At 39.5% G+C, this 57,671-nt stretch carries 53 protein-coding genes, 2 tRNA genes and 3 rRNA genes (2 of these 58 cut by a window edge); 27 read left to right on the top strand and 31 right to left on the bottom strand.

What is annotated here, in order from left to right; translation table 11 throughout:
- From SOI76_RS18495 to SOI76_RS18480, 4 genes are all read right to left on the bottom strand, one after another.
- On the bottom strand, positions 1–54 hold the start of the coding sequence (locus tag SOI76_RS18495) for a matrixin family metalloprotease (RefSeq protein ID WP_104080789.1). It extends 852 nt beyond the left edge of the window; the window shows 54 of its 906 coding nt (coding positions 1–54); the start codon lies at positions 52–54; its stop codon lies beyond the left edge, outside the window.
- A gap of 328 nt (positions 55–382) precedes the next feature.
- Positions 383–2,323 carry a molecular chaperone DnaK gene (gene dnaK, locus SOI76_RS18490; RefSeq protein WP_002115449.1) on the bottom strand — a complete coding sequence of 647 codons (1,941 nt, stop codon included), beginning with the start codon at positions 2,321–2,323 and terminating at the stop codon, positions 383–385.
- A 118-nt stretch (positions 2,324–2,441) separates the two neighbouring features.
- Entirely contained in the window at positions 2,442–2,996 is a 555-nt protein-coding gene (grpE, locus tag SOI76_RS18485) for a nucleotide exchange factor GrpE (RefSeq protein WP_002115470.1), read from the bottom strand.
- 162 nt (positions 2,997–3,158) lie between these two features.
- Positions 3,159–4,052 carry a LysR family transcriptional regulator gene (locus SOI76_RS18480; RefSeq protein ID WP_009392834.1) on the bottom strand — a complete coding sequence of 298 codons (894 nt, stop codon included), beginning with the start codon at positions 4,050–4,052 and terminating at the stop codon, positions 3,159–3,161.
- A gap of 107 nt (positions 4,053–4,159) precedes the next feature.
- On the opposite strand from SOI76_RS18480, the gene SOI76_RS18475 reads away from it, so the two are divergent.
- Both SOI76_RS18475 and SOI76_RS18470 read left to right on the top strand, forming a co-directional pair.
- Positions 4,160–5,026 carry an MBL fold metallo-hydrolase gene (locus tag SOI76_RS18475; RefSeq protein ID WP_104080790.1) on the top strand — a complete coding sequence of 289 codons (867 nt, stop codon included), beginning with the start codon at positions 4,160–4,162 and terminating at the stop codon, positions 5,024–5,026.
- Between the two features lie 392 nt (positions 5,027–5,418).
- Positions 5,419–5,649 (top strand): hypothetical protein, encoded by a 231-nt coding sequence (locus SOI76_RS18470; RefSeq protein ID WP_000733015.1) that lies wholly within the window; start codon positions 5,419–5,421, stop codon positions 5,647–5,649.
- A gap of 166 nt (positions 5,650–5,815) precedes the next feature.
- Here the strand turns inward: SOI76_RS18470 and SOI76_RS18465 are convergent, their stop codons facing one another.
- On the bottom strand, positions 5,816–6,142 hold the full coding sequence (locus SOI76_RS18465; RefSeq protein WP_032056174.1) for a hypothetical protein: 327 nt from the start codon (positions 6,140–6,142) through the stop codon (positions 5,816–5,818).
- Positions 6,143–6,351: 209 nt separating this feature from the next.
- On the opposite strand from SOI76_RS18465, the gene estA reads away from it, so the two are divergent.
- From estA to SOI76_RS18425, 8 genes are all read left to right on the top strand, one after another.
- On the top strand, positions 6,352–7,422 hold the full coding sequence (estA, locus tag SOI76_RS18460) for an alpha/beta hydrolase (protein WP_017399656.1): 1,071 nt from the start codon (positions 6,352–6,354) through the stop codon (positions 7,420–7,422).
- A gap of 157 nt (positions 7,423–7,579) precedes the next feature.
- Positions 7,580–8,137, top strand: a complete 558-nt coding sequence (locus tag SOI76_RS18455; protein ID WP_205668487.1) for a peptidylprolyl isomerase — start codon at positions 7,580–7,582, stop codon at positions 8,135–8,137.
- Between the two features lie 390 nt (positions 8,138–8,527).
- Positions 8,528–10,065: ribosomal RNA gene (locus tag SOI76_RS18450) — 16S ribosomal RNA — on the top strand.
- 59 nt (positions 10,066–10,124) lie between these two features.
- Positions 10,125–10,201: transfer RNA gene (locus tag SOI76_RS18445), tRNA-Ile, on the top strand.
- A 55-nt stretch (positions 10,202–10,256) separates the two neighbouring features.
- A tRNA-Ala gene (locus SOI76_RS18440) sits at positions 10,257–10,332 on the top strand.
- A 362-nt stretch (positions 10,333–10,694) separates the two neighbouring features.
- A 23S ribosomal RNA gene (locus tag SOI76_RS18435) occupies positions 10,695–13,585 on the top strand.
- A gap of 183 nt (positions 13,586–13,768) precedes the next feature.
- Positions 13,769–13,883: ribosomal RNA gene (rrf, locus tag SOI76_RS18430) — 5S ribosomal RNA — on the top strand.
- Together the 16S, 23S and 5S rRNA genes with 2 tRNA genes alongside form the textbook arrangement of a ribosomal RNA operon.
- A 192-nt stretch (positions 13,884–14,075) precedes the next feature.
- A complete protein-coding gene (locus SOI76_RS18425; protein ID WP_104080390.1) occupies positions 14,076–14,387 on the top strand; it encodes an ankyrin repeat domain-containing protein in 312 nt (103 codons plus the stop codon).
- 45 nt (positions 14,388–14,432) lie between these two features.
- On the opposite strand, the gene SOI76_RS18420 is transcribed toward SOI76_RS18425, so the two are convergent.
- From SOI76_RS18420 to ribF, 5 genes are all read right to left on the bottom strand, one after another.
- Positions 14,433–14,975, bottom strand: coding sequence for an NADPH-dependent FMN reductase (locus tag SOI76_RS18420; RefSeq protein WP_009387643.1), 543 nt, complete (start codon positions 14,973–14,975; stop codon positions 14,433–14,435).
- Positions 14,976–15,113: 138 nt separating this feature from the next.
- Positions 15,114–15,596 (bottom strand): FKBP-type peptidyl-prolyl cis-trans isomerase, encoded by a 483-nt coding sequence (gene yaaD / locus SOI76_RS18415; protein WP_032056512.1) that lies wholly within the window; start codon positions 15,594–15,596, stop codon positions 15,114–15,116.
- Between the two features lies 1 nt (position 15,597).
- Complete coding sequence (gene lspA / locus SOI76_RS18410) at positions 15,598–16,128, bottom strand: signal peptidase II (protein ID WP_104080391.1); 531 nt, start codon at positions 16,126–16,128, stop codon at positions 15,598–15,600.
- The gene (gene ileS / locus SOI76_RS18405; protein WP_104080392.1) at positions 16,121–18,958 is read right to left on the bottom strand and encodes an isoleucine--tRNA ligase; all 2,838 of its coding nucleotides are present in this window, start codon (positions 18,956–18,958) and stop codon (positions 16,121–16,123) included. Before ileS ends, lspA begins: the two co-directional genes overlap by 8 nt.
- Before the next feature lie 62 nt (positions 18,959–19,020).
- Entirely contained in the window at positions 19,021–20,022 is a 1,002-nt protein-coding gene (ribF, locus tag SOI76_RS18400) for a bifunctional riboflavin kinase/FAD synthetase (protein ID WP_104080393.1), read from the bottom strand.
- A gap of 207 nt (positions 20,023–20,229) precedes the next feature.
- On the opposite strand from ribF, the gene SOI76_RS18395 reads away from it, so the two are divergent.
- Together SOI76_RS18395 and SOI76_RS18390 are read left to right on the top strand one after the other, a co-directional pair.
- A complete protein-coding gene (locus SOI76_RS18395) occupies positions 20,230–21,363 on the top strand; it encodes a TDT family transporter (RefSeq protein WP_104080394.1) in 1,134 nt (377 codons plus the stop codon).
- Between the two features lie 80 nt (positions 21,364–21,443).
- Complete coding sequence (locus SOI76_RS18390) at positions 21,444–22,010, top strand: 5'-methylthioadenosine/S-adenosylhomocysteine nucleosidase (protein ID WP_002120771.1); 567 nt, start codon at positions 21,444–21,446, stop codon at positions 22,008–22,010.
- Between the two features lie 35 nt (positions 22,011–22,045).
- On the opposite strand, the gene rutR is transcribed toward SOI76_RS18390, so the two are convergent.
- The 12 genes from rutR to ubiG form a co-directional block, all read right to left on the bottom strand.
- Complete coding sequence (rutR, locus tag SOI76_RS18385) at positions 22,046–22,666, bottom strand: TetR/AcrR family transcriptional regulator (protein ID WP_009387703.1); 621 nt, start codon at positions 22,664–22,666, stop codon at positions 22,046–22,048.
- Positions 22,667–22,925: 259 nt separating this feature from the next.
- Positions 22,926–23,726, bottom strand: a complete 801-nt coding sequence (ssuB, locus tag SOI76_RS18380; protein WP_104080395.1) for an ABC transporter ATP-binding protein — start codon at positions 23,724–23,726, stop codon at positions 22,926–22,928.
- A gap of 13 nt (positions 23,727–23,739) precedes the next feature.
- Positions 23,740–24,537, bottom strand: a complete 798-nt coding sequence (gene ssuC / locus SOI76_RS18375; RefSeq protein ID WP_009387421.1) for an aliphatic sulfonate ABC transporter permease SsuC — start codon at positions 24,535–24,537, stop codon at positions 23,740–23,742.
- The gene (gene ssuD, locus SOI76_RS18370) at positions 24,534–25,709 is read right to left on the bottom strand and encodes an FMNH2-dependent alkanesulfonate monooxygenase (RefSeq protein WP_104080396.1); all 1,176 of its coding nucleotides are present in this window, start codon (positions 25,707–25,709) and stop codon (positions 24,534–24,536) included. The genes ssuC and ssuD overlap by 4 nt, the downstream gene beginning before the upstream one ends.
- 26 nt (positions 25,710–25,735) lie before the next feature.
- Positions 25,736–26,719 carry a sulfonate ABC transporter substrate-binding protein gene (locus SOI76_RS18365; RefSeq protein WP_009387471.1) on the bottom strand — a complete coding sequence of 328 codons (984 nt, stop codon included), beginning with the start codon at positions 26,717–26,719 and terminating at the stop codon, positions 25,736–25,738.
- 70 nt (positions 26,720–26,789) lie between these two features.
- Positions 26,790–27,758: a sulfonate ABC transporter substrate-binding protein gene (locus tag SOI76_RS18360; RefSeq protein WP_104080397.1), complete on the bottom strand. Its 969-nt coding sequence runs from the start codon at positions 27,756–27,758 to the stop codon at positions 26,790–26,792.
- Between the two features lie 335 nt (positions 27,759–28,093).
- On the bottom strand, positions 28,094–29,449 hold the full coding sequence (gene argA, locus SOI76_RS18355; RefSeq protein WP_032053461.1) for an amino-acid N-acetyltransferase: 1,356 nt from the start codon (positions 29,447–29,449) through the stop codon (positions 28,094–28,096).
- A gap of 120 nt (positions 29,450–29,569) precedes the next feature.
- A complete protein-coding gene (locus SOI76_RS18350; RefSeq protein ID WP_104080398.1) occupies positions 29,570–29,899 on the bottom strand; it encodes an RcnB family protein in 330 nt (109 codons plus the stop codon).
- A gap of 240 nt (positions 29,900–30,139) precedes the next feature.
- Complete coding sequence (locus SOI76_RS18345) at positions 30,140–30,553, bottom strand: RcnB family protein (protein WP_009387402.1); 414 nt, start codon at positions 30,551–30,553, stop codon at positions 30,140–30,142.
- Positions 30,554–30,770: 217 nt separating this feature from the next.
- Complete coding sequence (gene yciK / locus SOI76_RS18340) at positions 30,771–31,517, bottom strand: YciK family oxidoreductase (RefSeq protein WP_009387635.1); 747 nt, start codon at positions 31,515–31,517, stop codon at positions 30,771–30,773.
- Between the two features lie 68 nt (positions 31,518–31,585).
- Positions 31,586–32,287 carry an HAD family hydrolase gene (locus SOI76_RS18335; protein WP_079284136.1) on the bottom strand — a complete coding sequence of 234 codons (702 nt, stop codon included), beginning with the start codon at positions 32,285–32,287 and terminating at the stop codon, positions 31,586–31,588.
- Complete coding sequence (gene ubiG, locus SOI76_RS18330; RefSeq protein WP_104080399.1) at positions 32,284–32,997, bottom strand: bifunctional 2-polyprenyl-6-hydroxyphenol methylase/3-demethylubiquinol 3-O-methyltransferase UbiG; 714 nt, start codon at positions 32,995–32,997, stop codon at positions 32,284–32,286. The genes SOI76_RS18335 and ubiG overlap by 4 nt, the downstream gene beginning before the upstream one ends.
- Positions 32,998–33,177: 180 nt before the next feature.
- On the opposite strand from ubiG, the gene dsbA reads away from it, so the two are divergent.
- Positions 33,178–33,795: a thiol:disulfide interchange protein DsbA/DsbL gene (dsbA, locus tag SOI76_RS18325; protein WP_002120747.1), complete on the top strand. Its 618-nt coding sequence runs from the start codon at positions 33,178–33,180 to the stop codon at positions 33,793–33,795.
- 87 nt (positions 33,796–33,882) lie between these two features.
- On the opposite strand, the gene SOI76_RS18320 is transcribed toward dsbA, so the two are convergent.
- The gene (locus SOI76_RS18320; RefSeq protein WP_104080400.1) at positions 33,883–34,530 is read right to left on the bottom strand and encodes a TetR/AcrR family transcriptional regulator; all 648 of its coding nucleotides are present in this window, start codon (positions 34,528–34,530) and stop codon (positions 33,883–33,885) included.
- A 137-nt stretch (positions 34,531–34,667) separates the two neighbouring features.
- Entirely contained in the window at positions 34,668–35,306 is a 639-nt protein-coding gene (locus SOI76_RS18315) for a TetR family transcriptional regulator (protein WP_009387652.1), read from the bottom strand.
- Between the two features lie 173 nt (positions 35,307–35,479).
- Here SOI76_RS18315 and hmp point away from each other — a divergent pair, with 173 nt between their 5' ends.
- The 3 genes from hmp to rph all read left to right on the top strand — a co-directional run bounded on the left by hmp (position 35,480) and on the right by rph (position 38,555).
- Positions 35,480–36,505, top strand: a complete 1,026-nt coding sequence (hmp, locus tag SOI76_RS18310) for a ferredoxin reductase (RefSeq protein ID WP_104080401.1) — start codon at positions 35,480–35,482, stop codon at positions 36,503–36,505.
- A 30-nt stretch (positions 36,506–36,535) separates the two neighbouring features.
- Positions 36,536–37,678, top strand: coding sequence for a fatty acid desaturase family protein (locus tag SOI76_RS18305; RefSeq protein WP_104080477.1), 1,143 nt, complete (start codon positions 36,536–36,538; stop codon positions 37,676–37,678).
- Between the two features lie 160 nt (positions 37,679–37,838).
- Positions 37,839–38,555, top strand: coding sequence for a ribonuclease PH (rph, locus tag SOI76_RS18300; protein ID WP_002120794.1), 717 nt, complete (start codon positions 37,839–37,841; stop codon positions 38,553–38,555).
- A gap of 111 nt (positions 38,556–38,666) precedes the next feature.
- Here the strand turns inward: rph and SOI76_RS18295 are convergent, their stop codons facing one another.
- Positions 38,667–38,804, bottom strand: coding sequence for a hypothetical protein (locus SOI76_RS18295; RefSeq protein ID WP_104080402.1), 138 nt, complete (start codon positions 38,802–38,804; stop codon positions 38,667–38,669).
- Positions 38,805–38,844: 40 nt separating this feature from the next.
- On the opposite strand from SOI76_RS18295, the gene SOI76_RS18290 reads away from it, so the two are divergent.
- A complete protein-coding gene (locus tag SOI76_RS18290) occupies positions 38,845–41,013 on the top strand; it encodes a phosphocholine-specific phospholipase C (protein WP_104080403.1) in 2,169 nt (722 codons plus the stop codon).
- 377 nt (positions 41,014–41,390) lie between these two features.
- A complete protein-coding gene (locus tag SOI76_RS18285) occupies positions 41,391–41,558 on the top strand; it encodes a hypothetical protein (RefSeq protein ID WP_000938938.1) in 168 nt (55 codons plus the stop codon).
- On the opposite strand, the gene nadC is transcribed toward SOI76_RS18285, so the two are convergent.
- Positions 41,555–42,400: a carboxylating nicotinate-nucleotide diphosphorylase gene (nadC, locus tag SOI76_RS18280; RefSeq protein WP_032005758.1), complete on the bottom strand. Its 846-nt coding sequence runs from the start codon at positions 42,398–42,400 to the stop codon at positions 41,555–41,557. The genes SOI76_RS18285 and nadC overlap by 4 nt on opposite strands.
- A gap of 171 nt (positions 42,401–42,571) precedes the next feature.
- Between nadC and ampD the strand changes: the two genes are divergently transcribed.
- Complete coding sequence (ampD, locus tag SOI76_RS18275; protein ID WP_104080404.1) at positions 42,572–43,141, top strand: 1,6-anhydro-N-acetylmuramyl-L-alanine amidase AmpD; 570 nt, start codon at positions 42,572–42,574, stop codon at positions 43,139–43,141.
- 72 nt (positions 43,142–43,213) lie between these two features.
- Entirely contained in the window at positions 43,214–44,764 is a 1,551-nt protein-coding gene (gene murJ / locus SOI76_RS18270; protein ID WP_005804817.1) for a murein biosynthesis integral membrane protein MurJ, read from the top strand.
- A gap of 48 nt (positions 44,765–44,812) precedes the next feature.
- On the opposite strand, the gene fklB is transcribed toward murJ, so the two are convergent.
- From fklB to wza, 5 genes are all read right to left on the bottom strand, one after another.
- Positions 44,813–45,508, bottom strand: coding sequence for an FKBP-type peptidyl-prolyl cis-trans isomerase (gene fklB, locus SOI76_RS18265; protein ID WP_057067858.1), 696 nt, complete (start codon positions 45,506–45,508; stop codon positions 44,813–44,815).
- A 49-nt stretch (positions 45,509–45,557) separates the two neighbouring features.
- Positions 45,558–46,283, bottom strand: coding sequence for an FKBP-type peptidyl-prolyl cis-trans isomerase (gene fkpA, locus SOI76_RS18260; RefSeq protein ID WP_104080405.1), 726 nt, complete (start codon positions 46,281–46,283; stop codon positions 45,558–45,560).
- Between the two features lie 191 nt (positions 46,284–46,474).
- Positions 46,475–48,661, bottom strand: coding sequence for a polysaccharide biosynthesis tyrosine autokinase (ptk, locus tag SOI76_RS18255; protein WP_104080406.1), 2,187 nt, complete (start codon positions 48,659–48,661; stop codon positions 46,475–46,477).
- Between the two features lie 19 nt (positions 48,662–48,680).
- Positions 48,681–49,109 carry a low molecular weight protein-tyrosine-phosphatase gene (gene ptp / locus SOI76_RS18250; RefSeq protein ID WP_104080407.1) on the bottom strand — a complete coding sequence of 143 codons (429 nt, stop codon included), beginning with the start codon at positions 49,107–49,109 and terminating at the stop codon, positions 48,681–48,683.
- 4 nt (positions 49,110–49,113) lie between these two features.
- Positions 49,114–50,214, bottom strand: coding sequence for a polysaccharide biosynthesis/export family protein (wza, locus tag SOI76_RS18245; protein ID WP_104080408.1), 1,101 nt, complete (start codon positions 50,212–50,214; stop codon positions 49,114–49,116).
- Positions 50,215–50,569: 355 nt separating this feature from the next.
- On the opposite strand from wza, the gene tviB reads away from it, so the two are divergent.
- The 7 genes in view from tviB to SOI76_RS18210 are tightly spaced (at most 13 nt apart) and all read left to right on the top strand, a layout consistent with a single transcriptional unit that may run on beyond the window.
- Positions 50,570–51,844: a Vi polysaccharide biosynthesis UDP-N-acetylglucosamine C-6 dehydrogenase TviB gene (gene tviB / locus SOI76_RS18240; RefSeq protein ID WP_104080409.1), complete on the top strand. Its 1,275-nt coding sequence runs from the start codon at positions 50,570–50,572 to the stop codon at positions 51,842–51,844.
- A 13-nt stretch (positions 51,845–51,857) separates the two neighbouring features.
- Positions 51,858–53,054, top strand: coding sequence for a UDP-N-acetylglucosamine 4,6-dehydratase (locus SOI76_RS18235; RefSeq protein ID WP_031947019.1), 1,197 nt, complete (start codon positions 51,858–51,860; stop codon positions 53,052–53,054).
- Positions 53,054–54,202 (top strand): LegC family aminotransferase, encoded by a 1,149-nt coding sequence (locus tag SOI76_RS18230; RefSeq protein ID WP_104080410.1) that lies wholly within the window; start codon positions 53,054–53,056, stop codon positions 54,200–54,202. The genes SOI76_RS18235 and SOI76_RS18230 overlap by 1 nt, the downstream gene beginning before the upstream one ends.
- Positions 54,203–54,207: 5 nt before the next feature.
- Positions 54,208–55,344 carry a UDP-N-acetylglucosamine 2-epimerase gene (neuC, locus tag SOI76_RS18225; protein WP_057067857.1) on the top strand — a complete coding sequence of 379 codons (1,137 nt, stop codon included), beginning with the start codon at positions 54,208–54,210 and terminating at the stop codon, positions 55,342–55,344.
- Entirely contained in the window at positions 55,334–56,428 is a 1,095-nt protein-coding gene (locus SOI76_RS18220) for an N-acetylneuraminate synthase family protein (RefSeq protein ID WP_104080411.1), read from the top strand. The genes neuC and SOI76_RS18220 overlap by 11 nt, the downstream gene beginning before the upstream one ends.
- Entirely contained in the window at positions 56,429–57,070 is a 642-nt protein-coding gene (locus SOI76_RS18215; protein WP_104080412.1) for a sugar O-acyltransferase, read from the top strand.
- Positions 57,063–57,671, top strand: the 5' portion of a protein-coding gene (locus SOI76_RS18210) for a nucleotidyltransferase family protein (protein ID WP_002063376.1). 447 nt of this gene lie beyond the right edge of the window; the window shows 609 of its 1,056 coding nt (coding positions 1–609); the start codon lies at positions 57,063–57,065; the stop codon falls past the right edge of the window. Before SOI76_RS18215 ends, SOI76_RS18210 begins: the two co-directional genes overlap by 8 nt.

Genomic DNA, 57,671 nt, shown 5'->3' with positions numbered 1-57,671 from the left:
TTGTAAGCCCATGCATAAGCATAAGCTCAATCCCCACCATAGAAATTTTTTCATGGCAAAATAAAAAATATAAATAAATCTTATTGTTAGCTAGTTAATTTAATTCGTCAAAATGATAAAAACTTCAATAGATTAGTAAGGTGTGTGATCTTGATAAAAAAATTACAAAAGAAGTTTTTAGACTTGGCAATAATGGAATAATTAATGTAATAAATAACAGTGGTTTTTTAATAAAAAAATCTTAATTAAAATTAATAACTTATTTTTTATGATTGATCTTTTTGACATTAAATAATTTAAAAATATACTGAAAAATGTATTGTTATTTTTTGTAACTAATAAAAAACCGCGCCTAAGCACGGTTTTTTATTAAAGAAACAAATTATTTTTTGTCATCTTTAACTTCAGTAAATTCAGCATCTACAACGCCATCATCTGCTTTTTGTTGACCCGCATCTCCACCTTGGAATGCATTTGGATCAAAGCCTTCAGCGCCACCAGCTTGTTGTGCTTGTTCATAAGCACGTTGAGTGATAGGCATCAAGATGTTTTGTAAAGCTTCAGTTTTCGCTTTGATATCTTCAACATCGTTTTCTTTAGTTGCTGCTTCAAGTTCAGAAACTGCAGTGCTCACAGCAGTTTTTTCATCTTCAGTAACTTTATCACCAAGATCTTTAACTGCTTTATTCGAGCTTGAAATTAATGCATCAGCTTCGTTACGAGCTTTTGCAAGTTCTTCAAACTTACGATCTTCTTCAGCATTCGCTTCAGCATCTTTAATCATTGCTTCGATTTCAGCATCAGACAAACCTGAGTTCGCTTTAATCTGGATCGATTGCTCTTTACCAGTGCTCTTATCTTTAGCAGATACTTTCAAGATACCATCAGCGTTGATGTCGAAAGATACTTCAATTTGTGGCACACCACGTGGAGCAGGTGGGATGTCACCTAATTGGAAGTTACCCAACAATTTGTTTTGTTGAGCCATCTTACGTTCACCTTGGTAAACAGAAATGTCTACAGCAGGCTGGTTGTCAGCAGCAGTAGAGAACACTTGTGATTTCTTCGCAGGAATCGTCGTGTTTTTCTCAATGATTGGTGTTAATACACCACCCATTGTCTCAATACCTAAAGTTAATGGTGTTACGTCTAATAAAAGAACGTCAGTTTTGTCACCAGACAATACAGCACCTTGAATCGCAGCACCGATTGCAACTGCTTCATCAGGGTTCACGTCTTTACGTGGCTCTTTACCAAAGAATTCTTGTACTTTTTGTTGTACAAGTGGCATACGAGACTGACCACCAACCAAGATCACATCAGAGATGTCAGAAGTCGAAAGACCAGCATCTTTAAGTGCGATTTTACAAGGCTCAATTGTACGAGCAACCAAATCAGCAACTAAACCTTCAAGTTTTGCACGTGTTACATTGATCACTAAGTGTTTAGGACCAGTTGCATCAGCTGTGATGTATGGAAGGTTGATTTCAGTTGCGTTAGATGAAGAAAGCTCGATTTTTGCTTTTTCAGCAGCTTCTTTCAAACGTTGTAACGCAAGTGGATCATTTTTCAAGTTCACACTTTGTTCTTTCTTAAATTCTTCAACTAAGAATTCAATTAATGCGTTATCAAAGTCTTCACCACCAAGGAAAGTATCACCGTTTGTTGATAACACTTCGATTTGTTGGTCGCCATCAAGGTCTGCGATTTCAATGATTGATACGTCAAAAGTACCACCACCTAAGTCGTAAACTGCAACTTTACGGTCGCCTTCTTTTTTGTCCATACCGAACGCAAGTGCAGCAGCAGTTGGTTCGTTAATAATACGTTTAACGTCTAAACCAGCGATTTTACCCGCATCTTTAGTTGCTTGACGTTGAGCATCGTTAAAGTAAGCAGGAACAGTAATAACTGCTTCAGTAACTGTTTCACCTAAATAGTCTTCTGCAGTTTTCTTCATCTTTTTCAAGATTTCAGCAGAAACCTGTTGAGGCGCTAATTTTTTATCGTTTACTTCAACCCAAGCATCGCCATTGTCTGCTTTGATGATTTTATAAGGTACAAGACCGATATCTTTTTGTACCGCTTGATCTTCATAACGACGACCAATTAAACGCTTGATAGCGAATAATGTATTTTTCGGGTTAGTTACTGCCTGACGCTTAGCACTTTGACCTACTAAGATCTCGCCATCTTTATAAGCAATGATCGATGGAGTTGTACGTGCGCCTTCAGCGTTTTCGATTACTTTTACTTTATCGCCTTCAAGTACAGCAACGCATGAGTTGGTAGTACCTAAGTCAATACCAATAATTTTTGCCATGTGACGTTTTCCTCAAAAATTCTTTTGCAATGTTTTTGCTTGTTATCCGATATGAGAGTGAATCTATTTTTTTCAAGCGTTTTAGCGAAAAAAAATCTAAAAACTCTCAAAAAATTATTTATTGACCCACCATAACCATAGCAGGGCGCAATAAGCGACCATTTAATGTATAGCCCTTTTGTAAAACGCTACCGATTTCATTCGCTTTAGCATTTGGGTCAATACCTACAGCTTGATGTAAATCCGCATTGAAGCCATTTTTTGTATCAGCTTCTACAACACCAAATTTTTCAAGTGTGGTTAACAGCGACTTCAAGGTTAGTTTAATACCTTCAAGTACTGGTGTTTCTTCATCGCCAGCTGCTTGAATTGCACGCTCTAAATTATCAACAGAATCTAGTAATTCTTTTGCAAATTTTTCAAGCACAGTCTCTTTATGCTTGTCAGACTCACGTTGAATACGCTCTACACTTTTTTGTGCTTCGTAAACTGCATTCGCAGTACGTGCTTTTTCAAGTTTTAGGCTTTCTTCTAATTTGGTGATTTGCGCTTGTAAAGATTCAACGGTAACGTCGTTTGCTTGCTCTACACCTTCAGCCTGAGTTTGCTCATTAGATTGCTCTGCTTGCTCGTGTTGAATGTCTTGAGCTTGCTCATTTTGCTCATTAGCCATTGATGATCTCCGTTTAAATGGGTTTTTAAACATGTACAGTCCTTTTGGCATCAGCATTTACTGGGTAAAACCTGAACTGCCATGCATATGCTGTAATTCATTAATAGGGATGAAGTATGGGCATTGCCTAAAAATTCAAGCGTACACGGCAATTTAAAACTTTTAATTTTGCGGTTTTAAGTAAAAATTTAAATTTTCGATCATAAAAGCAATAAATTCTTGCGTTATTTTGGGTAAATGTTGCCTTGAAGCATATACCACCGACAAACTTAATTCAGGAGCTGAAAAGTTTTTAAATAAAGGAACTAATCGTTTTTCTTTTAAATCTTTTTTAACTAATAAAGTAGGTAGCATCGCTACCCCTTGAGCATGTATACACATGTCATAAACAGCATTTACATCATTACTTTTAAAGGTAACGTTCAAAGGATAGTTTTGAGGCTGCTGTTCATTATCAAAAAGAGTCCAAAATTGATGTTGGCTATGGTGAGCTAAACATTCATGTTGAATCAGTTGTCTTGGATGGGAGAGGGGACTGTGCTGTTTTAAATAATCAGGATGAGCACAGAAAACAGACTCGATTTGACAAACAGGTCGTGCAATTAATCCATCTGCAACTTTTTGCGTTATACGTAAGGCTAAATCGACCTGTGCATCAATTAAGTCCATTGTATTTTCGGTCAGATATACATCAAATTGAATATGTGGATGTTGCTGTTTAAATTGGCGAATACATTCCCCAACCCCTAATTGAAATAAAAATAAACCACAGGTAAAGCGAATCGTACCGTTATGTTGTTCGGGTGCGGCTAATTCTTGTAAAAGTTGCTGTTGTTGTAAAATATTCTCGCAGTAGAGGAGGGCTTTTTCACCCGCTGGAGTGAGAGATATTTTTCGGGTATTTCTTTGAAATAGTCGAGTTGAGAATGTGTGCTCTAGGTGCTCAAGATAGCGAGAAACCATCGCACGGGAATAATTTAGGTGTTCTGCGGCTTTGGTTAAATTGCCATGTTGAGCAATAGAAACAAAGACTTGTATGGCTTTTAATGTGTCCATATGCTTTATCATTATTACAATATATGCAACAGTTTATCTTAATTTAGTGCATTTACCTTACAAGAATTGCAATTTAAAGTATTTCTCATGAATTTGGAGAATACATAATGAAATTTTTTAAATTAACTGCTTCAGTCCTAGCAACTGCTACTGCTTTAACAGTAACTTCCTCAGCTTTTGCGCAAGATTTGAAAATCCAAAGTTTCTTGGCTAAACCCGAACATTTTGGTGTGACTTCTACTTTAATTGAAGGCGATAAAGAAGTTCTGTTGGTGAATGCGCAATTCTCAAAATCTGAAGCATTACGTATTGCTGCGGATATTTTGGATAGTGGTAAAACATTAAAGACAATTTTCGTAAGTTATGGTGATCCGGACTATTATTTTGGCTTAGATGTATTTAAACAATACTTCCCAAATGTACAAATCATCGCAACGCCAGAAACTGTTAAACATATCCAAGATACTCAAGCGCTTAAAGTGAAATATTGGGGTCCACAAATGGGTGCAAATGCGCCTAGTCAAATTATTGTGCCTCAAGCTTATACTGCTAAAACTTTAAAGTTAGAAAATGAGTTGATCGAGATTAAAGGTAAGAAAGAACTCACTTATTTATGGATTCCTTCTTCTAAAGCAGTAGTAGGTGGTATTCCTGTCTCTTCAGGTATTCATTTATGGATGGCGGATACACCAAAAGTTAAAGACCGCAATGAAGTGATTCAAACTTTAGAAAATATTAAAGCACTGCAGCCTCAAACAGTTGTTCCAGCTCATATGGTTGAGGGAGCTCCACAAGGTTTAGATGCGGTTAACTTTTCTATCGACTATCTCAAGAGCTATGAGAAAGCGGTCAAAGTAAGTAAAAATGCGGGTGAGCTAAGTCAGCTCATGCAGAAACAATATCCAACATTAAAGAGTGTGGATAGTCTAGAGCTAGGCGCAAAAGTTGTAAAAGGCGAGATGCAATGGCCATAATTTAAGATGAAGCGCTAAAAAAATTCAAAAAAGCCGTGGTCTATACCCGGCTTTTTTCGATGAGATAAGGCATTTTTAAGTAAAAAGTCTCTGTAACATTCTACGCACCTTATATAGCGTTTCTATAAAGAGAAAATTTTTGAGTAGAGTAAAAGGCTAAGATAAAAATTAGAAATTGATAAAATTAAACAAAAGCTTAAGTTGTAGCTTCTATATAAAAGGTAGAGGTGAGGCTAAGGAAGAGATTTTAATAAAAAATTGCACAATTTGTACTTCTATTACTACAAAAGACAACCAATGATACGCACGTCAGAAAAAAAAATTGTGAATTATAGGCAGCGCGAAGATGAACTTTGCATTTAAATGTTTGTCGTAATGAAAGGAAAGCGATTATGAAAAAATTAGGTCTTATCTCTGTAGTACTTGCTGGTGTTGCTTTTACAGCTGTTGGTTGTGCATCTGAAGCTGGCTTAAACGCATCAGGTTCTGCTCAAACTAGCGCTAGCCCATCTGGCGTACAAGCTGGTGTAGGTGTAGACGCTGGTGTTTCTGGTCAAGCACAACCAGGTCAAGTTGATGCTGGTGCTTCTGGTTCTGTTTCAGGTTCTGCGACAGCTCAGTAATTCTTAGCGATAAGAACAGTTAAAAAATTATAGAGTCATATATTTAAGATGCCGATTTATGTATGAAGTGAGCTGCTACTCATTACTCTATAATTAAGAGAATTTAAAATTCTCAAAAAAGCCCCAAAAGACTTATCTCTTTGGGGCTTTTTATATAGTAATGAGATTAGTCATCATGACGATAATTTCGGTGGTCATGATCACGATCTTCTAAGCGTTTTTTTTCCCATTCACGATGTCTTTTTTCCCAATCCCGACGATTTTTGTCCTGTTCACGAGCATCTTTACGTTGTTGTTCGTATATTCTTTTACGCTCTTCCCAACGTTTTCGCTCCCAATCACTATATCGACGTCCATCGTTACGGTCATAACGATCATCATCATGATCATGGTAACCATAACCACCGCGATAATAAGGGTCATCTGTATAAGCAACACAGCCTACAGTTAAAAGACTGGTTGCTAATAAAGTAACAACTAGTTTTGCTGACATAGCCCAATCTCCTTTTTCTGTTAACAATAATTGGCAAAAAAATCCTGTTTTAAACGACAGATTTGTTAATGACATTTGCTATAAATCAGATTAGCGTAGATTGGTTTTTACCTTTGTATCTTGATTACATGAGTTGTATGCGAATATAGTCAAACAACAAAGAATTCTGTAGAAAATATGAAGGATAAGAGGAATTCATGGAGATAGGCATGACAGCATTTAATCAAAAAATTCAAACATTGCTAGATAAGGGCCAAGGGCCTGCTGCTCGAGCTCTTGATAAGTTACCTCGATTAGCTCAAGAATCACTTGCCAAAATCCTTGGATATGCCTACCAATACCCAGAGCTCGACTCATTCACTAAATGTATGATGGCCGTACAAATTAAACAGGGACGTATTGGTTTCATTGGTTCAGATCCTATTGAGTCTAGACGGCAGTTTGATACACAAATGTTGGCTATACGCCAGAAATCAACTGAAATTGATTCAGTGGAAGACATTCGTTTGCCGCTTCAAAGTGGAACTGTTTTCGCAAGACACTATCATCCGTCACCGAATAAAAAATTACCTCTGATTGTTTTCTATCACGGGGGAGGGTTCGTTGTAGGTGGTTTAGATACTCATGATGAGGTTTGTCGTATATTGGCAAAATATGCAAAAGTACAAGTACTCAGTATTGATTATCCACTTGCACCTGAGGTCTCACCTCAACATTTAATCCAATCATGTGAAGATGCATTAGCTTGGGTATATCAAAATCGCAGACAACTAAAAATATTAAAAAATCGTATTGCTGTAGCAGGGGATAGTGCAGGCGGCAATATCAGTACGGTTGTGGCTCAACGATCAGTAAACAAACCTTATGCTCCACAAGCACAGCTTCTCATTTATCCTACAGTTGATTTTAAAAGCCGACATCCTTCTTTTTATGCTTATAACGAAGGATTAGTTTTGACGGATAGCGATATTAATTATGTCACTCAATATTATGCAACTCAGCATAATGTAGAATTAGATGATCCAATTATTTCTCCAACCTATGGTAATTTGAAAAAGAATCCACCAGCTTTTGTGATTACGGCTGGTCATGACGTATTGCATGATGAAGCAAAAATTTATAGCTATAAGCTAAGACAAAATGGCGTCAAAATGCATTATGAAGAATATCCGGATCAAACCCACGGTTTTATAAACTTGACACCTATTTCGAAAAAGGCAAAACGCTATACCATCGAGATCAGTAAAAACTTCAGAAAGTTCTGGGATAAAAATAGTTAAATAAAAGCTTAGTCCATGTTTCACGTGGAACGTGGACTAATACTTTAATCCAAAATATAAAGCACTAAATAAAAGATAATAAATACTCACTAGAATTCTTTTATATAGATGATTAAATTTATCATTTATTAAGTTTGGCATTTTGTTGTAGGAAGATATGAAAAAATTATTAATGTTATGTTGTTTGGGTATAAGCAGTCATTCAGTATGGGCTGACACTTTAGTTGAAATGCAAACAAATGTAGGCAATATTGAAATACAACTTTATGATGATAAAGCACCAAACAGTGTGAAGAATTTTAAAGACTATATAAAGTCAGGCTTTTATAAAGATACGATATTTCACCGTGTAATTCCTGGTTTTATGGTACAGGGCGGTGGACTTACTGCAAATATGCAGGAAAAGACTACGCGAGCACCTATCAAAAATGAAGCTGGGAATGGAATTGCTAACACACGAGGAACTTTGGCAATGGCCCGTACAGCAAATCCTGACTCAGCTACTAGTCAGTTTTTCATAAACGTTGCAGATAATAATTTTTTAAATCGCTCTGCGGGTAATCCTGGTTATGCAGTTTTTGGAAAAGTAATTAAAGGAATGGATGTGGTTGACCGTATTGTTCAGGTCCCTACATCAAACTATGGCATGCATCAAAACGTACCAAAACAGTCTATAAAGATAGTAGATATAAAGTTTAAAACTCTTAAAAAATAAATTAACTATATAAATCATATGTTTGTGTATTTTTGAGATTTTTTTTGGCTGAAAAAGAACCGGTCGAACATGCATATTTATAAAAGTGCTTGCGTACCAGTTTTTTTTCCCTATAATGCACTCATCCCGACGCGATACACGAGAATATCTTAGCTTACAGGGTTAAGATGAAAGCTTGGTATTGCGTTGAATTCTGTCTCTGACGAAGAGCAGAAAAATCATTAAGAGAATTGAAGAACAACTTGTGTGGATTTTTGCTGATTGATTAATCGAAATAATTTTCATTGATTGATTGGTTTAAATTACTCGAAGTTTATTTGAGCGAAATTTAAGTCAGTAATTGATGAGCCAGAATTGGCACCTTGTCTTTAATAAGGTGCAAAATGATTTTAACTGAAGAGTTTGATCATGGCTCAGATTGAACGCTGGCGGCAGGCTTAACACATGCAAGTCGAGCGGAGAGAGGTAGCTTGCTACTGATCTTAGCGGCGGACGGGTGAGTAATGCTTAGGAATCTGCCTATTAGTGGGGGACAACATTTCGAAAGGAATGCTAATACCGCATACGTCCTACGGGAGAAAGCAGGGGATCTTCGGACCTTGCGCTAATAGATGAGCCTAAGTCGGATTAGCTAGTTGGTGGGGTAAAGGCCTACCAAGGCGACGATCTGTAGCGGGTCTGAGAGGATGATCCGCCACACTGGGACTGAGACACGGCCCAGACTCCTACGGGAGGCAGCAGTGGGGAATATTGGACAATGGGCGCAAGCCTGATCCAGCCATGCCGCGTGTGTGAAGAAGGCCTTATGGTTGTAAAGCACTTTAAGCGAGGAGGAGGCTACTTTAGTTAATACCTAGAGATAGTGGACGTTACTCGCAGAATAAGCACCGGCTAACTCTGTGCCAGCAGCCGCGGTAATACAGAGGGTGCAAGCGTTAATCGGATTTACTGGGCGTAAAGCGCGCGTAGGCGGCTAATTAAGTCAAATGTGAAATCCCCGAGCTTAACTTGGGAATTGCATTCGATACTGGTTAGCTAGAGTGTGGGAGAGGATGGTAGAATTCCAGGTGTAGCGGTGAAATGCGTAGAGATCTGGAGGAATACCGATGGCGAAGGCAGCCATCTGGCCTAACACTGACGCTGAGGTGCGAAAGCATGGGGAGCAAACAGGATTAGATACCCTGGTAGTCCATGCCGTAAACGATGTCTACTAGCCGTTGGGGCCTTTGAGGCTTTAGTGGCGCAGCTAACGCGATAAGTAGACCGCCTGGGGAGTACGGTCGCAAGACTAAAACTCAAATGAATTGACGGGGGCCCGCACAAGCGGTGGAGCATGTGGTTTAATTCGATGCAACGCGAAGAACCTTACCTGGCCTTGACATAGTAAGAACTTTCCAGAGATGGATTGGTGCCTTCGGGAACTTACATACAGGTGCTGCATGGCTGTCGTCAGCTCGTGTCGTGAGATGTTGGGTTAAGTCCCGCAACGAGCGCAACCCTTTTCCTTATTTGCCAGCGAGTAATGTCGGGAACTTTAAGGATACTGCCAGTGACAAACTGGAGGAAGGCGGGGACGACGTCAAGTCATCATGGCCCTTACGGCCAGGGCTACACACGTGCTACAATGGTCGGTACAAAGGGTTGCTACCTAGCGATAGGATGCTAATCTCAAAAAGCCGATCGTAGTCCGGATTGGAGTCTGCAACTCGACTCCATGAAGTCGGAATCGCTAGTAATCGCGGATCAGAATGCCGCGGTGAATACGTTCCCGGGCCTTGTACACACCGCCCGTCACACCATGGGAGTTTGTTGCACCAGAAGTAGCTAGCCTAACTGCAAAGAGGGCGGTTACCACGGTGTGGCCGATGACTGGGGTGAAGTCGTAACAAGGTAGCCGTAGGGGAACCTGCGGCTGGATCACCTCCTTAACGAAAGATTGACGATTGGTAAGAATCCACAACAAGTTGTTCTTCATAGATGTATCTGAGGGTCTGTAGCTCAGTTGGTTAGAGCACACGCTTGATAAGCGTGGGGTCACAAGTTCAAGTCTTGTCAGACCCACCATGACTTTGACTAGTTGAAGTTATAGATAAAAGATACATGACTGATGATGTAAGCTGGGGACTTAGCTTAGTTGGTAGAGCGCCTGCTTTGCACGCAGGAGGTCAGGAGTTCGACTCTCCTAGTCTCCACCAGAACTTAAGAGAAGTTCGGATTACAGAAATTAGTAAATAGAGATTTTAAGATCTTGGTTTATTAACTTCTGTGATTTAAGTATCACGGTATTAAGCATGACCTGACGAAGGCATGTTTATTCATTAACAGATTGGCAAAATTGAGTCTGAAATAAATTGTTCACTCAATAACAAAAAGAGAGGAAGTAATTCTGATCTTGGAGTTGATTGAGAACTAGCAAATTAACTGAATCAAGCGTTTTGGTATATGAATTTAGATTGAAGCTGTACAGTGTTTAAGTACACAGACAACAGATAGTAGCGATGAAGAATCGCACGGACAACACTCACTTGTAGGTGTTGACGACTGTTTGGGGTTGTATAGTCAAGTAATTAAGTGCATGTGGTGGATGCCTTGGCAGTCAGAGGCGATGAAAGACGTGATAGCCTGCGAAAAGCTCCGGGGAGGCGGCAAATATCCTTTGATCCGGAGATTTCTGAATGGGGGAACCCACCTACTTTAAGGTAGGTATTGCAACATGAATACATAGTGTTGCAAGGCGAACGAGGGGAAGTGAAACATCTCAGTACCCTTAGGAAAAGAAATCAATTGAGATTCCCTCAGTAGCGGCGAGCGAACGGGGATCAGCCCATTAAGTTATGTGTGTTTTAGTGGAACGCTCTGGGAAGTGCGAACGTAGAGGGTGATATTCCCGTACACGAAAGGGCACACATAATGATGACGAGTAGGGCGAGGCACGTGAAACCTTGTCTGAATATGGGGGGACCATCCTCCAAGGCTAAATACTCCTGACTGACCGATAGTGAACCAGTACCGTGAGGGAAAGGCGAAAAGAACCCCTGTGAGGGGAGTGAAATAGATCCTGAAACCGCATGCATACAAGCAGTGGGAGCACCTTCGTGGTGTGACTGCGTACCTTTTGTATAATGGGTCAGCGACTTATATTCAGTAGCAAGGTTAACCGTATAGGGGAGCCGTAGGGAAACCGAGTCTTAATAGGGCGTTTAGTTGCTGGGTATAGACCCGAAACCAGGCGATCTATCCATGAGCAGGTTGAAGGTTGGGTAACACTAACTGGAGGACCGAACCCACTGTCGTTGAAAAGCCAGGGGATGACTTGTGGATAGGGGTGAAAGGCTAATCAAGCCTGGTGATAGCTGGTTCTCCCCGAAAGCTATTTAGGTAGCGCCTCGGACGAATACCATAGGGGGTAGAGCACTGTTTCGGCTAGGGGGTCATCCCGACTTACCAAACCGATGCAAACTCCGAATACCTATGAGTACTATCCGGGAGACAGACTGCGGGTGCTAACGTCCGTAGTCAAGAGGAAAACAATCCAGACCGCCAGCTAAGGCCCCAAAATCATAGTTAAGTGGGAAACGATGTGGGAAGGCATAGACAGCTAGGAGGTTGGCTTAGAAGCAGCCACCCTTTAAAGAAAGCGTAATAGCTCACTAGTCGAGTCGGCCTGCGCGGAAGATGTAACGGGGCTAAAACTATGTGCCGAAGCTGCGGATTTGACATTAGTCAAGTGGTAGGGGAGCGTTCTGTAAGCCGATGAAGGTGTATTGAGAAGTATGCTGGAGGTATCAGAAGTGCGAATGCTGACGTGAGTAACGACAAAACGGGTGAAAAACCCGTTCGCCGAAAGACCAAGGGTTCCAGTCCAACGTTAATCGGGGCTGGGTGAGTCGACCCCTAAGGCGAGGCCGAAAGGCGTAGTCGATGGGAAATTGGTTAATATTCCAATACTTCTGTGTAATGCGATGAGAGGACGGAGAAGGTTAAGTCAGCCTGGCGTTGGTTGTCCAGGTGGAAGGATGTAGGTATGTATCTTAGGCAAATCCGGGGTACTCTATACTGAGATCCGATAGCAAGCTGTACTTGTACAGTGAAGTGGCTGATACCATGCTTCCAGGAAAAGTCTCTAAGCTTCAGTTACACAGGAATCGTACCCGAAACCGACACAGGTGGTCAGGTCGAGTAGACCAAGGCGCTTGAGAGAACTCTGCTGAAGGAACTAGGCAAAATGGTACCGTAACTTCGGGAGAAGGTACGCTGTTGTTGGTGATGGAACTTGCTTCCTGAGCTGACGACAGCCGCAGAAACCAGGCCGCTGCAACTGTTTATTAAAAACATAGCACTCTGCAAACACGAAAGTGGACGTATAGGGTGTGATGCCTGCCCGGTGCTGGAAGGTTAATTGATGGGGTTAGCGTAAGCGAAGCTCTTGATCGAAGCCCCAGTAAACGGCGGCCGTAACTATAACGGTCCTAAGGTAGCGAAATTCCTTGTCGGGTAAGTTCCGACCTGCACGAATGGCATAATGATGGCGGCGCTGTCTCCAGCAGAGGCTCAGTGAAATCGAAATCGCTGTGAAGATGCAGTGTACCCGCGGCTAGACGGAAAGACCCCGTGAACCTTTACTGCAGCTTGACACTGAACTTTGACCTTACTTGTGTAGGATAGGTGGGAGGCTTTGAAGTTGGAACGCTAGTTCCAATGGAGCCGTCCTTGAAATACCACCCTGGTAATGTTGAGGTTCTAACTCTGTCCCGTTATCCGGGACGAGGACCGTGTCTGGTGGGTAGTTTGACTGGGGCGGTCTCCTCCTAAAGAGTAACGGAGGAGTACGAAGGTGCGCTCAGCGTGGTCGGAAATCACGCGTAGAGTATAAAGGCAAAAGCGCGCTTAACTGCGAGACCCACAAGTCGAGCAGGTACGAAAGTAGGTCTTAGTGATCCGGTGGTTCTGTATGGAAGGGCCATCGCTCAACGGATAAAAGGTACTCTGGGGATAACAGGCTGATACCGCCCAAGAGTTCATATCGACGGCGGTGTTTGGCACCTCGATGTCGGCTCATCTCATCCTGGGGCTGAAGCAGGTCCCAAGGGTATGGCTGTTCGCCATTTAAAGAGGTACGCGAGCTGGGTTTAGAACGTCGTGAGACAGTTCGGTCCCTATCTACCGTGGGCGCTGGAAATTTGAGAGGATCTGCTCCTAGTACGAGAGGACCAGAGTGGACGAACCTCTGGTGTACCGGTTGTGACGCCAGTCGCATCGCCGGGTAGCTATGTTCGGAAGGGATAACCGCTGAAAGCATCTAAGCGGGAAGCCTACCTCAAGATAAGATTTCCCTAGGAATTTATTCCTCTAAAGAGCCGTTCGAGACTAGGACGTTGATAGGTTGGATGTGGAAGCATAGTGATATGTGAAGCTGACCAATACTAATTGCTCGTGAGGCTTGACTATACAACACCCAAGCAGTTGTATGTGAAGCATCAATCGATTCATAAACATGCAAAGCAACTTGATTTAGTTAAACGCTTAGCTAAAATGAACAAAATCAGATTCAATCAGCCCGTCTGTAAAGATTTGGAAAACGCAACGTATCACACAGTGAATAAAACGAAGCAAGTATCCATAAACAGTTGTGCTGGCGACCATAGCAAGAGTGAACCACCTGATCCCTTCCCGAACTCAGAAGTGAAACCTCTTAGCGCTGATGGTAGTGTGGGGTTACCCATGTGAGAGTAAGTCATCGCCAGCTCATTATTCTAAACACCCCCGTTCCAATGAATGGGGGTGTTTTTTTATGCCTAAAATATATTAAAGTTAGTTTTATTGCCCGGGTAATATAAAAAATTTTGATTTTTAATAAAATTTAGATTCAAAGTAAGAATTGTATATTGGCTATATTCTATGAATATAATGTTGAAATTTCTTATTTTTGGGCACATCAATGAAAATTAATTCTTTCTCTCCTATACCTGAAGATGATGAGGAGCTATCTTTGCCTGCATTGATTTATTGGGCATCTTTAGGTGATATCGATCAAGTAAAAGAATTATTAATAGATGGAGAAGATCCTAACCAGACAGATGATGAGGGATATAGTGCTCTACAAGCAGCTGCTGAAAATGACCATTTAGAGATAGTTCAACTCTTAATTGAAAAAGGTGCGCATGTCGCTTATAAGAGTGAATATACCGCATTAGAGCTTGCAGAAATGGCTGGTAATACTGATGTAGTGAATTATTTAAAAAGTTTGTAAAATTAAAAGGCCTCTTTTGTTTCGAAAAGAGGCCTTTTGTTCAATTTAAGACAAATGATATTTCTGTAGTTTCTCAACAATGGATTGAAGTCCTTTTACTTCAAACTCATTAGCTTCGAATTTTTCATCTTTATTGCGCTTAAATATATCCCGAATTTCTATAACAGCGTTTGGGTCAATGATACTTAAACTTGAGGTGACTTGACGTATTTGGCTAATAGATCGAGAGCCATTTGTTGAACCATAGCCAATAAATGCAGCAGGTTTACCCCCCCATTCCTTACCGACATAATCAAGTGCATTTTTTAAAGCTGGGCTGTAACCATGGTTGTATTCTGGGCTAATAAAGATAAATGCGTCTGCTTGAGCAATTTTGTCTGCCCATTCTTGTTGTTTAGGTTGATCATAAATCCCGGTAGCGGGTGGGTGAGAGCCTGAAAATAACGGTAAATTCCACTCTTTTAAATCAATTACTTCTGTCTGAAAATCTTCTAGATTAAATGATGGAATTGTGGATTCTAGCCAATTGGCAACTTTAATTGCTGTACGTCCTTCACGAACACTTCCTACGATAATATAGACCAGCATGTATTTTTCCTAAGAGTTTTTATCTTTATAACTTAATTCATTATATAGGTAGGAGAGAATATAGAATTTGTAAGGATTTTTATGTCACTAATAAAAATTAAATTATAAAAAAGCCCTCATTCAGAGGGCTTTTTTTATTTACATGAGTTTAATGCCTTGCTGGCCAGCTGGAGTCACTTTGAATATCTCTACTTCAAAAGTAATATTTTTGCCAGCTAAAGGGTGGTTGAAATCAATTTCAGTAATATCATCATTCACTGATTTCACGACACCAAATAAAGTTGCTTTTGCTTTATCTTCAAACTCGATCATGTGACCAGGAATAGGTCGTTGTTCAAATTTAACCGTATCAAAAGTTTGAATATTTTCCGGATTCCATGGACCAAAAGCATCTTCTGGTGGTAGATGTACAGTACGTCGATCACCTGCACGTAAGCCAAGAAGGGCTTTCTCAAAACCTGGTAATAAGTTACCGTCTCCAATAGTTAAGCTAACAGGTTCTTCACGGCTACGTGTATTGTCAATTTCTACACCATTTTCAAGAGCAACAGAAAAGTGTAGGTCGACTTTAGAACCATCAGTAATACGAATTTCTTCGTTAGGTTGAATAATTTCGGTCATATTATGCATCCGAATTTTGGTTACGTTGCTTCTCAAGGAAGAATGTATCGATGAGTAGCAAAATTGTACCTAGAGTAATGGCACTGTCCGCAATATTAAAAGCTGGAAAGTGATGATTTTGGTAATAAACATGAATGAAATCGACCACATATCCTAGAGTAATACGGTCAATTAAATTACCTAATGCTCCACCTAAAATTAAAGCGATAGCTACAGGTAGCACCACCATTTTTTTAGGCATACGCATTAACCAAAATACAAAAAGGATTGAAACTAAGCCTGCCAGAGATGTGAAGAAATAGCGTTGCCATCCTCCAGCATCTGATAAAAAGCTAAAAGCTGCACCATAGTTATGTAATAGTGTCCAGTTTAAAAATGGAAGTACCGGTACAGGATCTGCATAGTTGAGATGTGTACTTGCAATCCATTTTGTCCATTGATCCAATACAATGGCAAGGATAGAAAGTCCAAGCCAAATCAGATTATGTGGATAAAACTGGAATAAGCCTTTTTTAGCTTGTGAATTAGGCATATTTTCTCACTTCGCCACGACCAGTGACGTTCACAATACAACGACCACATAAACCAGGATGATCGGCATGTGTATTTACATCTGGAAGAACGTGCCAGCAACGTGCACATTTTTCACCTTCAGCTGCAGATATTTGTACACGTAAGCCTTCCATTTCAGTTGCTTCACCTTGCTCAGCAAATGGATGTACTACTACTTGCGAAGTAATAAGAACAAAACGGAGTTCATCAGCCAGTTGGTTTAAAACTGTTTGTAATGATTCACTTGCCCAAAGTTCAACTTTGGCTGAAAGATTACTGCCGACAAGTTTAGCGTTACGCGCTGCTTCAATCTGTTTATTTACTGCAGATTTTACGCTAATCAATGTTTGCCAATCTTCTTCAGAAAGCAAGTTTGCTTTTGATGAAACAGGCAAGTCATACCATTCTGAAGTAAATACATACTTTTCAGTTTGTTCTGGAATCAATGGCCAAGCTTCTTGAGCGGTAAAGCTTAGGATTGGGCTCATCCAACGGATAAATGCTTGAACAATATGATAAAGCGCTGTTTGTGCAGAACGACGTGCCTGAGAATCTGCTTTAGTAGTGTATTGACGGTCTTTGATAATATCTAGGTAGAAACCACCTAAGTCATTAATACAGAAGCTTGTTAACGCACTACACACCACATGGAAGTTCATTTCTTCATAGGCAGTGATAATAGTTTGTTGTACTTCATTCGCACGTTGTAAGATGTATTGATCTAGAGCGATAAGGTCATCTACGTCCAGAGCATCAGTACTTGGTTTGAAACCATTTAGGTTCGCAAGCAAGAAGCGTAGAGTATTACGAATACGACGGTAGCTATCACTTACACGGCTAAAGATTTCTTTTGATGCTGCGATTTCATAACGGTAGTCACTAGAAGCTACATATAGGCGTAAACCATCGGCACCAAGCTGTTTGATGATTTCTTCAAGCGGAATATAGTTGCCTAAAGATTTCGACAATTTACGGCCATTTTCATCAACGGTAAAACCATGAGTTAACAAGGCTTTATATGGCGCACGATTGTGAATTGCCATAGACGTTAATAAAGAAGATTGGAACCAACCACGGTGTTGGTCTGAGCCCTCTAAATATAAATCAGCAGGGCTTTCTAATTCTTCACGTTGCTCAAGTACAGCGTAATGTGTTGTACCAGAGTCGAACCATACATCAAGCGTATCGCGAACGGCGTTGTATTGTTCAGCATCTTCACCTATGAAGTCTTTTGCTTCACGTTTGAACCATGCTTCGATACCTTCTTGTTCGATCAGTTGAGCAACTTCTTCGATGAGTTCAGGTGTACGAGGGTGTAATTCATTCGTATCTTTATGAACGAAGAAAGGAATTGGAACACCCCAAGTACGTTGACGTGAGATACACCAGTCCGGACGACCTTCGATCATTGATTCAATGCGGTTTTTACCCCAGTTCGGTACAAACTCGATATCATTTTCAATGGCATTAAGCGCACCTTCACGTAACCCTTTTTGATCCATGCTAATGAACCATTGTGGTGTAGCACGGAAAATAATTGGAGTCTTATGGCGCCAACAGTGTGGGTAGCTATGTTTAATTGGCTGATGAGCCCATAAACGGCCTACAGCACCTAAAGCTTCAATAATCTTTGGATTAGCTTTATAGATGTGTTCACCAGCGTAGATTGGAGCAGTTGGTAAATAAACCCCGTTACCACCGACTGGATTGTCTACTTTAAGGTTATATTGAAGACCTACCTTATAGTCGTCTGCACCATGGCCAGGCGCTGTGTGTACTGCACCTGTACCGCTTGTTGCAATAACGTGTTCACCCAAAATAACTGGAACTTGACGATCAGTAAGTAAAGGGTGTTGCAGGGTAAGGTTTTCAAGAGCTGAACCTGTAAAGTCAGCTAAAACAACTGGGTTTTCAAGCTTATAGCGTTCGATTGCTGAAGCAACTAAGTCTTTAGCAAGAATGAAGTTTTGCTTACCGCGCTCAGTAGATACTTGTACCAATTGATATTCAATTTCGGCATGCAACGCAACGGCTTGGTTAGCTGGTAATGTCCATGGTGTAGTCGTCCAGATCACGATATCAGTTGGATCTTGAACTTCTACGTTTAAACGGGCACTTAAATCTTTAAGATCAACAACGCCAAAACCAACATCAATTGCGTCAGATTTTTTATCTTCGTATTCAACTTCTGCTTCAGCAAGAGCTGAACCACAGTCCATACACCAGTTCACTGGCTTTAAGCCTGGTTGGATATGGCCATTTTTCTGGATGAGACCTAGAGCACGAACGATATCGGCTTCTTGTTTGTAATTCATGGTGAGATAAGGATTATCCCAATCACCTAAAATACCAAGACGTTTAAAGTCAGTACGTTGTAAATCAATTTGTTTTAGCGCATATTCGCGGCAAAGTTTACGGAAAGTTGCCGCGTCAACTTTTTCGCCCACTTTACCTACTTTCTCTTCAACTTTTAGTTCGATTGGCAAGCCATGACAGTCCCAACCTGGAACATATGGTGCATCAAAACCTGAAAGTGTACGGCTTTTTACAATAACGTCTTTGAGTACTTTATTGACCGCATGACCCAAGTGAATTGTACCGTTCGCATATGGAGGGCCATCATGCAAAATATATTTTTTCTTGCCAATACGCGATGCACGAATCTGCTGATAAATGTTGTCGGTATACCACTCTTCTAACCATTTCACTTCACGTACTGCCAAATTTGCTTTCATTGCAAATTGAGTATCCGGCAGGTTTAGCGTGGCTTTGTAGTCCACTGCATTCTCAGGAGTTTGCTTATCGCTCATGCAAGTTTTCATCCAGTTTTAATCAGCTTGGGAGCTGACATGTTTTACAATCAAAATTCGAATTAAAAAGGAAATTGTGTCGTGTCGTTACGGTATTGTCGTAACTGTTGCACGTCATTATCAATTCCAGCCTTAAGTGCTTCAAGCGAAGGGTAGTTCAATTCACCATGAAGATAGTGAAGAAAAGTCACCCGCATAAATAAGCCATACAGATTAGCAGAAACATCAGGGAAATGTACTTCTAATCTCCATTCTGGATGTTCTTGCTGAATGGCGGGACGTGTACCGACATGACCTGCACCATAGAGGCTATTTTCATGATATCCGGCAATTCCCAGTTTCTCTGGTGTTTCTTGGCGCACTTTTTCAGTGAGAGAAGTCGTTTCGCAAATGACTTCAACGCCATAAATACCGTTTAAACAAGGTTTGTGGCGGTTGAGACGAACATTAATGGTTGGAAAATCCAGAGTTCGTCCAATTTGATCGCCATATTGGACACGTCCGGTAATACTGTACGGACGGCCTAATAATTTAGCTGCTAAAGCGAGATTACCCACTTGAAGTACTTGGCGAATACGGGTTGAACTGACGCGTTCACCTTCAAGTTCAATGGTATGTAAATTTGTGACTTGAAAACCGTAATTCTTTAGAAATTCGCTGTTACCTTGACGGTCTTTGCCGAAATGAAAATCATCCCCTAAAACCAAAGCCTGAGCATTTAGTTTATCTTTTAATAAATCTGCAAACTCAGACGCGCTCATACTACGGAAATGCTGATCAAATTTAGCAACCGCAATATAGTCAACGCCAAGCTCAGTTAGATATTCGACTTTTTCTCGTAATGAGTTAATACGAGGAGGAGCATCGTAACCTTTAAAGAACTCAAGAGGTTGTGGCTCAAAAATCATGACCAATGTTTTTAAGCCTTGTGCTGCAGCAATTTTTTTGAGTTGCGCAATCATCGCTTGGTGACCTAAATGGACACCATCAAAATTACCAATAGTTACCGCTGTTTGAGGTAACTGAAAATTGGGTGATAACGCATTAAGACGAAGCAGTTTCATGAACTTAAAATATGGCTATTTTTGCAAGGGCTATATATTGCCATAATCTCACAGATTCGTCTTGTTGTTGTGTTTTTACTCAGTTATTTTTCAATATGAATATCTTCATATCTAAAATATTGATGAATTAAATAAAAATAAATCAATTTTTCTTATTAATAGTTTGCTCTACTATATCTTTATCCACTCTTTGATTAGAGAACCAAGATGAAAAAACCCTTTTACCAATTAGATCATAGCAAAGATGTCATACGGCATTTTACTCCAAATTGGTTTACAGCGACTATGGGCACTGGCGTGGTTAGTATGATTTTAATCCAGCTACCATTTGCTCAATCATTTTTATTCACGCTAGCAACTTTGTTATGGCAATTTAATATTATTTTGTTCAGTGTTTTTTCAGTTCTTTATTTATTGCGGTGGTTTCTTTTTCCTCATGAAGCGAAGCAAATATTTAACCATCCAAATATGAGCTTGTTTTTAGGGGCTATCCCGATGGGGCTCGCAACGATATTAAACGGGTTTCTAAGCTTTGGTGTTGGGCTTTACGGTGAAGTCGCAATCCATATCGCCCAAGCTTTATGGTACATCGATGTCTTTTTAGCACTGGCTATTGCGTGGATCGTGCCATTTTGTATGTTTAGTCGTCAGAACCATCAGCTACATACCATGACTGCAATCTGGCTATTACCAGTGGTTGCCTGTGAAGTCGCAGCAAGTTCTGCGGGCATGTTAGTTGGACATTTACCAGCAGATTTGCATAGCTTTCATTTATTAATGGCGGGCTACATACTTTGGGGGATTTCTGTTTTACCCGCATTCGCTATTTTGACAATTTTAATGTTACGTATGGCTTTGCATCAGCTACCTGAAAAAGAAGTCGCCATTTCTAGCTGGCTCTCTTTAGGCCCGATTGGTACAGGTGCATTAGGTTTATTGTTACTAGGGCAGCAGGCACAAAGAGTGACTCCACATGTAGAATTTGAACAATTTGCTAATGTCTTTCAAGCTTTAGGAGTTGTAGGTAGTCTCGTGCTTTTAGGCTTCGGTTTATGGTGGCTCGGTCTTGCGATTTTAACAACACTTCGTCATGCAAAAACAGGTATTCCATTTAATTTAGGCTGGTGGGGCTTAACCTTTCCATTAGGTGTATTTATTCTTGCACTATTTAACTTAGGACATCAGGTTGAAGTTGTATTTTTACAATACGTTGCTGTGGCGTTGAGTCTTTTATTATTGGCAATGTGGGGCGTGGTAATGAAGAAAACACTTGCAGGCGCATATAGTGGTCAACTGTTCTTCTCACCGTGTTTAATCGCTTTACAACAAAAAGTGCAGTAATGATGAAAAGGTGCAAAAAGCTTTTGCACCTGATTTATACTTATTTTCTAACTTATTTAATTTTGATTTGAGCTTTTTGAATGAACACTGATATTGCTTTAATTATGGCGCTTCCTAATGAATCTAAGGGTTTATTTGAACAAGCAGGTGTTGAAGTCCATTACAGTGGTATTGGTAAGATTAATGCTGCCTTTAAAGCATTTGAAGTTATTCAAAAAACTGGCTGTAAAACTTTAATTAACCTAGGTACAGCGGGAAGCTCTGCATTTAATCGACATGATTTAGTCGAAGTAAAAACTTTTGTACAACGGGATATGGATGTTTCACCCCTAGGTTTTGAAGTAGGTGTAACGCCGTTAGATGATCATTTGGCGGCAGAGATTCATCTTCAACCACATTTTATTGATTTGCCAAAAGCAGTATGTGGAACAGGTGATTCATTTGAAACAGGTCAGCCAAAAGTAGCTTGTGATGTGGTTGATATGGAAGGCTATGCTTTAGCTAAAGTGTGCCATAAGTTAGGTGTACGATTAATTTCTGTGAAGTATATTACTGATGGGGCAGATGACACTGCACATTTGGATTGGGAAGAAAATTTATTGTTAGGCGCTCAGAAACTCCTAGCTCTTTATCAAAACCATTTCTAAAAAAAGATCGGCAAATTTGCCGATCTTTTTTTGTTTTAACGAGGCAATACGCCGTAGAGCATTAGGTGGACTGTATGCTCAATTGAACGCTGGAACATACTGCGGTTACGAAGCGTTTTACCAGTCACCATTTCCATTTGAGTTGCAAAATCTGCATAGTTTTGCGTAAGGCCCCAAATATTTAAGATTAATAATTCTGGGTCGATATCTGGGGAAATTTTCCCTTCTTCTTGCCACGTCTGAATGACTTTGGCTTTGCGCTTAAATAGTTTTTTTAATGGTCCTTTGAGAATAGGTAAAATATGCGGAGCACCTTGAATGATTTCTAATGCAAACAATCTAGAGGCTTTCGGTTGGCTACGAGATAGTTCGATTTTTTGAATTAAATAGTGCGATAAGGCTTCGGCTGGTTCTAATTCAGCTTCTAAAGTTTGTAAGGGGGCCAACCATTTTTGTAAAACGGTTGTGAGCACTTCTACATATAAAGACTCTTTATTTTCATAGTAATAGAAAATATTCGACTTATGCATGTCGGCGAGTTGGGCAATTTCATCCAGACTTGCACCACTGAACCCATAGACTGAAAATACGTCAAGGGCGGCAGCAAGGAGCTGATTGCGCTTTTGGGTACTCTTTTTTTGTTCCATCTGCTGCATAATTAAAAAAATAATATTCCCATTGTAAGGGAAATTGTTTGATTTGTGCACAGGTGTCTTGCTTTTTTAATCAAAAAACGGCTAGTTATTTGCGTAATAGATATACTATTGTGCAAAAAATAGAGAGATTCACTAGTTTATTGTTATTCTTAAAAATATTTTTTAAATTTCGCCCTAAAAAAGAGCAATAAAACAGCAATTTTATTGCTCATAAATTGTGCATTTTTCGGCTGGGCGATTCTCATTACTCATCGCAACCTTAGGTTGCTAAAACTGCATCGAGTACTTGCTGTTCAAGCTGAGCAAAAGAAATACTCTTTTTACGGGGACGCGGCAAATTAACTTGGAAGCTTTGAGCAATCTGGCCCTTATCTAATAATATAATACGGTCAGCCAATTGTACGGCTTCACTTACATCGTGGGTAACTAAAATTGCAGTGAAGCCTTGCTCTTTCCACAAGCGCTCAATCAAGCTTTGCATCTCAAGGCGAGTTAACGCGTCTAATGCCCCTAATGGCTCATCTAACAGCAAAATACGCGGAGTATGAGATAACGCACGTGCTAAGGCTGTACGCTGACGTTGACCACCAGAGAGTTGGGAAGGCCATTGCCCAGATTTTTCTTTTAAACCGACTTTTTCTAGTAATTCTTCTGCTAAAGCATGTTGCGCTTTAGGTAAACCCAGTTGCACATTTTGAAGAATATTTCTCCAAGGCAATAGGCGTGGGTCTTGGAACATAACCCGTATGTCATCGCTGGTAATACCTTCACGCAAATGTCGGGCAGATTTGAATTTGATTTCCCCAAAACTGGCTTTTTCAAGTTGAGCAATTAAACGTAATAACGTACTTTTGCCACAACCACTTCGGCCAACAATAGCTAAAAACTCACCTGGCTGGATGTGTAGGTCAAGATCTTCGAGAACCTTTACCTCGCCATAGAATTTATAAAGTTGCTCAATCAGAATCTCTGCACCTAATACAGGTTCTTGAGATTCTGTTGGTTCTTCCGGAATGAGCTGTACTTCATTCTGATTAATATTTAAATTCAGATTTGTCATGTTCTAAGCTCCCTTATTTCTGATATCCAGAGTGCCAACGTAGTAAATAGCGTTCTAAAAGCTGTGCTAAAACATCTGCTAGTTTGCCTAATAAGGCGTAAAGAAGAATACCGACCAGAACGACATCCGTTTGTAAAAACTCACGTGCATTCATAGTCATATAACCAATACCTGCTTGAGCTGAAATGGTTTCAGCAACAATGAGCAATACCCAAACCAAACCTAAAGCAAAGCGTAAACCTACTAAAATAGAAGGCATCGCACCCGGTAGGATAATTTCTTTATAGAGCTGCCAACGCGAAAGTCCGTAGCTTTTACCCATCTCAATTAATTGAGGATCAACTGACCGAATACCGTGATAAGTGTTGATATAGATAGGGAAGAAAACACCTACTGCGACTAAAAATAATTTCGCTGTTTCATCAATACCGAACCATAAGATGACGAGTGGAATGAGGGCTAAAGCTGGGATGTTACGAATCATTTGTAAGGTCGTATCGAGCAGGGTAGAGGCGAATCGTGAAGATCCGTTGAGTAGACCCAATAACAAACCTAAGCCACCGCCAATCAGTAACCCCAGTAAAGCACGCCCTGCACTGACTTTAACGTGCTGCCAAAGTTCGCCACTCACCAGTAGATGCCAAAAAGCGGAAACTACAGCAGTGGGTGCAGGCAAAATACGGTTCTCTAAAAGACCCGAGCTTGAGGCAATTTGCCAAACAATCAATAGAACAATAGGGAAAATCCAAGGCAGCAGACGCTGCCCGACTTGCTTCGTTCCACGTGAAACAATACTTTCAGCTTTGATCATGCAGGCTCCTTGACGGAACTATTTTGCTTCTTCTCGTCTGGAACATAATTATTGGCAATAATTTCACCGAATGGACCGGTCAAATTTGGCTGAGCAAGTTTAGCTCGGGTCTCAATTGGTAATAACGGGAATACTAACTCTGCAAAACGAATTGATTCTTCAAGGTGTGGATAGCCTGAGAAAATAAATGTATCAATACCTAAATCAGCATATTCCTGAATACGAGCAGCAACGGTTTCAGGGTCACCTACAAGTGCTGTACCAGCGCCACCACGGACTAAACCAATTCCTGCCCAAAGGTTTGGAGATACTTCAAGCTTGTCTCGGTTACCGCCGTGAAGAGCTGCCATACGTTGTTGGCCTACCGAGTCCATTTGTGCAAATTTTTTCTGTGCAGCAGCAATAGTTGCATCATCTAGATATTGAATCAGTTCGTTTGCCGCAGCCCAAGCTTGTTCGTTGGTTTCACGAACAATCACATGCAAGCGAATGCCATAAGTTAATTTACGGCCTTTAGCCTCAGCTTTGGCGCGAACATGTTCGATCTTTTGTTTGACTGCTGCTGGTGGCTCGCCCCACGTAAGGTAAGTATCAACTTGCTCAGCAGCCAAATCGACAGCGACGTCTGAAGAGCCGCCGAACCAAAGTGGGGGGTAAGGCTTTTGAACAGGTGGGTAAAGTAGTTTTGCATCATCGACTTGTAAGCGTTCACCATGGAATGTAAAAACTTCACCCGTATGTGAACGCGTCAAAATTTCACGCCAGATTTTTACATATTCATTGGCAGTTTGATAACGGGTTTCATGGTCTTCATATAACCCATCGCCGCGTAGTTCAGCTTCATCGCCACCAGTCACTAAGTTGAGTAACACTCGACCATTCGACAAGCGGTCAAATGTTGCAGCCATACGCGCAGCCAAAGCTGGTGTTGTTACACCCGGACGTAACGCGACTAAAAACTTAAGGTGTTGAGTTGCGTCAATGAGGCTAGCCGCCGTAATCCAAGGATCTTCACATGAACGACCTGTTGGAATAAGTACTCCTTCGTAACCCAAGTTATCTACTGCCACAGCAATTTGCTTCATATAGGCATGGTCAACCTGACGAGCGCCTTTACTTGTACCTAAATAGCGACTATCACCGTGGGTAGGAATAAACCAGAAAATTTTCATGTGCATTACCTATATATCTATTGAAATTACTTGGCGCCCCAAACAGCTTGTTTAATGCTGATTGGTTTTGGGATGATCCCTTGTTGAGTAAAGATGTCTGCGAGTTGCTGCTGCTCAGCAATCACTTTGCTATTAAGAGGAGCGGCTGATGAAGGGCGCGGACGGCGTTTAATAAATAAATCACTGGTTGCAGGTTTAAGACCTGTACTTTGACCAATCGCACCTGCCGTTTCTGCTTGATGACTTTGAACCCATTTATCGGCTTGATTGATTTGTTTGATGAGCCCTGAAACAGCTTTCGGATGTTGTTTAACAAAATTTGGAGCTGCTAAATAAAATGTATAGTTCGGGCTTAAGCCTTTACCCGATGCAAGAACACGAGCTTGGTCTTCTAGTTGTGCTGAAGCGAAGTAAGGGTCCCAAATTGCCCATGCATCAACAGCACCTTTTTGAAATGCTGCGCGAGCATCGGCAGGTGTAAGCCAGATCGGAGTAATGTCACTCCAGTTTAGGCCTGCTTTACGTACAGCTTGCACAAGTAAGTAATGTGAACTCGAACCTTTTTGTAGCGCAATACGTTTACCTTTAAGGTCTTTCAGCTGTTTGAGTTGCGAGTTTTTAGGAACTAAGATTGCCGATGCTAGTGGTTTAGCTGCTTCATAGGCAATGTAATACAAAGGCTTGCCAGCCGCTTGTGCGTAGACAGGAGGTGTATCTCCAGTAACGCCTACATCAAGTGAACCGACAGCTAAAGCTTCTAAAATTTGTGGACCAGCAGGGAACTCGTTCCAAGTAACTTTGGCATTTGGAAATTCTTGTTCAAATAATTTTTGCTGTTTGGCAATTGCAAAGTTAATCGAACTTTTTTGAAAACCAATACGAAGTTCTTTTACAGTTGGATCAATCGCCCAAGCGGGTGCGGCAATTGTTAAACCTAATACAGTGACTGCACTGATGCGTTTAGCTAGTTGTGCCCACTGACTCTTATTAAATAATGACTGATGTTGCATATTGATATCCTTGTTCCCCTTGAGGCAAGGCACAGCATTTATATGGTTATTTGCCGTGCCTAAGCTGGGTTTATTTCAGTTTTAAAATGGCATCTTGAATGGTGAGTTTGTTTGGAATGAGCTTTTGTGTATAAAAGGCATCAGCTACTTGTTGTTGTTCTTGTGCCACTTTGTCAGATATTGGCTGAACTCCAAAACCCATACGTGAAATGGAAGTTTTGAGTACATCAAACTCAAGTGCTGTAGGTTTTTCGAGTAGCTTGGCTGCTTCATCCTGATGTGAGCTCACCCATTCAGTTGTTTGATTAAGGGTTTGCACAACTGTATTGAGAACTTTCGGATTATTTTCTGCAAATTTACGGTCAGCTAGATAGAACTGATGATTGCTTACCAAGTTTTCACCTGTTGCTAAAACTCGTGCCTGAATTTGATGTTCAGCTGCTGCAAAGAACGGATCCCAGATCACCCATGCATCCACAGCACCTTTTTCAAAAGCAGCACGTGCGTCTGATGGCGGTAAATAAACAGGTTGAATATCACTTAAGCTTAAGTTGTTGGCTTCTAGAACCTTTAACAATAGGTAATGAACATTTGAGCCTTTGTTAAGAGCAACACGTTTGCCTTTTAAGTCTTTAATAGACTGGATTGGAGAGTCTTTTTGTACCAATAGTGCTTCAGCTTTTGGCGCAGCAGGTTGGTTTGCGACATAGACTAAATTTGGATTGGCAGCCTGAGCAAAGATCGGTGGCGCTTCACCTGCTTCACCGAGTGAAACACTTCCTACATTTAAACCTTCAAGCAATTGAGGGCCAGCAGGAAACTCAACCCATTTCACTTGCACGCCTTGTTCTTTTAATGCTTTTTCTAAGTCACCACGAGCCTTTAAAATAGGAAGAATCCCATATTTTTGATAGCCGATATTTAATGTTGTGGTAGCTTGTTCCTCTTTTTTGGCACAACCACTTAACATCATCACTCCTGCAAGGCTGGCCGCGATGACTGAATATTTTGCCCATGAAGTGGTGTTGAAAAGTGCCATGAGATTTCGTACTCCCCGAAAGAGAAAAAGAAAAAAATAATTGGATGAGCAGATACCCTAAATGGATTTTTATTTCAGAAAAAATAAGTATTCGGTCTTTATTTATGCAAAAAAAAGCTAAACACAATAGGCTATAAACTTATGCGAAAAAATGATTTATCTAATAGAAATATATTTAATGAATTGTGAGTAAGTTGATGTAAATAAAATAAAAAATATTAAAACCTTAAAAAATTTAGATTTAAAAAAAGTACAACCATAAATTAATCGTGTTTACGGTTGTACTTTTTGAACTAAGCTTATCTGAAATAAGAATATCTTAAAAAGAGCAAAGGCTAAGGAAGCAGTTTCTTAAAGACTAAAGAATTCCTTTGATAGTTATAAAGCGCCTGACGAGCATTTGGTAAATCATCAACACTCACCTGATGGAAACCATGTTCTAAGAACCAGTGAGCTGTTCGAGTCGTTAAAACAAATAATTGACGAATACCTTGCTCTTTTGCCTTTTCTTCAAGGAATTGCAAAATCTGGCTACCGCGGTTTGATTTACGATAACTTGGATGTACTGCAACACAGGCAATTTCTGCTGAACGTGTTTCATTAAATTCTGTTGGAATTGGATAAAGTGCAGCACACGCTAGAATCGTACCATCGCGTTCAATGACAGCGAACTGGCTAATCTCTTGCTCTAAACGTTCACGCGAACGATAAACTAAGATACCTTCTTCTTCTAATGGACGTAATAAATTCATTAAACCGCCCACATCTTGAATGTTGGCCATGCGAACTTCTTCATAATGCGCATCGGTAATCATGGTTCCTATACCATCTCGGGTAAATAACTCTTCGAGGAGGGCACCATCATAGGCATAAGAAATAAGATGAACGCGGTGTACGCCTGACAAAGACGCTTTTTTTGCTTGTTGCAAATGCAAGGTGAGTGTCGGGCTGATGGTTTGGTATTGTTGAATGTAGTAGTCCAGTTGATGTGGGCTTAATTCACGTAATATTTGCTCATCTTCATTCAGCAATCCTTGTTGCTCACCTAGAAAAATGAGTTTATCTGCTTTTAAATAAGTTGCAGTTTTTGTCGCAACTTCTTCAGCTCGTAAATTAAATACTTCGCCTGTAGTGGAATAACCTGTTGGCCCCAATAACACAATATTATGATTATCGAGGTGTCGATCAATCGCATCGGTATCAATGGAACGAACTTCACCTGTAAGCTGGAAATCCATCCCATCACGAATACCATAAGGCTTCGCAGTCACAAAATTACCTGATATCACGTCTATGCGAGCGCCATACATTGGAGAGTTTGCTAAACCCATAGAAAGTAATGCTTCAATTTCTAAGCGAATAGAGCCTACAGCATTCATGACACAGCCTAAAGATTCACGTGTGGTAATTCGGCTATTGTCATAAAAAGGGGTTTCTATTCCTTTTTCTTTAAGGTTGTGATTAATTTGCGGACGTGCGCCGTGTACGAGAATTAATCGAATACCAAGAGAATGTAATAGTGCAATATCATGAATAATATGCTGGAAATTAGGATGGCGAACTGCTTCGCCACCAAACATCAAGACAAACGTTTTATCGCGATGCGCATTAATATAGGGTGCTGAGTGTCGAAACCAGTGTACATAATGCTGGGTGTTATTATGCGACTTACTTACAGGCTTACTTGACATACCGATCTCGAATCAACAGCAAAAAGATATAAAGATGATTCTAAACAAAAAAGATTAAAGCCGCATGTTTTAGATAAAAAAACACCCAAATCTAAGTTTGGGTGTTTAAAAAGTTTTAAATTAGTGAACAACTCTAATGATTTTATGGCTCTGTTCATTCACCAGTACATAATTTCCGTTCACTTTGTACCATTTTTGGTAGCGACCCGGTTTACTCAATTTTTGATGTTGGCGATAGTCAATCACATAACGTGAGTGTTGGTATTCATGAGGTACAACTTGACCCACTCGCCAAGCATTACGATGGTCATCTTTTTTAATCACTTTAACTGTTTTTACTTCATGGGTTTGATAGTTGCCATGTTGATTATGATCGTTAGGCGCTGCCATTGCTGTTGTTGCAACTAAACCAGTAAGTGAAAGAACAATTGCTGTTGTTAATTTTTTCATTATGAACCTCGAATGATGAGTTAAATTTCAATAACTAAAGATTAGTGAACAATTGCAGATAAATCGTGGAGACCAAGAAGAATAAATGTGAAAACCCAATATGAAATAAGAAGAAATTAAGAAAATATCTAAAGTGAAAATATAAAAAATCTTTTTATTTTTAAGTTAGATAAGCAATAAAAAAGGATAAAACCCTAAGGCTTTATCCTTTTTATTCAGCGATAGCGAGGCTCTATCGCTTTAAAAACCACGAATACTGACAATGCTATTAGAATCTGTATCGACTAAAATATAATCATTATTGATTTTATACCACTGCTGATTACGGCCTGGTTTAGGTAGGTTGCTGTCTTTATAGTCGACTTTATAACCATTGCCACGATAGTGCTGTGGCATAACATAACCTGGCTGCCAGCGATGCTGTTTCAACCGTTCAAAACCACGTTCTTCACGCATACGACGTTCGTCACGGATACGATCTTCATCATGATCACGTCCAAATCCTGGCCCACGATCATTCCACTCACCGCGTGGTCCTCCGCCTTTAGGACCTTTAGGGCCATGGCCTCGGTCAAAAGGGGGATCAGCAAAGCTCGCCATACTGGTGGTCAGTACGGTTATGCATAGGGCTAAGATGGTGAACAACTTTTTCATGATGCATCCTCGTTTACATCTGATGTCTCTCATGTTGAATACTCTACGCGCAAAATGCAGAGAAACTGTGAAGATCATTTAATGGTTCAATTAAAATTACGGATAGATCAAGAGTTTTTATCAATCGTAAAAAAGGCTTGTATATATCTTTTCAGGTATAGGCAAGCCAGATTTGATGATTGGCCGTAATTTAATTTAGCTTTTCATCTTTAACTTTTTAATCCTGTGCATCAATACTTTGACCATTGAGCGCCAAGCTGTCTTCACCCATTAAATAGAGGTAAGCAGGCAAGATTGACTCAGGTGTAGGTAGTGTCTTCGGATCTTCTTGTGGGTAGGCTTTAGCACGCATTGCAGTACGTGTTGCGCCTGGGTTAATGCAGTTAAAGCGGATATTTGGATAAGTATTTTCCGCTGCAAAAATTTTACTCACTGCTTCAATTGCAATTTTGGAGACAGAATATGCGCCCCACAAAGCACGTGCTTCACGGCCTACACCAGAACTGGTAAATACGACAGAGGCGTTTTCTGATTTCTGCAAAAGTGGTAATAAGGCTTGAGTGAGGGCAAACGGAGCACGTAAGTTAACTGCCATCACGTCATCCCACACTTCTGTAGGATAATGTGCTAGCTCTACACGCTCACCTAAAATACCCGCATTATGCAAAATACCGTCTAGACGTCCAAACTGCTTTTCGAGCGTATCGACTAAAAAGTCATAATCACGGTCAGAGGCACTTGAAAGTTGTAGCGGTAAAATCGCGGGTTGCGGTGCACCGAGACTCTCAATTTCATCATAAATAACTTCAAGTTTATTTAAGGTTCTACCATGCAGGACAACGGTTGCACCATGTAGGGCGTAACTTAGAGCCGCAGCTCGCCCAATTCCATCACCAGCACCGGTGATTAAAATAACACGATCTTTAAGTAGATCTGGACGAGGTTGATATTCTGAATATTTCATTGGTAAACCTCCTTCTTTTTATATTGATAAAACGATTAACCGTTAAAAAAGTCTATAAAACTCTGATGTTAACTTATCATACGCTGATTTTCCTGTAGAGCAGGAAGCTTTTGACGTAACATATCGTGTAATTCTGTCACCGTATTTACAATCGAATCAGCCTGCCATGCTGCGAGATCATCACGGTGCTCAATAGGCAAATAACCGTACGCAGCTAAAATAGTGTACATATTGGCATTGCGACCAGCATCAATATCACGTGGGTGGTCGCCTACATAAATAATTTCATCTGCTGGGATGTTTAACTGTTTAGCGGCCAAATGCATTGGTTCAGGGTCTGGTTTGGTTTTACTGACATCTTCAGGACATACCAGAACCGCACAGCGTTCTGTCAGATTTAACTTTTCTAAAAGAGCTTCACTTAAACCACGTGGTTTGTTGGTCACAATACCCCATGGGATTTGCGCAGCTTCTAACTCTTCTAGAAGTGGATACATGCCTTCAAACAGATCTGTATCAACCACAATATTATTGCCGTAAATATCTAAAAAGTTTTGACGATGGGCCAAGAAAATTGGGTTGGCCACATCCAGCTCTGGATAGACCAATTTCACCATCGCACGCGCACCTTCAGATACCTGAGTGCGAATAAGATCGGCCTCTACAACAGGGCGTCTTTCATCACGGCACATTTGCTGAATAATACGAATGAAATCCGCAGCTGTATCGATAAGCGTACCGTCTAAATCAAATAAAACAGCTTTCATCATGCACCTGTATTAATCGTATGAACCATATAGTTAACGTCCACATTTGGCGCTAACCAATAATGCTTGGTCAGAGGGTTGTAATGCAGTCCAGTCATTTCTTTTAAGGTAAGGCCAGCATTACGAATATCATGTGCCATTTCAGATGGTCGAATAAATTTATGATAATCATGCGTACCTTTTGGCAACATGCGTAGGACGTACTCTGCACCAATAATGGCAAATAAATAAGATTTTGGGTTACGGTTAATGGTCGAGAAGAACACATGGCCGCCCGGTTTAACCAGAGCCTGACAAGCTTTTACAATAGATGCCGGATCTGGAACGTGTTCCATCATTTCCATACAAGTCACCACATCGTATTGACCTGCTTGTTCTTGTGCTAATTCCTCTACAGGAATTTGACGATATTCAATATTTTGAACATTTTCTTGCTGAGCATGTAAACGGCCAACAGCTAGAGGTGCTTCACCCATATCAATGCCTAATACATCTGCACCACGACGTGCCATGCTTTCGGCCAAAATACCGCCGCCACAGCCGACATCAAGTACTTTTTTACCAGCTAAACCGCCTGCACGTTCATCAATCCAGTTTAGACGTAGTGGATTAATTTGATGAAGTGGGCGAAATTCAGAATATTGATCCCACCATTTGGCAGCAAGTGCTTCAAACTTTGCGATTTCTTGTAAATCAACATTCAATTGCGACATGGTGCTACCTCTAAACTTGAGTTATCTTTTTGGATGTAGTTCGCCGTTAGTGTAGCGATTATTGGGAAAAAAGCGATAAACCCAATAAAAAACTTCACAGAAGCAAAACGAATTTAGCATATTTGTTTTATATTTAGGGCATAAGCTAATGCATAACAACTTAGAGGAAAAGCTGTAACAATGAAAAAATTGGTTTTGGGTGGTTTGAGTGCAGCAATTATGGCCGTATCGGGTAGTGCAATGGCAGCAGATTTTGTTGCTGGTAAAGACTACACCGTGATTGCCAATCCAGGCAAAGTGGAAGTTCCGGGGAAAATCGAAGTTCGAGAGTTCTTTTGGTATGGATGTCCACACTGTTTCAAACTTGAACCGCATATGCAAACGTGGTTAAAGCAGATTCCTAAAGATGTACGTTTTGTGCGTACACCAGCTGCAATGAATAAAATGTGGGAACAAGGGGCGCGTACATATTATACATCTGAGGCATTAGGTGTACGTAAACGCACGCATTTACCACTATTCCATGCGATTCAAGTGAACGGTCAACAAATTTTTGATCAGGCTTCTGCTGCGAAATTCTTTACCCGTTATGGCGTACCTGAGCAGAAATTTAATAGTACTTACAACTCGTTTGCTGTGACTGCAAAAGTTGCCGAGTCAAATAAACTTGCTCAACAGTACCAATTAACAGGCGTACCTGCAGTTGTCGTGAATGGTAAATATGTTGTGCAGGGTGAAGATGGTAAAGTTACTCAAGTGCTTAATTATTTAATTGAGAAAGAACGTAAAGCAAAATAAGTTGTTTAGGCTTTACTTCAAAAATGGGCTTCATATGAAGCCCATTTTTATATTTAATTTATCGTTAATTATCACGAAATAATTCAATTAATTTTGCTGATTTTCATCTTCAATTTGAAAATTTAAAACATCAAAATTAGCCGTTTGAGTCGGTAGTGATAATGCTTGATTAATATATAAATTAATCAATTTCTGTCGAGAACCAATCGAACGCTGGTAATAAGTAGAATTTAAAAGCAGTGATGCACCATAAGTCAGTGACCAGATATAAGACAAATAATCGCGAATTGACATATCATAATTCAATGATTTTAAATAATTTTCAGTAATATCTTTAATTGCTAAAATACGTTGTTGGCGAATTTCATAAAGCTCTTCGAAAAGATGCTTCAACTTAGATTCTGTCATTGTCAGATTTTCTTCAAGTTGATGCAATAGAATCGTTTTGCCAGGTGTAAGCAAATGGTGAAGCATGTAATGAGGAGCATATTCTTTGAAATTTGTATTATATTTTTTAGAAATTTCTAAAATTTGCTTTTCATTTTGAATAATGAGCTCAAGTAGAAGCTCATTTTTACTTCTAAAATGCTTATAAAGTGTGCCTTTAGCAATATCTAGCTCGGCCACTAACTCATCTAGAGTAATTTCCTGATTGTTTTCTAGTAACAACTTTTCTGCCACGCTCAGAATTTTTTCTTTACGCATCAAAAACTGTGTATGACGATCAAGATTCATAGGTATTCCCACACCAGTTTGGCCTAACTAATAATTTACTTCCTGTAAAAAGAAAAAGACTTTTCTCGAAATTTTTAGCCTTTTTCTTTCTCTCTTTACGTATTACCACATAACCTATTTTTTGTCATTTGCCGCTTCTATCGTTCCCAGTTTGCAATCCCTCTAAAGAGTAGGCGAACTTGTGTAGAAGCATTTTCAATAAAGGCAGTTTGTTGCAGCTTGAGCTGTTCACCTTGATATTGTTTTGATAGGTTGAGCCACGTCATTGCCCATGTAAATGACATATTGGTCAAAATGGTAGATAAGACATTTAAGTCTTGAGGCTCTTGAATATGTTTAAAATTTTCGAGTTTAGTCAGATCAGTTGTGAGATCTTCGATCAAAAATTCGATTTCTCGGGCAATGGCTGCACGAACTGTTTCTGAGCCTCCCCAACGCTCTGAAATCATAAATTGCCACTGTTTAGGGCTATGATTTACTGCCTGTACAAATAGCTCAATACTGGTTTGGGTTTTAGCAGATTTATGTTGTAAATAACTTTGCCCTAGTTGATGTAAAACGCTTTTTAAATGTAGGGCAACTTGGTCAACCAATTCTTTCCCGAGTTCATCCATGTCTTGAAAATGACGATAGAACGCTGTCGGTACTAAACCTACTTCACGTGCAACTTCACGCAAACTGATACTACTGAACGAACGCCCAGACGTGCTCAGATGCAAGGCTGCATCTAGAAGTGCCTGACGACTTTGCTGTTTTCGTTCATCCCGTATCGACATTAAAAGAACCTATTTAAACCGTGAGCCAAAGTCTAACAAAAAAGAGCAAACTTTCATAAAAAAAATAGTGAACAAGTGTTGACTGAGTGAACAGTTATAAATATAGTGTACATATGTTCACTATACGAACATGTGTTCACTCAAATAAATAGCCAGAAACAAAAGAGGAACGTATGAACGCAACACTTAGCTATCAGCCACATTGGGTTCGAGAAGATTTCGTTGATTTTGTCTTGCAGAAAATTAACATGACTTGGGCGTGGAAAAGGGTACTTGCAGAAGTTACTGCAGTTCAGCCACTTCATACCGATATGGTGCTTATCAAGCTTAAACCGAATCATAATTTTAATTTCGATCAGGTCCGCGCAGGTCAAAGTATTCTGCTGACTTTGCTCATCGATGGCGTTTACCAACAGCGTAGTTATTCAATTATTGAAGTGACTACTCAGGGTGAAATCGCTTTAGGTATTAAAGTACAAGGTTTGGTGTCTCGTGCAGCTCAACTATTACATGTGGGCGAGTGTGTGGAGATTTCACAGCCACAAGGTGATTTCACTTTGCACCAAGGTCAGCATCCTGCGATTTTGATTGCGTCAGGAAGCGGTATAACTGCAATTTATTCACTCTTGCAGCAAGCTTTAAAACAGCAACTTGAACAAATTCATGTCATTTATTTTAATCGTGCGGAAATTTTTCATGCCGAATTAAAAGCTTTGGCAGAACAGCACCCACAGCTTCAATATCATTTTTTTAATACCACCGAGCAAAAGCAGCATTTAACTGAAAGTTTACTGCAAAAGCTGGTTCCAGATTTTGAGCAGACAGCAACTTATGTTTGTGGTCATCATGGCATGATGCAGCAAGCCAATGAAATTTATGCACAAAAAGGTGCTCAGTCGCAGCTTCATCAAGAGTATTTTCAGCCACTTCAAGTGACTGGTACACATGCAGCACAGCCTGTTATTTTCCGCCGTGCTCAACACGAGTTTTTAGCTGAAACAAATTTACTGAGCAGTGCAGAGCAGGCTGGTTTACGCCCACAACATGGTTGCCGTATGGGTGTCTGCAATAAATGCAGCTGTACCAAAGTAAGTGGAGTTACTCAAAACCTGTTAACCGGTGAAATTGAAGACCAACCTAACCGTCCAATTAAACTATGCGTGAGCCAGGCATTAAGCCCAGTCACGATTGATCTATAAAAAGAATTAAAGAGGATTAACCCTATGAATATGGCATTAGAATTTTCTACCGTTTCTAAATCTGCTCATTTAACTCCAGAACAGACAGAAGAGTTTGGTCGCCGTGTTGAGCAGATTCGCCAAGACGTGATGCAGAGCCTTGGTGAACAAGACGCAAAATATATCTACAAAGTGCGTAATTTTGTTCGCTACACTGAAATCGCATCACGTGGCATGTTGATGTTTGGTGGTTGGATTCCGCCAGTCTGGCTACTAGGCACAGGCTTATTAGGTATTTCTAAAATTGTAGAAAATATGGAACTTGGTCATAACGTCATGCACGGTCAGTTTGACTGGTTAAATGAACCAAGCCTAAACGGTAATACTTACGATTGGGATACCATTGCATCGGGTGATGATTGGCGTGAAACACATAACTATGTGCACCACACCTATACCAATATTGTTGGTAAAGACCATGATGTAGGTTATGGTATTTTGCGAGTAAGTGATCAACAGAAGTGGGAACCTCGTCACCTGTTTAATATTCCACTTGGTCTACAGTTAATGTTTTTCTTTGAATGGTATGTGGGTGTACAAAACTTACATCTTGAAGATGCATTAGTTTATAAAACCAAGAGCTGGAAACAGGTTTGGAAAGATTCGGCTAAAGTCCGTAAAAAAGCCACTCGCCAAGTTTTAAAAGACTATGTGTTTTTCCCTGTGATCTCTGGCCCTATGTTTTTACCGGTTTTTGCAGGAAATGTAGTTGCGAATATTATTCGTAACTTGTGGTCATCTGCCGTGATTTTTAACGGCCACTTTACAGAAGATGCAGAAACGTTTGAGCCTGATAATACCGACACTGAAACCAAGGCAGAGTGGTATTTACGTCAAATTCGTGGTTCAAGTAATTTTAGTGGTACAGAATGGATGCACTTTATGAGTGGTAACTTAAGTCATCAAATTGAACACCATTTATTTCCAGATATGCCAGCTAATCGCTATAAAGAAGTAGCACCGAAAATTAAGGCACTTTGTGCAGAATATGGCATTAACTACAATGAAGCGAACTTTATGCGCCAGTTCTGGAGTGTATGGGTACGTTTGGCGAAATGTTCACTGCCAAACCATACCACTGGAAAAGTAATGCAGACATTGGAAAAGTTAAAAGCAAAATTCAAATTTGCGTAATTTAAATAATTTCAAAATAGCCCCTTTTTAGGGGCTATTTTTATTTTTCGAGTCATGAAAATTGCAGACTTACATTTGAAAGTAGGGAATAAACTCAACCTGTCAAAATCCTTTGCTATACTATGCCCAAGTTTGTATTTAAGAGAAGTTAGGAAGGATTATGCGTATTGACCAACGTGCATTAGACCAATTACGTGAAGTGAAAATTACACGAAACTACACCCGTTATGCTGAAGGTTCTGTGCTGGTCGAATTTGGTCACACCAAAGTCCTTTGTACTGCAAGCATTGATAACTCAGTGCCACGCTTTTTAAAAGGCCAAGGCCAAGGCTGGGTAACGGCAGAATATGGCATGTTACCGCGTTCAACACATTCACGTTGTGACCGTGAAGCGGCTCGTGGTAAACAAACTGGTCGTACTCAAGAAATCCAACGTTTGATTGGCCGTAGCTTACGTGCGATGGTTGATTTGAAAAAGCTTGGTGAAAACACGATTACCATCGACTGTGACGTGATTCAGGCTGATGGTGGTACACGTACTGCTTCAATCACTGGTGCTGCTGTAGCATTGGTTGATGCGATGAATGTTTTATTGTCTCAAAAGAAAATTAAGCATGATCCGCTTAAAGGGTTGGTTGCTGCAATTTCTGTTGGTATGTATCAGGACGAAGTGTTGCTTGATCTTTGCTATGAAGAAGACTCGAACTGTCAAACTGACTTAAATGTCGTGATGACACAAGCAGGTGAGTTTATTGAAATTCAAGGTACAGCTGAAGATAAACCGTTTACCCGTGCTCAGAGCAATGCCATGTTAGAAATGGCTGAAAAAGGAATTGCCGAGCTCATTAAAAAGCAACAAGAAGCTTTAGGCTGGTAAGTTTAAGTTTTCTAAAAAACGCATCTTCGGATGCGTTTTTTTATGCCTTCATCAAATCGACATAAAAACATCACTTGCCTGTCACCTTTTCGCTTTATTAGTAGTTCGCATTTAAACCGTTTGGAAAGAACCAATGCGAAAACTTTCACTTTTATTAATTACATCTTTAGCACTCATGCTCAGTGCTTGTAATGATGATAACGACTCAGATAATTCATCGCCCACAACACCGCCTACCAGTAATTGCAAAATGCACTGTGCACCATAATAAGAACTCAGGATAGAACTAATGAATCGTCGCGAATTTCTTTTAAATTCTACAAAAACCATGTTTGGGACAGCTGCTCTAGCGAGTTTCCCGCTGAGTATTCAAAAAGCGTTAGCAATTGACGCCAAAGTTGAAAGTGGAACAATTCAAGATGTTAAACACATTGTGATTTTGACTCAGGAAAACCGTTCATTTGATAATTACTTTGGAACACTAAAAGGTGTACGTGGTTTTGGTGACCGCTTTACTATTCCTATGACGGAAGGCCGAAAGGTTTGGGAGCAATACGATGCGAATAAAAAGAAAGTATTGCCTTACCATCTCGACAGCCGTTTAGGAAATGCTCAGCGTGTTTCAGGTACACCTCACTCTTGGTCTGATGGCCAAGCCGCTTGGGACAATGGGCGAATGAGTGATTGGGTGGCGTCTAAAAAAACACAATCGATGGGTTATTATAAAAAACAAGAAGTTGAATATCAGTTTGCTTTAGCGAATGCTTTTACCATTTGTGATGCTTACCACTGTGCCATGCATGCAGGGACCAACCCAAACCGTAAGTTTATCTGGACGGGAACGAATGGCCCTACGGGTGCAGGTGTCGCCAGTGTGGTCAACGAATTTGATGGAATTGGACCATCAACAGAAGGTTATGAATGGACGACGTATCCTGAGCGCTTACAGCAGGCTGGCGTGACATGGAAAGTTTATCAAAACATGCCGGATAACTTTACTGATAACCCTTTAGCTGGTTTCAAACAGTATCGCCGTGCAAACGAGCAATCTGGTCAGCCTGTCAGCAACGATACACCAATATGCCCAGCATACGATGAAAAGATTGATGCGACTCAACCACTTTACAAAGGTATTGCCAATACCATGCCGGACGGTGGTTTTTTAGGAACTTTTAAAGCTGATATCGCACAAGGTAAATTACCGCAGGTGAGTTGGTTGGTCGCTCCTGCAACTTACAGTGAACATCCAGGGCCATCTAGTCCTGTGCAAGGTGCTTGGTATATTCAGGAAGTATTAAATGCATTAACTGAAAACCCTGAGTTGTGGAGCCAAACCGTTTTATTGGTGAACTTCGATGAAAATGACGGTTTCTTTGACCATGTTCCTTCACCAAGTGCACCTTCTAAAGATATAAACGGTGTTGTATATGGAAAAACTACATTAAGTGATCAGCAAGTATCTTATGAGTACTTTAACCATCCAGCTGTAGCGACTTCAAAATCTCAACCCGAAACGGATGGGCGGGTGTATGGCCCAGGTATACGCGTTCCAATGTATGTAATTTCGCCGTGGAGCCGTGGAGGATGGGTAAATTCTCAAGTCTTTGACCATACCTCTATTTTACAGTTTTTGGAAAAACGCTTTGGTGTGCAAGAACCTAACATTAGTCCATACCGCCGCGCCGTATGTGGTGATTTAACGTCAGCATTTAATTTTAAAACACCGAACGTTCTGCCTGTTGCTGAACTAGATGGGAAGAAAACAAAAGCGGAAGCCGATGCGATTCGTGTTGCTCAAGCTTTATTGCCACAAGTTCCTGTTCCGAGCCAGCAGCAATTTCCTCAGCAAGAAATGGGAATTAGACCATCACGTGCTTTGCCATATATTTTGCACACCAGTGCCAAAGTCGATGCAGCACAAAAGACTGTAAAGCTGATGTTCTCTAATACGGGTAAACAGGCAGCCGTTTTCCATGTCTATAACCGATTAGATCTTACGGTAGCTCCTCGTCGCTATATGGTTGAGGCGGGTAAACAGCTTGATGACGTGTGGAATACTACAAATGGGCAGTACGATTTGTGGGTACTTGGACCAAATGGTTTCCACCGTGCATTTAAAGGTAATTTGAGTCAAGTTAACCAGACTCAAGCTTTACCGGAAATTAGAGTATGTGTGGAAGAATGTGATGCGAATTTGTATTTAAAAGTGCGTCATGATGGTAATAAGTCAGTCAAGCTCAACGTCAAAGCAAATGCTTATCTTCCAAATAAGACTTGGAATATAGAAACGAATAGTTCTGAAAAAGAACTGGTTTGGGATATGTCTGAATTTGGGGGTTGGTATGACTTCACTGTGACTTTAGCTGATGACGCTACGTTTAGTCGTCGTTTTGCAGGACGTATTGAAACTCAAGAAGATTCAATTTCTGATCCTTATATGGGTTATTTAGAGTCTTAAGTTATATACTCTGAATTGGAATTGTTATTTAAAGCCGATTTAGATGACTTTGATAAAAAAGCACGGCCTTATATCACATGAAATTCAAATAGATGTTGTATAGGCTTCCTCACTTTTGAAAGGTCAAAAGTGACAAAAACCTCTGTTTCTCTGATGTTACTTCCATATAACACAGAGAAACGGTGACATCCATGTCACCTGTCACGATAGTAAATAAAGGGAATAGGGTGTTTATATAAAATACTATGTTGGAAGATACTGTCGTATAGATGAATAATAAAAATAAAGGCTTACCTTTTGTAACAGAATCTCCTAAGCCTGGTCATATTTATCTTTTACCTTGAAACCCTGAATTTTTAAAGTAATGGGGAAAATTTATGCTACAAGGTTTTATTGTATTATTAGCAGTAGTTACATTTGTTTTAATGGCTGCTGACCCACGTGATGGTGGGGCACAAGCGACTCAGTCAGCGTGGCAAAAAACACAAGCTGCAGACATGACCAAGTCGCAAAAAAATACCAATAATGACGCAGATTTTATCTAAGCATTAAAACGCATAGATAAATCAACAGCTCTAACGTCTTTAGTCAGTACACCCATAGAAATGTAGTCAACACCAGTAGTGGCAACTTCGCGCAAATTTTCAATAGTGATATTGCCAGATGCTTCGAGTTTACAGCGGCCCGCCACATGTTTTACGGCATCAATCATTTGCTGTTGACTGAAGTTATCGAGCATGACAATGTCCGCCCCAGCTTCAAGTGCTTGGTTTAGTTCATCCCAAGTTTCAACTTCGACTTCAACAGGTTTGCCCGGTGCAATTTGATGTGCTTTGGTGATTGCTTGAGCAATACCACCCGCTGCCATAATATGGTTTTCTTTAATTAAGAACGCATCAAATAAGCCAAGACGATGGTTTTGTCCGCCGCCAATAGCAACCGCATATTTTTGTGCAATACGTAAGCCTGGTAGAGTTTTACGTGTATCGAGAAGTTTTGTATTTAAACCTTCAAGATGTTGAACATATTCAGCAGTTTTTGTTGCAACAGCAGACAAAGTTTGAATAAAGTTTAAAGCAGGGCGCTCTACAGTCAGTAAGCTACGTGCAGAACCAGCAAGCTTTAAAAAGGCTTCGTTTGCAGCAACACGTTCACCTTCTTGTTTTAGCCAAGTCACCTGAACAGTATTGTCATAAGCTGAGATGAGTGCATTTACCCACGGCTGTCCAGCTAAAACCATATCTTCGCGGCTAATAATGGTTGCAGTGGCTTGCTCATCTTCAGGTGTGAGCATCGCGGTAATGTCACCGTCCCCAATATCTTCTTGTAATGCTTGTTGAATATTGATTTGAATTGATTGTTCAAGCAAAGACTGAGGTATGCTCATACGGTTTCCATTTTGTCGATGACCCTAAAACTTGCGATATATTAGCATCGTCGACCTGAAAAATAAGCTGTTTTATGAGATTAATCGCGATAAACAATCGCATTTACTACTTTGAAAAGTAGATAACTGTTTTAAACTAAAACAATTGGCAAGCAATTTATTGGCATCTCAATGAAGCAAATCACAGCGTATGAAGTTATAGATGGACAATTAAAAGGGGCGAGGCAAATCCCTTCTCCAAATTTTAACCAGCGTCCGACTGGTACCGAAATTCAAATGATTGTGGTTCATAATATTAGTTTGCCACCGTCTCAATTTGGAGGTGGCTATATTGAGCAGTTTTTCCAGAATAAATTAGATTGGTCAGTTCATCCCTATTTTCAGACTATTGAAGGTATGCAAGTCTCTACACACCTGTTAATTTTACGAACAGGTGAAGTCCTACAGTTTGTTAACTTTAATGATCGTGCATGGCATGCAGGGCGTTCAAGCTACTTAGCCAAAGTTGAATGCAATGATTATTCAATTGGTATCGAGCTTGAAGGAAGTGATGATTTACCTTTTGAAGATGTACAATATCAAGTATTAACTGACGTTGTTACTGCCATTCGCCAAGCTTATCCAGAAATTAAAAACCATATTGCTGGGCATTCGGATGTTGCTCCTGGCCGAAAAACCGATCCGGGCCCTCATTTTAAATGGCAGCACTTTAGGCAATTACTTGCTCAGAAAAAAAGTTGAGTTCATTCATCATTTCACAACGAAAAGATTTTTTAGTTTCATTACAATAGCGACTTTCGAATATAGCTGTAGGTGAGTGCGATGGCATTGTGGCGATCGACTTTTATTGTCAGTGCAATGACGATGTTGTCACGAGTGTTAGGATTAGTACGTGATGTCGTATTGCTCAACGTGTTTGGTGCAGGTAAAGATTTTGATACCTTCGTCGTTGCTTTTCGTATTCCTAACTTCTTTCGACGGTTGTTTGCTGAAGGGGCTTTTTCTCAAGCGTTTATTCCCGTATTAACTGAATATAAAACAGGTCGAGCACATGCTGAAGTACAGATTTTAATTAGTCGCGTATTTGGCTGTTTACTCACAGTCATGACGTTGCTCACTTTTGTGGCTATGGTTTTAGCACCTGCGATCATCTATATGTATGCACCGGGCTTCCACAGTGATCCGGAAAAGTTCGATTTAGCTGTCAGTATGTTCCGTTTGACCATTCCGTATTTAATGTTTATGTCGCTCACGGCTTTTGCCAGCAGCATCTTAAATAGTTATGGTTCGTTTGCCTCACCAGCTTTTTCGCCAGTTTTACTAAATGTAGCGATGATTGCAGGAGCGTGGTGGCTTACGCCGTATATGGCTGAGCCAATCAAAGCATTAGGCTGGTCAGTTGTTGCGGCTGGGGTATTACAGTTAGCGATACAAATCCCTGAATTGTGGCGTAAAAACCTACTGATTCCACCTAAAGTTGATTTTAAACATGAAGGCGTAGAACGTATTTTAAAATTAATGCTTCCAGCATTATTTGGTGTATCGGTGACTCAGATTAACCTATTGCTAAATACGATTTGGGCATCTTTCATGCAAGATGGTTCAGTGTCTTGGCTCTACAGCGCTGAGCGTATGACTGAGCTACCTTTAGGTTTAATTGGGGTTGCGATTGGTACAGTAATTTTGCCTTCACTTTCTGCCCGTCATGCAGAGCAGGATCAAGCAAAGTTCCGCGGTATGATCGACTGGGCTGCAAAAGTCATTGTATTGGTAGGGTTGCCGGCAAGTATTGCTTTATTTATGCTTTCAACACCGATTATTCAAGCATTATTCCAGCGTGGTGAGTTTGATCTACGTGATACACAAATGACAGCTCTAGCATTGCAATGTATGAGTGCTGGTGTAATTTCTTTCATGCTTATTAAAGTATTTGCACCCGGTTTCTATGCACAACAAGACACAAAAACACCAGTGCGTGTAGGTTTAATGTCAGTTGCTGCTAATGCGATTTTAAACGTTGTATTTATCGGCTTCTTTAAGCTTATTGATTGGCATGCAGAACATATGGCACTTGCACTAGCATCTTCAGGTTCAGCGTTAGTAAATGCCGGTTTACTCTACTTCTATTTGCATAAGCGTAATATTTTCCGATTTGGTCCGCATTGGAAGAAATTAGGACTTCAATATGGTTTAGCAAACCTCGCTATGATTGCAGCGCTTTGGTTTGGGCTCAATTGGTATAACGGAGAGCTTTCACAGTGGTTACGTGTTGCCGAAGTCGTAGGGCTATGCGTAGTTGGGATAATTGCTTACCTGATCGGTTTAATCCTTACGGGTTTTCGACCTAGAGATTTAAAACACTAAAAATAAAAAAAGCGATCTTAAATGATCGCTTTTTTTATACTAATACATTTATTTTGGCAAAACTTGTAGCAATTCGATATCGAAAATTAAAGTGCTATTGGGACCAATCGTGTCACCTGCACCGACTTCACCGTAAGCGAGATTTGCAGGGATAAAGAAACGGGTTTTACCGCCTTCTTTCATGGTTTGCAGACCTTCAGTCCAGCCTGCAATCACTTGGCTGAGCTGAAACTCAACTGGATGATTACGTGCGATTGAGCTGTCAAACACAGTTCCGTCGAGTAAACGGCCTTCATAATTTACTTTAACACGTGATACAGCTTTCGGTTTTTTACCTGTACCTTCTTTTAATACTTGGTATTGGAGACCTGATTTAGTCGTGATTACGCCCAATTTTTTTGCATTATCAGCAAGAAATGCAGCACCTGCTTGAGCATTTTGTTGTCCTACTTTTTGAAATTCAACAAGCTGCTTAGCTTCTAAAGTTTTTTTATAATCATTAATCGCTTTCGCCATTTCTTCGTCAGTTAAGCGTGCGGTTTTGTTCTGAGCACCTTCTTGTAAACCCTGATAAAAAATATCAAGATTTAGATCTGTTAAAGCATCAGTATTATTACGGCCCATTAAATAACCATAACTATAGCTAAATTGTTCTTTTGCTGGGCTTTTATTTGTGATAGGTGCAGCAGCAAAAACAGATAAACTCATTGTTGATGTTGCAATAATTAAACCAATTTTTTTCATGCCGTTTTCCAAAAAAAAGGAGAGTACTGTTTTACTCTCCTGAATGTTTTTATTTCACTGAAATGAGTTCTACATCAAAAATCAGCGTACTGTTTGCTGGAATACCAGGAAGTTCCTGAGGACCATAAGCAAGATTAGATGGAATAAAGAACGTCGCTTTGCCGCCTTCTTTCATGAGCTGAAGCCCTTCAGTCCAGCCTGGAATAACTTGATTGAGAGGAAACTCAACAGGCTCACCGCGCTTATAAGAACTATCAAAAACTTGACCATTAATTAGTCGGCCTTCGTAATGTACTTTAACCATAGACTGCGCAGTTGGTTGTTTACCTGTGCCTTCTTTAGTGATGATATATTGCAAGCCAGACGCTGTAGTTTTTACACCAGCTTTTGTTTTATTTTCTGCAAGGAATTGAACATCTGCAGATTCAGACGCTGCACCAGCGGCTTGCTGTGGTTTATCTTGTTGTTGCATTTTTTGCTGCAATTCTTTTTCATAAGCAGCAACAGCAGCTTTTAACTCTTCTTGAGTATAAGCACTTGGTTGCTTATTACGAGCATCATGAATCCCTTTCACAAATGATTTTGTGTCTAGTTCAGGTGGAGTTTGCTGAGCAACTTCGTAACCAAGAACATAACTGATTTTTTCAATTGGAGAGGCATTTTTATTTACTTTGCTTCCGACTTCTGTGGTCGGATGTTGGCTTGCATAATAAACTGGTACAAGTGCAGCACCGCCTAAAACTACAGCGACAGCAATGGGTAAGGCTTTACTCATAAAAGGTTCCAAAAATAATCATTTGAGTCTAAAAAGGCTGCTTTTGATCTTAGCATGCTTAAGCATAGAATGTTTAAGAAAAAAAACGAGTGGTTTTTTATATATTTTAGTTAGTTTTAGTAGGAATAGACTTAAAAAAATCTTAAATAAAAAACCGGATCATTTGATCCGGTTCTCTTATCACTTTACGATTAATCTTCTTTTTGTGCTTTATATGCGTAAGCATAGTTATAGCCATAACCATAACCCGCGCTCGCACGTTGAATATCGTTAAGGATAAAGCCGTTGACTTTAACACCTGCTTGTTCAAAGCGATTAAGCGTTAATTCAAGTTCTTTCATTTGCGACTTAGCATAACGCGCAACAATTAAGTTCACACCAGTATATTGTGAAATAATAATACCATCGGTTACTGCAAGTACTGGTGGAGTATCGATAATGATGTGGTCATATTGACCTTGGAGCTGTTCAAGTAGTTCTTTAAATTGGTTAGAACTTAAAATCTCAGAAGGATTTGTTGGGCTTTTACCACGAGTAATTACATCAAGGTTAGCAACTTGAGTTTTGTGTAATACTTTTTGTAGATCAGTTTGTCCACTTAACAATTCAGAAAGACCCGGTTTCACATCAACATCAAAGTATTTATGCATATAACCACGGCGCATATCGGCATCAATCAATAGTACTCGTTTGTCGCCTTGTGCAAAAATCGTTGCAAGATTCGTCGAAATAAATGATTTACCAACTTCCGGTGAAGGGCCAGCAATCATAATGATATTGTTTTTTGCATTTGCTAAAGCAAAGTGAATCGCAGTACGAATACTACGTAAGCTCTCAATTGCAATATCATCACTATTTTTAACCGCAAGAATAGGAATACTCTTCTTTTTCTTTAAAATTTTGATACGGCTTTCTTGAATTGGAGAGCGGGGAACTGTTGCATAAACTGGTAAGTCCAACTCATTTTCAATTTGACCCGAATCTTTAATACCTGTACGTAACATATTACGTAATAAAGCAATGAGAGTTCCAATAAAGCCCCCGGCAAACACGGATAGAATAAGAACTAACAGTTTTTTAGGTTTAATTGGTTCAACTGGTTCAACAGCAGTGTCTACAATACGTACATTACCAATTTCACCCGCTTTTGCAATACGAAGTTGTTGGTATGAGTTGAGTAGGGCTGTGTAGAGTTGGGTTTTGACTTCAACTTCACGATAAAGCTGTAAATACTGGCGCTGTACATCCGGTAATTGTTTTAATGTACTATTGAGCTCACCAATTTGCTTATTAATAGCAGCGAGCTGACCATTAATTTCACGCATTGCGGGATGTTCAGCCGTATATTTAGCTGCCATTTCTGCTTGCTTTTGCTCAAGCTCTGCTTTTTTAGTTTCCAAAGTAATACTTTGGGTTAAATACAGCTCGGATTCCTTGGTCACATCAACTGTATTGTATTGTTGACGGAATTTGTTAAATTGGCGTTCTGCATCATCAAGCTGTTTTTTTAAGTCAGGCAGCTGTTCATCCAGAAACTTTAAGGTTTGAGCAGACTCAGCCGAGCGGCGTTCAATATTTTGTGCACTATAAGTGGCTAAAATAGCATTTAAGACTTTGGTGATATGCTCTTTGTCTTGCCCTTGATAAGTTAAGCCTAAAACCCCAGTAAGTTTACCGCGTTCTGCCACAGCATAATTTGCGCTAATAGCGTTTACAGCAATAGGTAAAGACAGACTTTTAATATTATAGGTCGCGTCAAATTGATCTTTTGTAAAGATGGCAACTTTCCATACCCCATGAGGCCCTCTAACCTGATTAAGTTGGTTTAATGGAACAGTTAAGATAACTTCTTCAGTTGTCGGGTCTGTTATACGTAAAGATTGTTTATCAAAATCAATAAGTAAGTTCTTATCTAGGTAATAAGCAGGAATCTCAAACTGACGGATATCAAAACTTTTTAAGCCATCCTTAAAAATGACTGATTTCGTATTATATACAGTTTGATATTCTGGATTACTTAGTAAGCGATGAGTGAAAGTATTCTCTGTGCTAGACACCTGTATATTTAAGTGTAAATCTTTAATAACAGAACCTAAAACCAAACGAGATTTTAAAATTTCGATTTCTGCTTGAGCTGGTGATTTTTGCTCAATCATTTGCGATAAATCACCTAAAAGTGCAGCAGAAGCTCCTTTACTGTCTTCAACCTGAACCAATGCATCTACCGAATAGGTATCTGGCGTTACGCGTAAATAGAGTAGAGCACATACAACGCTTAAAATAACGCATAGAGCAATGAGCTTCCACTGAGCAATCAGTGAAAAAAACAATTCTTTTAAGTCAATTGTATCTTCGGTATTAGTATTCTGTTGGTTCATATGCTTAAAAATCTAGACGTTAAATATAAGGTTTCCAGCCAGTCACACATTGCTGAATGAGTTGGCAGGTTTCATCAAATACTGCTTGATCATGGCGGTAAGGATCGGGCACATTTTTATTTTGCCAATGGCCTAAGCGGTAGGTTTTTCCTTTTGCAAAAGGCCAAGTTTGTTCAATATGCTTTTGCTGATTATGACTCATGACCAAAATTAGATCAGCTTTTTTGATGAGCTCGGCATTGAGTTTTCTTGCAACATGCGGTTGCATATCAATACCTAAACGTTGCATACAAAGCTGGGCTTTTTCATCTGCTTGATGGCCTACAAGACCAGAAATACCAGCTGATTCAATGTTGAGTTGAGGATATTGCTGTTTTAATAAATATTCTGCCATTGGGCTACGGCAGATATTTCCAATACAAACCACCAAAATATTTTTAATTTGCATAAAATTATTGTCCCAAACGGTCTATGTTATATAAAGCATTTGAGAAAGGAATAATTTGGTTAACAATACGTTGCCAACGGGTTAAGCCAGTCGCATCAACATAAACCACATCATTACTACGTAATTTAAATTGATTCGCTAAACCAAAATCACCAATACTCATTAAATTTAAATGATAAATTTCGGTTGTATGATCATTTGGGTTAGTCCGTACTACATAAATACGGCTTGCGCTTCCGGATAAGGGATTTACTCCTAAACTTTCACCTAATGCATCAGTCAATGTCATGCCTTGGTCACGCATTGGCAATGCTTGGTTTTTACCAGACTCTCCCATTACATAAATTTTTTGGTTCTCACGAGTACTGACATAAAGCGTATCGTTCGGCTGAACCAAAAGTTTGTGCAGTGAATAGCCAGCTTTTTCTAAATCAATGGTATTTAAGTTATAAGTTCGACCATTCCGGATGAGTTGAATATAAGTGTTATCTCCAGTAGTTGTTACACCGCCTGCCATACCCAATGCAGTATAAATACTGACAGGTTGGTCGCTTAAGTAAAATTGGCCACCTTTAGTAACACTGCCTTGAACAGAGAAGCGCTGTCCCTCATAAGAGACTACACGAACTACCACATCCGGGTTTTTTAAAAAACGGGCCAATTGACTATGTAGCTCACGGTTGACTTGAGCGAGTGTTTTACCAGAAGCTTTATAGCGACCTACTAATGGAAATTGGATATAACCACTTTGATCTATAGGGTAGCCATTCGCTTGAACAGATTGTTCATTACTAATACTGTTTACAGGAGGGGTAATTTCAGGATATGCCCAAAGTTGAATAGAAAGAACATCACCTGAACTTAAACGATATATAGGTTGTTGATTTTTAAATAAAGCTGCATAGTCACGTTGATAGTCAACTTGAGCAGGTTGTATCGCTGGTAATGTTTCTTGAGAAATTTTAACTACATTAACGGTAGTTCCAAGGTCTGTTCTATAAACGCCTTCATTAGGAATATCATAAGTTTGTAAACCGGAAGTAACTGCACAACTGGCAGCACTTAAACTTAAGGCAAGAACAGAAAAAAACTGGCAATACTTCACACGCAACCCTTTGTGTATTTATCTTTAATTGATATTGTCCACTGCATAGTAACAAGTGTCTATTAAACGCAGGCTGAACTGATTCTAGCTGAAAAGAAATGAAAAAACATCGAAAAATCGTAGTGCTTTGTATGTTTAGTTTATCTGATCGACCTGTTTAGACAGCAGTCATTCATCAGAAATATTAAAAATGTATGATTTTAGCTAAACTAATAAATTCTACTTATAAGTGCTGTAAACACATTTATACAATTGGTATGCGGTGCTAACTTAAAATCTGATATAGTACGCTGCATTGTCAGTGCCAAAAGCATGATTTATTAGATATAAACTCTAAGGAAAAAGGCTCGTTTATATGCAAATTGCCAATTTAAAAATAGCAATTATTGGGTTGGGCTATGTAGGCTTGCCGTTGGCAGTTGAGTTTGGGAAAAAAGTACCAGTTGTTGGTTTTGATATTTATCAAAAACGTATTGATGAGCTCAAAAACGGTAAAGATCATACCTTAGAAGTGTCACCACAAGAATTACAACAGGCGGTGCAATTAAGTTATACCGCTGACTTGAAGGACTTAAAAAACAGTAATTTTTTTATTGTAACGGTTCCAACACCAATTGATGACTTTAAACAACCGGATCTCACGCCTTTAATCAAAGCATCGACCAGTATTGGTCAGGTGCTTAAAAAGGGTGATGTAGTAGTTTATGAATCTACTGTATACCCAGGCGCAACGGAAGAAGTGTGTATTCCTGTATTAGAAAAAGTATCGGGACTCAAGTTTAATCAAGATTTCTTTGCAGGTTATAGTCCAGAGCGGATTAATCCCGGCGACAAGCAGCACCGTGTAACTAATATTTTAAAAATTACTTCAGGCTCTACCCCTGAAATCGCTGATTATGTTGATGATGTCTACAATCTTATAATTGAGGCAGGAACTCATAAGGCACCGAATATAAAAGTAGCAGAAGCAGCTAAAGTAATCGAAAACACACAACGTGATGTCAATATCGCTTTGATTAATGAGTTAGCACTTATTTTTAATAAATTAGGTATTGATACCGAAGATGTACTTAAGGCTGCGGGCACAAAATGGAACTTTTTGCCATTTCGTCCTGGGTTAGTAGGTGGACACTGTATTGGTGTAGACCCATATTATTTAACTCATAAAGCCCAATCTATTGGGTTGCATCCAGAAATTATTTTAGCGGCTCGCCGTTTAAATGATCGTATGGGTGAACATGTGGCAACCCAACTTATCAAAGAAATGGTGAAGCAGCGTATACAAGTTGTTGGCGCTCGTATTTTGGTGATGGGACTCAGTTTTAAAGAAAACTGTCCAGATATTCGTAATACAAAAATTGTCGATTTTATTAAAGCGCTGAAAGAGTATGATTTAGATTTAGATATCTATGATCCATGGGTCGATGATACAGAAGTACAACACGAATATGGCCTAGCGCCAATTAAAGAATTACAACAAGGCTTGTATGATGCGATCGTCATTGCGGTAGCACATAACCAGTTTAAATCCATGAGTGTTGATGAGTTCCATGCTTTAGGTAAAGAAAAGCATGTACTTTATGATTTGAAATATGTTTTGGATAAAGAAAGTTCAAATATTAGACTTTGATTAGGGTTTTATAATGTCTACAGATATTCAATTAAATTTAATTGGCAGAACACAAGAGCTTTTTGTTGATGATATTCAACATTGGAATAATAAGTTAATCGAAATTGTTTCCTCATCGAAGTTTTTAGTTTTAGGTGGGGCTGGATCTATTGGCCAAGCAGTTGTTAAAGAAATTTTTAAACGTAATCCTAAGAAACTACACGTTGTTGATATTTCAGAAAATAATTTAACAGAAGTTGTTCGTGATATTCGTAGCTCGTTTGGCTACATTGATGGTGATTTCCAAACATTTGCACTAGATATTGGCTCTGCTGAGTATGATGCATATATTCAGAATGATGGTGATTTTGACTACGTTTTAAATCTTTCTGCTTTGAAGCATGTACGTAGTGAAAAAGATCCATTTACATTAATGCGAATGATTCATGTCAATATTTTGAATACTGAAAAAACGATTCAGCAGTCTATTGAAAAAGGCGTGAAAAAGTATTTCTGCGTTTCGACAGATAAAGCTGCTAACCCTGTAAATATGATGGGTGGCTCAAAGCGTATTATGGAAATGTTCCTTATGCGCCAAAGTCAGCATATTGATATTTCAACGGCTCGTTTTGCAAATGTTGCATTTTCAGATGGTTCTTTACTACATGGTTTTAATCAACGCATCCAGAAAAATCAGCCAATTGCTGCGCCAAATGATATTCGCCGTTATTTCGTTACTCCGAAAGAATCTGGTGAGCTCTGCCTCATGTCTTGTTTACTAGGTGAGAATAGAGATATTTTCTTCCCTAAGCTTAGCGAGCACTTACACCTCATTACTTTTGCTGATATTGCAGTCAAATATCTTAATAACCTTGGATATGAGCCGTATTTGTGTGAGTCTGAGGATGAAGCGCGTAGCTTAATTCAGACTTTGCCAAAACAAGGAAAATGGCCTTGTTTATTTGCTGGAAGCACAACTACGGGTGAGAAAGATTTTGAAGAGTTCTTTACCGATAATGAAACTTTAGATATGCAACGTTTTAATAATTTAGGTGTTATTAAAAACGAACTAAATGTTGAAGAGGACAAGTTGCATGTATTTGAAGAAAAAATTCATGCAATGCTTTCAAATAAGCAGTGGAATAAAGAAGAAATTGTTGATCTATTTAACTATATGATGCCTAACTTTGGACACAAAGAAACAGGTTTATATTTAGATGGGAAAATGTAATGGATACTTCTAAATTTAATCAGTTTGTACGAGATATTTATCGTACCAATAATTTTATTCCATTACACGAACCTCGTTTTCTTGGTAATGAAAAGAAATATGTATTAGATACAATTGACAGTACTTTTGTCTCTAGTGTGGGTGCCTATGTAAATGACTTTGAAGCCAAGGTTCAACAATTTACAGGCTGCGCTAAAGCCATTGCGACTGTTAATGGAACAGCTGCATTACATATTGCTCTTTTACTAGCTGGTGTAAAGCGCGACGATATCGTAATTACGCAAGCTTTGACTTTTGTCGCAACTTGTAATGCCTTGTCTTATATTGGCGCGGAACCATTATTTATTGATGTTTCATTAAAGACACTCGGTTTGTGCCCAAAGGCATTAGACGCTTATTTGCAAGACAATGCTTTTATTGATGACCAAGGTGTATGTAAACACACAGCAACGAATAAACGTATTTCTGCAATCGTTCCAATGCATACATTTGGCCATCCAGTTGAAATTGATGAGCTTCAACAGGTCGTAACCAAGTGGAATATTGCATTAGTTGAAGACGCTGCCGAAAGTTTAGGTTCTTACTACAAAGGTAAACATACCGGAACTTTTGGTCTAGTTTCAGCACTTAGCTTTAACGGAAATAAAGTCATCACTACAGGCGGCGGTGGTATGGTTTTGTGTCAAGATGAAGAACTTGGCATAAGAGCGAAGCACATTACGACAACTGCAAAAATACCGCATCCTTATGAGTTTTATCATGATGAAAATGGTTTTAACTACCGTTTACCAAATTTGAATGCTGCTTTAGGTTGTGCACAAATGGAAGGCTTGGAAGGTTTCCTTGCTAAAAAGCGTGATTTAGCTCAGCAATATCAAGATTTCTTTAAAGATAGTGATATTTCATTTGTTGTGGAACCTGAAGACTGCCGATCTAACTATTGGTTAAATGCCATTGTTTGTAAAGATAAAGCACAACGAGATTTGATTTTGGATGAAACCAATTCAAATAAGGTGATGACTCGCCCAATCTGGACTTTAATGACCAGATTGCCAATGTACCAAACTGCATTACAAGGCGATTTAACTAACTCATTATGGTTGGAAGAAAGAGTTGTAAATATTCCAAGTTCAGTTCCTCTGGAGTAATAAAAATGAAAAAAATAGCCGTTTTTACAGGAACTCGAGCTGAATATGGTTTGCTGTATTGGTTAATGCGAGATATTCAGCAAGATCCAGAGCTAGAGTTACAAATTCTAGCTACGGCTATGCATTATTCACCTGAGCACGGTGAAACTTGGAAAACTATTGTTCAAGATGGTTTCGAAATTACCGAATCGGTAGAAATGCTATTGTCATCTGATACATCGTCCGCTGTTGTGAAGTCAATGGGTGTGGGCTTACTTGGATTTGCAGATGCATTGAAACGTATGCAACCTGATTTATTAGTTGTTTTGGGTGATCGTTTCGAAGCTTTGGCAGTGACGCAAGCTGCTTTAATCATGCATGTTCCTGTTGCACATTTGCACGGTGGTGAAATCACTGAAGGTGCATATGACGAATCAATTCGTCATGCGATCACCAAAATGTCTAATATCCATTTTGCTGCGGCAGAGGAATATAAAAAACGAATTATTCAGTTAGGCGAGCAACCAGAAAAAGTATTTAATGTCGGCGCACTAGGCTTAGATCATATCCAGCGTACAACATTTAAAAATATTGCAGAATTGAGTGAATTATATGATTTTGATTTTTCAAAACCATATTTTCTCATTACTTATCATCCCGAAACTAATCTACTAGAAGAAAATGTTGCACCTTTATTTGATGCACTTAAGCAAATAAAAGATGTCAATTTTATCTTTAGTTATCCAAATGCAGATAATGGTAATACTAACATTGTGAAAGCAATGCTTGATTTAAAAGCACAGTTGCCAGATCGTGTATTGCTTGTAAAGAGTTTTGGTATTCAAAACTATTTAAGTGTTTTGAAAAATGCTTTAGCTATGGTTGGAAACTCATCAAGTGGCTTATCAGAAGCTCCAGCATTACAGGTACCAACAGTAAATATTGGTGATCGTCAAAAAGGACGCTTACGTTGTGAGTCTATACTTGATGTTAGATTAGACGAAAGTGAAATTTTAGAAGCATTGCAAAAAGCAATTAATTTCCCAGACGATGAATTGAGTAAAGTTGTTCCACCATTAGGGTTAGGCAATACTTCTCAGAAAATAATTGAACTTATTAAAACGACGGATTTTAAAAAGAAGGCACCATTTTATGATCTTTAATCAAGACGAAATTTATGTCATTGCAGAAATTGGTGTAAATCATAATGGCTCTGTAGAGTTAGCAAAAGAGCTTATTTTAAAAGCCAAAGAATGCGGTGCGAATGCTGTCAAGTTTCAAACATTTAAAGCAGATAGTTTATTATCTGATCAAACTGAAATGGCTGCATATCAAAAAGAAAATACTGGTTCTAGTCAAAGCCAATTAGAGCTTGTAAAGAGTTTAGAGCTCACTTATGAGCAGACACAAGAAATACAGAAATTTTGTGATGAGCATCAAATTACTTTTATTTCAACGCCGTTTGACTCTGATAGTTTGAAGTTCTTGGTGAATGAGATCGATGTACCTTACTTGAAAGTATCATCTGCTGATATTTCAAATTTACCGTTTCTCTATGAAATTGCATGTTCAAAAAAGCATGTCATTTTATCTACAGGAACAGCGAGTTTAGGTGATATTGAACAAGCCTTATCAGTATTTGCTTTTGTTATCGATAAGGGAACAGAAGTTCGCCCATCTCAGCAGTTATTTAGAGAAGCTTATTCTAAAATTTCAGTACGTAAACAGTTGAAAGAACAGGTTTCTATCTTACACTGTGTGACTCAATATCCAGCATTATTTGAAGAAAGTAATCTTAAAGCCATTTCAACTTTAAGAAATGTATTTGATTTGGCAACAGGATTTTCTGACCATACGCTTGATGAATATGCAGCGGTTATTGGTGTAAGTCTCGGTGCTCGCATTTTTGAGAAGCATATTACATTAGATAAAACGATGGCTGGTCCAGACCACGCAGCATCAATGGAACCAGATGAATTTAAGCATTATGTCGAAATTTTACATAAAACACATGCAGCTTTAGGCGACGGTATTAAATTTATGCTAGAGCAAGAAAGCGATAACTATTACTTAGTACGTCGTAGTATTGTGGCTAAAACAGATATTGCGGAAGGGGAGCTTTTAACCTCTGACAATGTCACGACAAAACGAGCTGGTCGCGTTTGTTTAGAACCAAATAAGTATTGGGATGTTGTTGGTACAAAAGCAAAACGTAGCTTTAAAAAGAATGATTTTATTGAAATTTAAATGAAAAAACTGGCGATTTTTGGTTCAGGTGGCTTTGCAAAAGAGCTAGTAGATTTAGCAATAGATCAAGGCTACCGCCATATATTTTTTTTAGAAAGAAATGCCAAAGATGGTGACACCTTACTTGGTTTCCCCATTTTGCCTGAATCAGTAATACCGACATTAACGGATACGGTATATGCGATAGGTGTTGCTGATCCGAAGATTCGTAAAAAAATATATGAAGCTTATCCCGATTTACCTTATCCCAATTTGATTCATTCTCAATCATCACTTGGCTATGGCATTCGAGAGTTGCTAGAACATAGTAAAGGTGTGGTAATTGCGGCTGGAGCGAGAATTACAAATTCATGTCGTTTTGGTCATTTTATTATAGTAAGTTTTAACAGCACAATTGGGCACGACTGTATTCTAGAAAACTACGTTTCTGTCATGCCAGGTGTTAATGTGTCTGGTTGTATTCATTTGAAGCAAGGCACTTACATTGGAACAAATGCTGCTATTTTGCCGGGCAAAAGTCTAGAGCAATTGAAATATTTAGGTGAAAACTCCGTTATAGGCGCGGGTGCTGTGGTTGTGAAACATACGGAACCGAATAAGGTCTATATTGGATCACCTGCTAAGGAATTAAGTCGTGACTAGAGATGTTAATAATATAATTTTGCATAAAAATGATTCAATTTTGAAAGCATTAGAGCTACTTGATTTATATGCTTTAAGAATTGTTTTGGTGGTTGATGATCATAATCAATTGATCGGAAGTATTACAGACGGTGATATTCGTAGAGGGCTTTTAAAAGGCCAAGATGTGCATGCAGCTGTTGAAACAATCATGCATACTAATCCTTATAGTATTGAAGAAGGTAGCTTAAATAACCGCCAGATTTTTGAGATCATGCGTGAAAAAAGCTATCTGGCATTACCAGTAATTAAAAATAATCAGCTAGTTAATATTATTACGCTTGATGATTTGATTCGTAAAAAACGTAAAGAAAATCCAGTTTTTATTATGGCTGGTGGTTTTGGTACACGTTTACGCCCACTCACAGATACATGCCCAAAACCAATGTTACCTGTTGGTGGTAAGCCTTTACTAGAAACCATTATCTCAAGCTTCAAAAATCAAGGCTTTTACAAATTTTATATTTCTACTCACTATTTACCAGAAGTGATTAATGAGCATTTTGGTAATGGCGAGAAGTTTGACGTACAGATCCAATATGTACATGAAACTGATCCGCTT

The organism is Acinetobacter pittii, from assembly GCF_034064985.1.
Lineage (GTDB): Bacteria > Pseudomonadota > Gammaproteobacteria > Pseudomonadales > Moraxellaceae > Acinetobacter > Acinetobacter pittii_H.
This window is presented reverse-complemented; position numbering and strand designations above follow the sequence as displayed.

Coding starts and splice junctions, on each gene's coding strand:
- ssuC (WP_009387421.1), bottom strand. CDS start 24,537: ATGATCAAAGCTGAAAGTATTGTTTCACGTGGAACGAAGCAAGTCGGG.
- SOI76_RS18220 (WP_104080411.1), top strand. CDS start 55,334: ATGATCTTTAATCAAGACGAAATTTATGTCATTGCAGAAATTGGTGTA.
- SOI76_RS18365 (WP_009387471.1), bottom strand. CDS start 26,719: ATGCAACATCAGTCATTATTTAATAAGAGTCAGTGGGCACAACTAGCT.
- ssuD (WP_104080396.1), bottom strand. CDS start 25,709: ATGAAAATTTTCTGGTTTATTCCTACCCACGGTGATAGTCGCTATTTA.
- ubiG (WP_104080399.1), bottom strand. CDS start 32,997: ATGTCGCAATTGAATGTTGATTTACAAGAAATCGCAAAGTTTGAAGCA.
- SOI76_RS18285 (WP_000938938.1), top strand. CDS start 41,391: ATGCTACAAGGTTTTATTGTATTATTAGCAGTAGTTACATTTGTTTTA.
- dnaK (WP_002115449.1), bottom strand. CDS start 2,323: ATGGCAAAAATTATTGGTATTGACTTAGGTACTACCAACTCATGCGTT.
- SOI76_RS18465 (WP_032056174.1), bottom strand. CDS start 6,142: ATGTCAGCAAAACTAGTTGTTACTTTATTAGCAACCAGTCTTTTAACT.
- hmp (WP_104080401.1), top strand. CDS start 35,480: ATGAACGCAACACTTAGCTATCAGCCACATTGGGTTCGAGAAGATTTC.
- estA (WP_017399656.1), top strand. CDS start 6,352: ATGACAGCATTTAATCAAAAAATTCAAACATTGCTAGATAAGGGCCAA.
- SOI76_RS18335 (WP_079284136.1), bottom strand. CDS start 32,287: ATGATGAAAGCTGTTTTATTTGATTTAGACGGTACGCTTATCGATACA.
- ssuB (WP_104080395.1), bottom strand. CDS start 23,726: ATGACAAATCTGAATTTAAATATTAATCAGAATGAAGTACAGCTCATT.
- SOI76_RS18420 (WP_009387643.1), bottom strand. CDS start 14,975: ATGCTGGTCTATATTATCGTAGGAAGTGTTCGTGAAGGACGTACAGCA.
- tviB (WP_104080409.1), top strand. CDS start 50,570: ATGCAAATTGCCAATTTAAAAATAGCAATTATTGGGTTGGGCTATGTA.
- neuC (WP_057067857.1), top strand. CDS start 54,208: ATGAAAAAAATAGCCGTTTTTACAGGAACTCGAGCTGAATATGGTTTG.
- SOI76_RS18480 (WP_009392834.1), bottom strand. CDS start 4,052: ATGGACACATTAAAAGCCATACAAGTCTTTGTTTCTATTGCTCAACAT.
- SOI76_RS18360 (WP_104080397.1), bottom strand. CDS start 27,758: ATGGCACTTTTCAACACCACTTCATGGGCAAAATATTCAGTCATCGCG.
- yaaD (WP_032056512.1), bottom strand. CDS start 15,596: ATGACCGAAATTATTCAACCTAACGAAGAAATTCGTATTACTGATGGT.
- SOI76_RS18215 (WP_104080412.1), top strand. CDS start 56,429: ATGAAAAAACTGGCGATTTTTGGTTCAGGTGGCTTTGCAAAAGAGCTA.
- argA (WP_032053461.1), bottom strand. CDS start 29,449: ATGTCAAGTAAGCCTGTAAGTAAGTCGCATAATAACACCCAGCATTAT.
- SOI76_RS18395 (WP_104080394.1), top strand. CDS start 20,230: ATGAAAAAACCCTTTTACCAATTAGATCATAGCAAAGATGTCATACGG.
- dsbA (WP_002120747.1), top strand. CDS start 33,178: ATGAAAAAATTGGTTTTGGGTGGTTTGAGTGCAGCAATTATGGCCGTA.
- SOI76_RS18390 (WP_002120771.1), top strand. CDS start 21,444: ATGAACACTGATATTGCTTTAATTATGGCGCTTCCTAATGAATCTAAG.
- rph (WP_002120794.1), top strand. CDS start 37,839: ATGCGTATTGACCAACGTGCATTAGACCAATTACGTGAAGTGAAAATT.
- SOI76_RS18235 (WP_031947019.1), top strand. CDS start 51,858: ATGTCTACAGATATTCAATTAAATTTAATTGGCAGAACACAAGAGCTT.
- ileS (WP_104080392.1), bottom strand. CDS start 18,958: ATGAGCGATAAGCAAACTCCTGAGAATGCAGTGGACTACAAAGCCACG.
- SOI76_RS18425 (WP_104080390.1), top strand. CDS start 14,076: ATGAAAATTAATTCTTTCTCTCCTATACCTGAAGATGATGAGGAGCTA.
- SOI76_RS18470 (WP_000733015.1), top strand. CDS start 5,419: ATGAAAAAATTAGGTCTTATCTCTGTAGTACTTGCTGGTGTTGCTTTT.
- SOI76_RS18230 (WP_104080410.1), top strand. CDS start 53,054: ATGGATACTTCTAAATTTAATCAGTTTGTACGAGATATTTATCGTACC.
- ribF (WP_104080393.1), bottom strand. CDS start 20,022: ATGAAACTGCTTCGTCTTAATGCGTTATCACCCAATTTTCAGTTACCT.
- SOI76_RS18315 (WP_009387652.1), bottom strand. CDS start 35,306: ATGTCGATACGGGATGAACGAAAACAGCAAAGTCGTCAGGCACTTCTA.
- SOI76_RS18290 (WP_104080403.1), top strand. CDS start 38,845: ATGAATCGTCGCGAATTTCTTTTAAATTCTACAAAAACCATGTTTGGG.
- SOI76_RS18320 (WP_104080400.1), bottom strand. CDS start 34,530: ATGAATCTTGATCGTCATACACAGTTTTTGATGCGTAAAGAAAAAATT.
- fkpA (WP_104080405.1), bottom strand. CDS start 46,283: ATGAGTAAAGCCTTACCCATTGCTGTCGCTGTAGTTTTAGGCGGTGCT.
- SOI76_RS18345 (WP_009387402.1), bottom strand. CDS start 30,553: ATGAAAAAGTTGTTCACCATCTTAGCCCTATGCATAACCGTACTGACC.
- ptp (WP_104080407.1), bottom strand. CDS start 49,109: ATGCAAATTAAAAATATTTTGGTGGTTTGTATTGGAAATATCTGCCGT.
- SOI76_RS18350 (WP_104080398.1), bottom strand. CDS start 29,899: ATGAAAAAATTAACAACAGCAATTGTTCTTTCACTTACTGGTTTAGTT.
- SOI76_RS18305 (WP_104080477.1), top strand. CDS start 36,536: ATGGCATTAGAATTTTCTACCGTTTCTAAATCTGCTCATTTAACTCCA.
- SOI76_RS18475 (WP_104080790.1), top strand. CDS start 4,160: ATGAAATTTTTTAAATTAACTGCTTCAGTCCTAGCAACTGCTACTGCT.
- ptk (WP_104080406.1), bottom strand. CDS start 48,661: ATGAACCAACAGAATACTAATACCGAAGATACAATTGACTTAAAAGAA.
- fklB (WP_057067858.1), bottom strand. CDS start 45,508: ATGAAAAAAATTGGTTTAATTATTGCAACATCAACAATGAGTTTATCT.
- lspA (WP_104080391.1), bottom strand. CDS start 16,128: ATGCCTAATTCACAAGCTAAAAAAGGCTTATTCCAGTTTTATCCACAT.
- yciK (WP_009387635.1), bottom strand. CDS start 31,517: ATGAAATATTCAGAATATCAACCTCGTCCAGATCTACTTAAAGATCGT.
- rutR (WP_009387703.1), bottom strand. CDS start 22,666: ATGCAGCAGATGGAACAAAAAAAGAGTACCCAAAAGCGCAATCAGCTC.
- nadC (WP_032005758.1), bottom strand. CDS start 42,400: ATGAGCATACCTCAGTCTTTGCTTGAACAATCAATTCAAATCAATATT.
- ampD (WP_104080404.1), top strand. CDS start 42,572: ATGAAGCAAATCACAGCGTATGAAGTTATAGATGGACAATTAAAAGGG.
- SOI76_RS18455 (WP_205668487.1), top strand. CDS start 7,580: ATGAAAAAATTATTAATGTTATGTTGTTTGGGTATAAGCAGTCATTCA.
- grpE (WP_002115470.1), bottom strand. CDS start 2,996: ATGGCTAATGAGCAAAATGAGCAAGCTCAAGACATTCAACACGAGCAA.